This window comes from Comamonas sp. MYb396, assembly GCF_037479555.1.
Taxonomy (GTDB): Bacteria; Pseudomonadota; Gammaproteobacteria; order Burkholderiales; family Burkholderiaceae_C; genus Comamonas.
On record NZ_JBBGYU010000009.1, the window covers coordinates 111,880 to 166,477 of the forward strand.

The following is a 54,598-nucleotide window of genomic DNA, read 5'->3' on the forward strand; positions in this document are numbered from 1 at the left end:
GGATGGCCTCAAGACCGGCCACACGAACGCCGCCGGCTACTGCCTGGTCTCCACGGCCAAGCGCCAGGTGCCCAATGCGGGCGAGCGCCGCCTGATCTCGATCCTGCTGGGAGCTGCCAGCGACAAGGACCGCGCCAACGAAAGCCAGAAGCTCTTGAACTGGGGCTATACCGCGTTCGACACCGTCAAGTTGTTTGACGGCGGCCAGGCCGTGGCGACCCCCAAGGCCTGGAAGGGCGCGCAAGACACCGTCAAGATCGGTAGCGTCGCCCCCATCGTCGTGAATGTGCCAGCGGGCACCGGCGGCAAGCTCGAAACCCAGGTGGTAAGCCAGGAGCCGCTGATTGCGCCTTTCACCAAGGGCCAGAAGCTGGGCACCTTGAAGGTGATGGCAGGCGGCCAGCAAGTGGCCGAGGTGCCACTGGTGGCGCTCGATGATGTCGCAGAAGCGGGCATCTTTGGCCGCGCCTGGGATGCGATCCGTCTGTGGATCAAGTAAAGCGGCGCTGATGCGGGCCCTATAAGAACCTGTTCAAAGTCTCCTCGCGCCGCGACAGCGTCTTTGCGGGATGGGATGCTAGGCGCAATACCGCAGCAATAGCCCAGCTATTGCGAGGATTTGCAACGACGCAGACCGCCCGCAAAGCCACTGTCCCTACGGGTTGGAGTGAAATCGGGCGATTTCTGCGCGCTGGCCCTTGCTTGCACCCCGGTGCAAGCTGCGTTCCATCCCTTCGAACTCATCCCGATTGCACTCCAACGCGGCTGCGTAGAGACTTTGAACAGGTTCTAAGGCCCGGCAGACGCCCAGTCCACCCCTCTGCAAAGCGTGCCCCTGGCACGCTTTGTGGTTTCTGTGCTCGCAAAAATGAGAGCGCCTGGCGCAGGGCTGCTGGGCGTTGTGCCGGGAAAGTGCCCTGATGGCGGCTGCCGGGCGGCGGGCTTGGGTCCAAACCATTTGCTCAATTTGGAGTCAGGTGGTACATTAGAGGGCTTTTCGGAATTTCCGAAGGGGCTGCCGTCTTTGCCTTTGGGGCAAGGGGCTGGCAGCAAATCACGGTAAGTTCACGGTAATTTCACGTTTAGGGACGTTTATTAATGCCAACCATTAACCAACTCGTGCGTCAGGGCCGCACGGTAGAAGTTGTTAAATCCAAGAGCCCTGCTATGGAAAACTGCCCCCAGCGCCGCGGCGTGTGCACCCGTGTGTACACCACGACGCCTAAGAAGCCTAACTCGGCTTTGCGTAAGGTGGCCAAGGTTCGTCTGACCAACGGTTTCGAAGTCATTTCGTACATCGGCGGTGAAGGCCACAACCTGCAAGAGCACAGCGTTGTGCTGGTGCGCGGTGGCCGTGTGAAGGACTTGCCAGGTGTGCGTTACCACATCGTGCGCGGTTCGCTTGACCTGCAAGGCGTCAAGGACCGTAAGCAGTCCCGTTCGAAGTACGGTGCCAAGAAGCCTAAGGCCAAGTAAGCCCTGGTTTTTTGAACGAATACAAAGGTGCTGTGTCCCGCGTGGCGCGAGATTCAGCGTAGTGACCCCAAGCGCAAGTGTTTTGTGTGGGTCGAGTAAGTGGGAGTCCTTGATTGGCTCTCGCGGTGTCTGAAAAGATGCCAACTGAAGCAAAGATAGAGGTAAAGAAATGCCACGTCGTCGCGAAGTCCCCAAACGTGAAATTCTGCCGGATCCAAAGTTCGGCAATGTAGAGCTGTCCAAATTCATGAACGTGATCATGGAAGGCGGCAAGAAGGCAGTTGCTGAGCGCATCATTTACGGCGCTCTGGAACTGATCGAGAAGAAGCACCCTGATAAAGACCCACTGGAAGCTTTCGTTGTTGCCATCAACAACGTCAAGCCCATGGTCGAAGTGAAGTCCCGCCGTGTTGGCGGTGCCAACTACCAGGTGCCAGTGGAAGTGCGTCCTGTCCGTCGTCTGGCTCTGTCCATGCGCTGGATCAAGGAAGCTGCTCGCAAGCGCGGTGAAAAGTCCATGGCCCAACGCCTGGCCAACGAACTGCTGGAAGCTACGGAAGGCCGTGGCGGCGCGATGAAGCGTCGTGACGAAGTGCACCGTATGGCCGAAGCCAACAAGGCATTCAGCCACTTCCGCTTCTAAGCTGCGCGAGATCTGTCTCGATATTGCAAAGGCCGCATGCAACAATTTTTGCCTGCGGCCTTGCTCGGATTGAGACTGCCCTCACATCGTAGGCTGATGCCTGCGCAATCCGCCAGTCCGCATCGCCTCCACACTTACTGATCAACAAAGGATCAACCATGGCTCGCAAGACCCCCATCGAGCGCTACCGCAATATCGGTATTTCTGCGCACATCGACGCAGGTAAAACCACCACGACCGAACGTATCCTGTTTTACACCGGCGTGACCCACAAGCTGGGCGAAGTGCACGACGGCGCTGCTACCACCGACTGGATGGAGCAAGAGCAAGAGCGTGGCATTACCATCACTTCCGCTGCAGTGACCTGCTTCTGGAAGGGTATGGACATGTCCTACCCAGAACACCGCTTCAACATCATCGACACCCCCGGCCACGTGGACTTCACGATTGAAGTGGAGCGTTCCATGCGCGTGCTCGACGGTGCTTGCATGGTGTACTGCGCTGTGGGTGGCGTGCAGCCCCAGTCCGAAACCGTGTGGCGTCAAGCCAACAAGTACAAGGTGCCACGTCTGGCCTTTGTGAACAAGATGGACCGTACCGGTGCCAACTTCTACAAGGTCTACGACCAGATGAAGCTGCGCCTGAAGGCCAACCCCGTGCCCGTGGTGATCCCAATCGGCGCTGAAGACAACTTCACCGGCGTGGTCGATCTGGTCAAGATGAAGGCCATCATCTGGGACGAAGCGTCCCAGGGCATGAAGTTCGAATACGCTGACATTCCTGCCGACCTGGTCGAGACCGCCAACAAGTGGCGTGAAAACCTGGTGGAATCGGCTGCCGAAGCGTCGGAAGACCTGATGAACAAGTACCTGGAAGAAGGTACCTTGTCCGAAGAAGACGTGAAGGCCGGTATCCGCGCCCGCACGCTGTCGACCGAAATCCAGCCAATGCTGTGCGGCACCGCGTTCAAGAACAAGGGTGTGCAGCGCATGCTGGACGCCGTGATCGACTACCTGCCTTCGCCAGTGGACATCCCTGACGTGGCTGGTACCGACCCAGAAGACGAAGAAAAGAAGCTGACCCGTAAGGCGGACGACGGCGAAAAGTTCTCCGCTCTGGCGTTCAAGCTGATGACCGACCCGTTCGTGGGCCAGTTGACCTTCGTGCGTGTGTACTCCGGCGTTCTGTCCAAGGGCGACACCGTGTACAACTCGGTCAAGGGCAAGAAAGAGCGTATCGGCCGTATCGTGCAGATGATGGCGAACGACCGTATCGAAGTGGACGAAATCCGCGCCGGTGACATCGCCGCTTGCGTGGGCCTGAAGGACGTGACCACCGGTGAAACCCTGTGCGACGTGGCTTCGCCTATCGTGCTCGAACGCATGGTGTTCCCAGAGCCCGTGATTGCACAGGCTGTGGAACCCAAGTCGAAGGCCGACCAGGAAAAGATGGGTATCGCTCTGTCGCGTCTGGCTGCAGAAGATCCATCGTTCCGCGTGCGCTCCGACGAAGAATCGGGTCAGACCATCATCGCCGGTATGGGCGAGCTGCACCTGGAAATTATCGTTGACCGCATGAAGCGTGAATTCAACGTGGAAGCCAACGTGGGCAAGCCCCAAGTGGCCTACCGCGAAACGATTCGCCAAAAGGTTGTGGACGTGGACGGCAAGTTCGTTCGCCAGTCCGGCGGTAAGGGCCAGTACGGTCACGTGGTGTTCACGGTTGAGCCGCAAGAGCCAGGCAAGGGCTTCGAGTTCGTCGACGCCATCAAGGGCGGTGTGGTTCCTCGCGAATACATCCCTGCGGTGGAAAAGGGCGTGATCGAAGCGCTGACCTCCGGCGTGCTGGCTGGCTACCCTGTGGTGGACGTCAAAGTGACGCTGACCTTCGGTTCGTACCACGACGTGGACTCGAACGAAATGGCGTTCAAGATGGCCGCTATCTTCGGTTTCAAGGAAGCTGCTCGCAAGGCCAGCCCCGTGATCCTCGAGCCTATGATGGCCGTGGAAGTGGAAACGCCTGAAGACTACGCCGGTACCGTGATGGGTGACTTGTCTTCCCGCCGCGGTATGGTGCAGGGCATGGACGACATGGTTGGTGGCGGCAAGGCCATCAAGGCAGAAGTGCCACTGTCCGAAATGTTCGGCTACGCCACGTCGCTGCGTTCGCAAACGCAAGGCCGTGCTACGTACACGATGGAGTTCAAGCACTACGCTGAAGCCCCACGCAACGTGGCCGAGGCTATTGTCGCTTCCCGCGCAAAGGCCTAAAATATGCGCCCGCACCTGGCTTGCCAGGTGCGGATCGCTTTTTGTCTACGACCGGGTGCCGCTTTGTTTCCTGTGCGAAGCGACCCAGCAATTCGGTGTAGACGTTAAACCCAACACAGGTTTTGCTCTTTATTTGGAGAATTCTCATGGCAAAAGGTAAATTCGAACGGACCAAGCCGCACGTCAACGTGGGCACCATTGGTCACGTGGACCACGGCAAGACCACGCTGACGGCTGCTATCGCAACCGTGCTGTCTGCCAAGTTCGGCGGCGAAGCCAAGAAGTACGACGAAATCGACGCTGCTCCTGAAGAAAAGGCTCGCGGCATTACCATCAATACCGCACACGTTGAGTACGAAACGGCTAACCGCCACTACGCTCACGTGGACTGCCCTGGCCACGCCGACTATGTGAAGAACATGATCACCGGCGCTGCCCAGATGGACGGCGCTATTTTGGTTTGCTCGGCTGCTGACGGCCCCATGCCTCAGACCCGTGAACACATCCTGCTGGCTCGCCAGGTGGGCGTGCCTTACATCATCGTGTTCCTGAACAAGTGCGACATGGTGGATGACGAAGAGCTGCTGGAGCTGGTGGAAATGGAAGTCCGCGAACTGCTGGACAAGTACGATTTCCCAGGTGACGACACCCCCATCATCCGCGGCTCGGCTAAGCTGGCTCTGGAAGGCGACCAATCCGACAAGGGTGAGCCCGCAATCCTGCGTCTGGCTGAAGCTCTGGACACCTACATCCCAACGCCAGAGCGCGCTGTGGACGGTGCTTTCCTGATGCCCGTGGAAGACGTGTTCTCCATCTCCGGTCGTGGTACCGTGGTGACTGGCCGTATCGAGCGCGGTATCATCAAGGTCGGCGAAGAAATCGAAATCGTCGGTATCAAGGACACCGTCAAGACCACCGTGACCGGCGTGGAAATGTTCCGCAAGCTGCTGGACCAAGGTCAAGCTGGCGACAACGTTGGCCTGCTGCTGCGCGGCACCAAGCGTGAAGACGTGGAGCGTGGCCAAGTGCTGTGCAAGCCTAACTCGATCAAGCCACACACCCACTTCACCGCTGAAGTGTATGTGCTGAGCAAGGACGAAGGCGGCCGCCACACCCCCTTCTTCAACAACTACCGTCCTCAGTTCTACTTCCGTACCACGGACGTGACCGGCGCCATCGAGCTGCCAGCTGACAAGGAAATGGTGATGCCTGGCGATAACGTGTCGATCACCGTCAAGCTGATCAACCCCATCGCTATGGAAGAAGGTCTGCGTTTCGCTATTCGCGAAGGCGGCCGTACCGTGGGCGCTGGCGTGGTTGCCAAGATCATTGCTTAATTCTTAGCACAACTGGGAATTAACCATGTCCAAGCAAAAAATCCGCATCCGCCTGAAGGCTTTCGATTACAAGTTGATCGACCAGTCCGCTGCTGAAATCGTTGAAACCGCCAAGCGCACCGGCGCGATTGTCAAGGGTCCCGTGCCCCTGCCAACCCGCATGAAGCGTTTTGACATTCTGCGCTCGCCCCACGTGAACAAGACTTCGCGTGACCAGCTGGAAATCCGCACTCACCAACGCCTGATGGACATTGTCGATCCTACCGACAAGACCGTTGACGCGCTGATGAAGCTGGACCTGGCTGCCGGCGTGGACGTCGAAATCAAACTGCAATAAGGCCTGAAAGCCACACCTGCCGGTGTGGCTGCTTGTCCTTTCTAACGCGAACTTGCCTATTTGGGAAGTTCGCGTTAGAATTTATGGCTTCGTGATCTATACATCCAATGTGCCTGGCATTTTGGTGGTAAGAGACGAAGTTTTTATTAACCTTCTTTCGTGCCTGTGGCGTCAAACCCAGGGGCAACACCGAGCCAATTGCAGTTTCGGTGGCGGAAGTTTTGGAGCAACAAATGAGTCAAAGCAACTCCCTCGGGTTGCTGGGCCGTAAGGTAGGCATGATGCGCCTGTTCACGGATGACGGCGATGCAGTGCCTGTCACCGTGGTGGATGTGTCTAACAACCGCGTGACCCAGGTCAAAACCCAAGAGAACGACGGCTACGTGGCCCTGCAGGTCACCTTTGGTCAACGCCGCGCTTCGCGCGTGACCAAGCCAGCCGCTGGCCACCTGGCCAAGGCAGGCGTGGAAGCTGGTGAAATCACCCAGGAATTCCGCGTTGAAGCTGACACCGCCGGCAAGTACGCCGCAGGTGCATCCTTGCCAGTGACCGAGATCTTCGCAGTGGGCCAAAAGGTCGACGTGCAAGGTACCTCGATCGGTAAGGGCTACGCCGGTACCATCAAGCGTCACAACTTCAAGTCGCAACGTGCTTCTCACGGTAACAGCCGTTCGCACAATGTTCCCGGCTCGATCGGTATGGCACAAGACCCAGGTCGCGTGTTCCCCGGTAAGCGCATGACCGGTCACATGGGCGATGAGACCGTGACTACCCAGAATCTCGACGTGGTTCGCATCGACGAAGCCCGTCAACTGCTGCTGATCAAGGGCGCAATCCCCGGTTCGAAGAATGGCTTCGTGACCGTGCGTCCTGCTGTCAAGGCAGCTGCTAAAGGAGCGAACTAATGAAGCTCGAACTCCTGAACGAACAAGGTAAGGCAGCCTCCCAAGTGGACGCTCCTGAGACCGTGTTTGGTCGCGATTTCAATGAAGACCTGATTCACCAGATCATCGTTGCTTACCGCGCCAACGGCCGTCAAGGCACACGCGCTCAAAAGGACCGCGAACAAGTCCGTCACACCACCGCCAAGCCTTTCAAACAAAAGGGTACTGGCCGTGCACGTGCTGGTATGTCGTCTTCGCCTCTGTGGCGTGGCGGCGGTCGCATCTTCCCGAATCTGCCTGATGAAAACTTCACGCAGAAGATCAACAAGAAGATGTACCGTGCCGGTATGGCATCCATCTTCTCGCAGCTGGCCCGTGAAGGCCGCCTGGCTGTGGTTGATTCGCTGACGGTTGATTCGCCCAAGACCAAGGTACTGGCTGACAAGTTCAAGTCCATGAACCTGGACTCGGTGATGGTGATCGCCGACGAAGTGGACGAAAACCTGTACCTCGCTTCGCGCAATCTGAAGAATGTGTTCGTGGTTGAGCCACGTTACGCTGATCCAGTGTCGCTGGTGCAATTCAAGAAAGTGCTCGTTACCAAGGGCGCTCTCGACAAACTCAAGGAGATGTTCGCATGAGCCGTGTGAACCCTACTCCCGCCGAACGCAAGTTCGACGAAGGTCGTCTGATGCAAGTGCTGGTTGCTCCTATCGTGTCCGAAAAGGCCACGCTGGTTGCTGAAAAGTCCAACGCTGTGACATTCAAGGTGCTGCAGAACGCCACCAAGCCCGAGATCAAGGCCGCTGTTGAGCTGCTGTTCAAGGTCGAAGTGAAGGGCGTGTCTGTGGTGAACACCAAGGGCAAGACCAAGCGCTTTGGCAAGACCATCGGCCGCCGCGACAACGTGCGCAAGGCTTATGTGCTGCTCAAGCCAGGTCAAGAGCTGAACCTCTCTGGGGAGGCTGCGTAATCATGGCTGTTATTAAGCTCAAACCAACTTCGCCCGGCCAACGCCATGTGGTGAAGGTGACCCGTGGCCATCTGCACAAGGGCGAAGGTTTCGCTCCTCTGCTGGAACCTCAGTTCCAAAAGGCAGGCCGCAACAACAACGGTCACATCACTACCCGTCACAAGGGCGGTGGTCACAAGCACCACTACCGTGTGGTGGACTTCAAGCGCACCAAGGACGGCATCCCCGCCAAGGTGGAACGCATTGAATACGATCCAAACCGTACCGCTCACATCGCTCTGGTGTGCTACGCAGACGGCGAGCGTCGTTATGTGATCGCTCCGCGTAACCTGGAAGTGGGCGCAACCATCATCAGTGGCTCTGAAGCACCGATCCGCGTGGGTAACACCCTGCCGATCCGCAACATCCCTGTGGGTTCGACCATTCACTGCATCGAGCTGAAGATCGGCGCTGGCGCACAAATCGCCCGTTCCGCTGGTACCTCGGCTACCCTGCTGGCTCGCGAAGGCGTCTACGCCCAAGTGCGTATGCGTTCGGGCGAAGTTCGCAAGATCCATATCGAATGCCGTGCAACCATCGGTGAAGTCGCCAACGAAGAACACAGCCTGCGCCAACTGGGCAAGGCCGGTGTCAAGCGTTGGATGGGTATTCGTCCTACCGTTCGCGGTGTGGTGATGAACCCTGTCGATCACCCACACGGTGGTGGTGAAGGCAAGACCGGTGAAGGCCGTCACGCAGTTGACCCATGGGGCAATCTGACGAAGGGCTACCGTACCCGTAACAACAAGCGCACACAGACCATGATCGTGTCGCGCCGTAAGAAGTAAGGGGTAGCAAATGACTCGTTCTCTTAAAAAGGGTCCGTTTGTTGACCATCACTTGCTGGCAAAGGTCGAAAAGGCCATCGCCACCAAGGACAAGAAACCAGTGAAGACCTGGTCGCGTCGCTCCATGGTTCTGCCCGATTTCATCGGTCTGACCATCGCCGTGCACAACGGCAAGCAACACGTACCGGTATATGTAACCGACCAGATGGTGGGCCACAAGCTCGGCGAATTCGCCCTGACGCGCACCTTCAAGGGTCACCCCGCTGATAAAAAAGCGAAACGATAAGGAGTAGACCATGTCTGAAACACGTGCAGTCCTCCGCGGCGTTCGCCTGTCGGTTGACAAAGGCCGTCTGGTTGCGGATCTGATTCGCGGCAAGAAGGTTGACCAAGCTCTGAACATTCTCGAATTCACGCAGAAAAAAGCTGCTGTTATCGTCAAGAAGGTTCTGGAGTCCGCTATCGCCAACGCTGAGCACAACGACGGCGCTGACATCGACGAATTGAAGGTCAAGACCATCTTCGTCGAGCAAGGCACCACGCTCAAGCGTTTTACCGCTCGCGCCAAGGGCCGCGGCAACCGCATCAGCAAGCCTACCTGCCACATTTATGTGACCGTGGGTAACTGAGGCCTAAAGGAAGAACATGGGACAAAAAATCCATCCTACCGGCTTCCGTCTGGCGGTCAGCCGTAACTGGTCTAGCCGCTGGTACGCAAGCAACCGTGATTTCGCCGGCATGCTGGCCGAAGACATCAAGGTTCGTGAGTACCTGAAAGAGAAGCTGAAGAACGCTGCCGTGGCACGCGTTCTGATCGAGCGTCCTGCCAAGAACGCCCGCATCACCATTTACTCGGCGCGTCCTGGTGTGGTGATCGGCAAGAAGGGTGAAGACATCGAGGCCCTGAAGAAGGAACTCGCTGCTCGCCTGGGCGTGCCAGTCGCTGTGAACATCGAAGAAGTGCGCAAGCCTGAAATCGATGCCCAGCTGATCGCTGACTCGATCACCCAGCAGCTCGAAAAGCGTATCCAGTTCCGTCGCGCCATGAAGCGTGCGATGCAGAACGCGATGCGTCTGGGCGCTCAAGGTATCAAGATCATGTCGTCGGGCCGTCTGAACGGTATCGAAATCGCACGTACCGAGTGGTACCGCGAAGGTCGTGTGCCACTGCACACCCTGCGCGCCGACATCGATTACGGCACCTCCGAAGCCAAGACCACCTACGGTGTGATCGGCGTGAAGGTGTGGGTCTACAAGGGTGACACTCTGGGTCGTAACGATCTGCCAGCCGCAGAAACGCCACGTCCTGAAGAAGAGCGTCGTCCACGTGGTCCTCGTCGTGACAACCGCAATGGCGATCGTCCATCGCGTGGCCCTCGTCGCCCCGCTGGTGGTAACACGGCTCCTGCAGACGGCAGCGACAAGCCCGCCGGCGCTGGTGCTGATTCCGTTAAGCGCGTTCGCAAGACTGACGCGCCCGCTACAGCAGCGGACGGTAAAGGAGAATAACTATGCTGCAACCTGCTCGCCGCAAATACCGCAAGGAGCAAAAGGGTCGCAACACTGGTATCGCAACCCGTGGTAACACGGTAGCGTTCGGTGATTTCGGCCTGAAATGCACGGACCGTGGCCGCCTGACGGCCCGCCAGATCGAGGCTGCACGTCGTGCAATCTCCCGTCACGTCAAGCGTGGTGGCCGTATCTGGATCCGCGTGTTCCCTGACAAGCCAATCTCGACCAAGCCAGCCGAAGTCCGTATGGGTAACGGTAAGGGCAACCCAGAGTACTACGTGGCTGAAATTCAGCCCGGTAAGATGGTGTTCGAAATCGTTGGCGTGCCCGAAGAACTGGCCCGCGAAGCGTTCCGCCTGGCTGCTGCCAAGCTGCCGCTGCGCACCACGTTCGTTACCCGTCAGCTTGGCGCTTAAATTCAGGAGAAATCGATATGACGAAAGCTGCTGAACTGCGCCAAAAAGACGTTGCTGGCCTGGAAGCCGAGATCAAGTCCTTGCAAAAGGCTCACTTTGGTCTGCGCATGCAAAAGGCAACGCAACAACTGGGCAACACCGCTACCATCAAGGCTACCCGCCGCGATGTGGCACGTGCCAAGACCATTCTTGCTGAAAAGCAAGCCGCCAAGTAATAGGAGCCGACATGACGGAAGCTAAAAAATCCCTCAAGCGCACCTTGATTGGCAAGGTGGTCAGCGATAAGCGTGAAAAGACCGTGACCGTTCTGGTAGAACGTCGCGTGAAGCACCCCATCTACGACAAGATCATGATCAAGTCCAGCAAGTACCACGCCCACGACGAAAAGGGCGAGTACAACACCGGCGATACGATCGAGATCACCGAGAGCCGTCCGCTCTCCAAGACCAAGAACTGGGTGGCTACCCGCTTGGTGCAAAAGGCTGCTTTGGTTTAAGTCTTTTGCGACTTGCACCAACGTAACTTCAAAAACGACCCACAATCTGTGGGTCGTTTTTTTATGCCCGTTTTGGCCCTCCGGCCGGCGGGATCACTGCCTGATGGGCAATTTACAAGGAGTACACCATGATCAAAGTTGGCGATTCGCTTCCCTCTGCAACCCTGAGCGAGTTTGTGGCGGTCGAGGGCAATGGCTGCAGCCTGGGCCCCAACGCCTTTGATGTGAGCAAGGAAGCGGCTGGCAAGACCATCGCTTTGTTTGCGGTGCCCGGCGCTTTCACGCCGACCTGCTCGGCCAAGCACCTGCCTGGCTACGTGGAAAAGGCAGAAGCCTTCAAGGCCGCCGGCGTGGATGAAATCTGGTGCCTGTCGGTCAATGACGCCTTTGTGATGGGCGCCTGGGGCAAGGACCAGCACACCGAAGGCAAGGTGCGCATGATTGGCGACGGCGATGCCGCCTTTGCCAAGGCCACCGGCCTGACCCTGGATCTCAACGGCAAGGGCCTGGGCCTGCGCAGCAACCGCTACTCCATGCTGGTCAAGGATGGCAAGGTGGTGCAGCTGAACGTGGAAGCCCCTGGCCAGTTCACGGTCAGCGATGCCGACACCATCCTGGCCCAAGCCAAGCAGGCCTAAGGCCACATCGGGCTGCTGCGGCGCTGCAAGGCGTTGCAGGGCCTGGCCGGAATGCACAAAGCACGCCTAGGCGTGCTTTTTTGTGGCCGGGCGACATGCCTTGCTATGCGCAGCTCCGCCGTCAGGGATGGACGTCTGCCTTGAGGTAGTGCGTGCCTGCGACGGGGTTGTGGTAGTAGGGCGGAATCTCTTCAAAGCCAAAATCGGCATAGAGCGCGCGGGCCGATTCCATGCTGTCCAGCGTGTCGAGCAAGATGCAGTCATAGCCCAGGCGGATGGCGCTGGCCATGGTGTAGTCCACCAGCTGGCGGCCCAGGCCAAAGCCCCGGAAGGCCTTGCGCACATAGAGGCGTTTCATCTCGCAGGCGTTGCTGTAGTCCACATCGTCCATGGGCCGCAGCGCGCAGCAGCCGGCGACCGAGCCTTCCACCAGCGCCAGCACCAGGTCGCCGCGCGGGTCGCCATATTCGCCGGGCAGCTCGGCCAGCTCATCCTCAAAACCCTGGAAGCCCAGATCAATATCCAGTGATTGGGCATATTCCCGAAAGATCTCGCGGGTCACGGCGAGCTCTTCCGGTGTGGTGGGGTGCAGGAACGTTATCTCAGGTCGGTCCACAGCGGCGGCGCTTAGTCAAGGAATGTGCAGTGTAGCGCCCGCACCATCGCAGGCGCCATCGAAAAACCGCCTATCGAGGGCGGTTTTCTTGGGGGGGTGTTGCAAAGGCTCAGGTCTCTGCCAGCAGCTTGTCGATCAGCTTGTGCAGCTCCTCAAAATTGGGGGCGCCTACATAGCGCTTGACCACCTGGCCCTGCTTGTTCACGACAAAGGTGGTCGGGGTGAGCTGGATGTCGCCCCAGTCCTTGGCAATCTGGCCGGTGTTGTCGATCGCCACCTTGAAGGGCAGCTTGCGCGACTCGGCAAAGTTGACGACATAGCTGGGCGGGTCGTAGTGCATGGCCACTGCCATGGTGTCGTAGCCCCGGTCCTTGTACTTGTCGTAGGTCTTGATGATCTCGGGCATTTCCGCCACGCAGGTGGTGCAGCTGGTGGCCCAGAAGTTCACCAGGGTGACCTTGCCCTTCATGTCGGCCGTCGTCTGGGTGCTGCCGTTGAGCAGCACAAACCGGCTCTCGGGCGCGGCCGCCTGCCCCGTGCCCTGGTAGACAAAGGCACCGATGCCAATCGCCGCAGCGATGGCCAGCGTGGTGAGGACGGTGGTGGTGGTTTTTCGGGACATGGTGCTCGGAGTCAAAGCGGTGCCGAAAGTTCGGCGCTGTGGCCATTATGCGACCAGGGCTGCTGGCGGGCGCAGCGCAGCGGCCATACCTGCGCGTCCCGCTTGACCATCGCAGTGCCGTGCCCATAATGGCCGGATGCCCCTGGCCCGCCGCCTGATCCTCACCACTGCCTTGTTGCTGGCCGCCTGCAGCCCGGCGCTGAACTGGCGCGTGGTGGCCCTGGCCGATGCGCCACTGGACCTGATGCTGCCCTGCAAGCCCGACCGTGCGGTGCGTGATGTGGCCTGGGGCGCGCAGACCCTGGCCGTATCGATGGTGGGTTGCCAGGCAGGTGGCGCCACCTATGCGCTGGCCCATGTGGCCCTGGCGCAGCCGCAGGACGCGGCCACGGTACTGACGGACTGGCAAAAGGCACTGCACCAGCAGTTGCAGAGGACCGATGCCTGGCAGCCGCTGCCCGGGCAGGCCTTTGTCTTGCCCGGTACGCTGGAGCTACCCCAGGCGCGCCAGCTGCAGTGGCAGGGCCGCGATGGCCAAGGCCAGACGGTGTATGCCAATGCGCGCTGGTTTGCGCGCAGCGAAGGGCCGCAGGTGCGCGTGTACCAGGCGCTGGTGCTGTCACCTGGGCCATTGGCTGCTGAGGCGCTGCAGAGCTTTGTCAAAGGACTGCAGTTGCGCTAGGGTGCGGACCCACCCTGACCCTCGGCTAAGAACCTGTTCAAAGTCTCCTCGCGCCGCGACAGTGTCTTTGCGAGATGGGATGCGAGGCGCAATACCGCAGCAATAGCCCAGCTATTGCGAGGATTTGCAACGACGCAGACCGCTCGCAAAGCCACTGTCCCTAAGGGTTGGAGTGAAATCGGGCGATTTCTGCGCGCTGGCCCTTGCTTGCACCCCGGTGCAAGCTGCGTTCCATCCCTTCGAACTCATCCCGATTGCACTCCAACGCGGCTGCGTAGAGACTTTGAACAGGTTCTAAGCAACACTACCAATGTTGCAGTGCCGCAAAATCGCTACACTGGGACAGGGTGCGGCTGGGCCAGGAAGGCGGCCAGCCGCGCGCCCTTCACAGAACTTCTTGGTTTTTGATTTGATGAGCAACCGGATATTGTTGATCGCCCATGCACCGCTGGCCCAGGCGCTGGCGCAATGCGCTGCGCATGTGTTCCCCGACAGCGGAGAGCACCTGATGGCGCTGGATGTGCCTGCCAGCGCCGATCCGGTGGCCTGCCTGCAGGAGGCGCAGGCCATGCTCGACCACAGCCACAGCGGCCCGGTGCTGGTGCTGAGCGACGTGTTTGGCGCGACCCCGCATAATATTGCCCAGGAGCTGGCCAAGCGCCGTGCATCCACCCGGCTGGTGGCCGGTGTCAACCTGCCGATGCTGCTGCGTGCGCTGTGCTATCGCCAAGAGACGCTCGACAGCCTCGTGGCCCGGGCCATTGCAGGGGGCAGCCAGGGCATCATGCAGGTGACGCAGAACACGCCACAGAACCAAAATATCCGAGCACATGATCAAGACCGCAGTCACCATCAGCAATAAATTGGGCCTGCATGCCCGCGCGTCGGCCAAACTCACCAAGCTCGCTGGCAGCTTTGCCTGCGAGGTCTGGATCACGCGGGGTGAGCGCCGCGTCAATGCCAAAAGCATCATGGGCGTGATGATGCTGGCCGCCGGCATTGGCACCGAGGTCAGCATCGAGACCGACGGCGCCGATGAACAGCAGGCGATGGACGCCTTGTTGGCCCTCATCAACGACAAGTTCGGCGAAGGCGAGTAAGGCGCGGCCTGGCGTCTGCAGCGGCGCGGGCTCGCTTTTCGGATCAGGAGCCGCGCACAGGCACCACGGACCAGGCACTACGCACCCGGCACTACGCACCCGGCACGCCGCTGCCGGCCGGTGCTGGTAGGTTGCCGATGCGGGCACTGGCATGCGCTGCTGCGCTTTACCTGAATGCCCGCCTTTCCCCGCGCTTTACCAGCCCCCGAGCTTGTACAGTCTTCTGAGACAGGCGTATAAATCAGCTTGGCGCAACAGCGCGCCAGCGAAGAGGAAGTTCCGCATGACATTTGCCATCCATGGAATCGCAGTGGCCCGGGGGATTGCCATTGGCCGGGCCGTCATGGCGGCGTCCAGCCACCTGGAGGTGACCCATTACCTGATCGAGCCCGACCAGGTGGCGCGTGAGATAGAGCGTGTGCGCAAAGGCCGGCTGGCGGTGATCGAAGAGCTGCAGCGCCTGCGTGGCGACCTGGGGGTCGATGCGCCGCAGGAGCTCGAGCCGCTCTTGGATGTGCACCTGATGCTGGTCCAGGACGACATGCTGTCCTCGGGTGTGCGCCAGCTGATCAGCGAGCGCCTCTACAACGCCGAATGGGCGCTGACCGCGCAGCTGGAGCTGCTGTGCCGCCAGTTCGACGAGATGGACGACGAGTACCTGCGCGAGCGCAAAGGCGACCTTGAGCAGGTGGTCGAGCGCGTGCTGCGCCATATGCGCGGCGTCTCCAGCCCGGTGGCGGCGCCGGTCAGCACGCCGCTGGGCGTGCAGGAGGGGCAGCACGACTGGGTGGCCGATGAGCGCGATGCGCCGATGGTGCTGATCGCCAATGACCTCTCGCCCGCCGACATGCTGCAGTTCAAGCAAAGCGTGTTTGCCGGCTTTGTCACGGCGGTGGGCGGCAAGACCAGCCACACCGCCATCGTCGCGCGCAGCATGGATATTCCGGCCGTCGTGGGTGCCCGCACGGCCAGCCAGCTGATCCGCGCCGATGACTGGGTCATCATCGACGGCGATGCCGGCGAGGTGATTGTCGACCCCTCGCCGATCCTGCTGGAGGAGTACCGCTTCAAGCAGCGCCAGATGCGCCTGGAACGCGAGCGCCTCTCGCGCCTGCGCGATACGCCGTCCATCACCATCGATGGCGAGCGCATCGAGCTGCTGGCCAATATCGAGCAGCCCGGCGATGGCCCGGCGGCGGTGAAAGCCGGTGCCGTGGGCGTGGGCCTGTTCCGTACCGAGTTTCTCTTCATGGGCCGGGGCGGCAAGGTGCCCGATGAAGAAGAGCAGTACCGCGCCTACCGCGAGGCGCTCGAAGGCATGCAGGGCATGCCGGTGACGATCCGCACGCTCGACGTGGGCGCCGACAAGCCGCTGGACAAGGCCCAGCCCAAGGACTACTACCTCAACCCGGCGCTGGGTTTGCGCGCCATCCGCTTCAGCCTGGCTGATCCGGACATGTTCCGCACCCAGCTGCGCGCCATCTTGCGCGCAGCAGCGCATGGCCCGGTGCAATTGCTGTTTCCGATGCTCGCCCATGTCAGCGAGATCAAGCAGACCCTGGCACTGGTCGAGCAAGCCTCGCAGGAGCTGCGCGAGCGCAATGTGCCCCAGGGTTTGGTCAAGCTCGGCGCGATGGTCGAGATACCGGCCGCAGCGCTGACGGTGCGCACCTTTTTGAAGTACTTCGATTTCCTCTCGATCGGCACCAACGACCTGATCCAGTACACCTTGGCGATCGACCGGGCCGATGAGGCGGTGTCGCAGCTCTACGACCCCTTCCACCCCGCCGTGCTGCGCCTGGTGGCCGAGGTCATCCAGGCGGCGAACGCCGCCGGCAAGGATGTCTGCGTCTGCGGCGAGATGGCCGGCGATACCGCGATGACCCGCTTGCTGCTGGGCCTGGGCCTGCGCAGCTTTTCGATGCAGCCCGCGCAGATCCTGGCCATCAAGCAGCAGGTGCTGCGGGCCGACACGCGGCGCCTGGTGGGCTGGGCCCAGCAAGTGATTGCGTCAGAAGATCCGGCTGGCGTGCTGGAGAGTTAAAGGCCTCGGCCCCGACTCATTCTGTGGGCGTGCGAAAGCGGCTGCGGTACTGGCCCGGCGTGGTGCCCAGCTGGCGGCGAAACGCGCGCTGCAGCGTGTCGGTGGTGTTGAAGCCGCAGGTCTGGGCCACCCGCTCCAGCGGGGCATCGGTGGCTTCGAGCTGCTGGCGGGCCGCCTCCACCCGCGCCGCTTCCAGGTAGGCGGCCGGCGTCATGCCCAGCTCGGTCTTGAAGATACGGGCCAGCTGCCGGTCGCTCACATGCATCTGCTCGGCCAGGTCGGGCATCGACAGCGGCTGGCCCAGGTGCTCGGCGATGTACTGGCGCAGCTTGTCCATGCGGCGTGTGCTCGACAGCGGCTCGAGCATCACGCTGAACTGGCTCTGGCCGCCGGGGCGCTTCAGGAACATCACCAGCTGGCGCGCCACACGCGTCGCCAGCGTATTGCCAAAATCCTCGGCCACCAGGGCCAGCGCCAGGTCCAGGCAGGTGGTCAGGCCCGCTCCGGTCCAGATGCGGCCCTGCTGGATGTAGATGCGGTCGGCATCCACGCGGATGTCCGGGTGGTCCTGGGCCAGCTGCGCGGCGGTGGACCAGTGCGTCGTGGCCTCCTTGCCGCTGAGCAGGCCGGCGGCGGCCAGGATATGCGCGCCGACGCAGACCGAGGCCACGCGCCGGGACTGGCCCGCCAGCGTCTGCACCCACTGCACGACGGCCGGATCGGCCAGCGCCTGCACGCGGCCCTGGGCATCGGTGTTGACCGAGCCCGGCACGATCAAGGTGTCAATGGCCTGGTGCTGCAGGCTGGAGAGGCGTATGTCGGGCAGCACGCGCACGCCCGCAGCCGTGGTGACGGGCTCGAGCGACTCGGCCGCCAGCAGCACCTGGTAGCCGCAGGGCGCGTCCATCTCGCGCTGCAGCAGCGCAAACACCTCGGGCGGGCCGCTGATGTCGAGCAGGTCAACCCGGTCAAACAACACGATCACCATCAAGCGTTCAGGGTGCGGCATGCGTTCTTTCATTCGAGGCCGGTGTCGGTTTCTGCGGCAAAGACGGCATTGTCCGCTGCGGGGGCTGTCCCTAAGATGCCTCCATGCCGCCACCACTGCCGGTGGCAGCAACCTCCTAACAAGGCAAGCACCATGCATACCCGCACTTTACGCGAACTCAACCAACTCGACGCCAAGCCCGCCGTCCTGGCCCAGTCGACCCTGATTCTGGTGGACTACCAGAACACCTACACCCGGGGCGTGATGGCGCTCGAAGGCTGGGAGCCGGCGCTGGACGCCGCATCCCGCCTGCTGGCCCAGGCCCGCGCTGTGGGCGCCAAGGTGATCCATGTGCAGCACGATGGCGGCGAGGGCTCGCCCTATGACATCCGCGCCGAGATCGGCCAGATCCATGCCAGCGTGGCGCCGCAAGCAGGTGAGCCCGTCGTTGTCAAGACCGCTCCCAATTCCTTCCACAACACCGACCTGGCCCAGCAGGTCGAGGCTGCGGGCAACGAGCAGCTGGTGATCATCGGCTTCATGAGCCATATGTGCGTGACCTTCACTGCCGAAGGCGCCTTCCTGCGCGGCAAACGTGCCACCGTCGTGGCCAATGCCTGCGCTACCCGGCCACTGCAATCGGCTGCCGGTGCGGTCTCTGCTGAGCAGCTGCACCAGGGTGCAATGGCCACCATTGGTGACCTGTATGCGGTGGTGGTCGCGAGCGCCGCTGCGCTGGGTTGATACCAGCCCGCAAACCAAAGAGGCTGCACCCTGTTGCCGGGGTGCAGCCTCTTGCCTCAATAGCCGTTGAGGGGGTCAAACGCCAGCTGCGTGTGCCTGCTGGTCAGCGTGGTAGCTCGAGCGCACCATCGCACCCACGGCGGCGTGGGTGAAGCCCATCTTGTAGGCTTCTTCTTCAAACATCTTGAAGGTGTCGGGGTGCACATAGCGGCGCACAGGCAGGTGGCTGTTCGAGGGCGCCAGGTACTGGCCAATCGTCAGCATGTCGATGTTGTGGGCGCGCATGTCGCGCATCACCTGCAGGATTTCCTCGTCCGTCTCGCCCAGGCCCACCATGATGCCGCTCTTGGTTGGCACCGTGGGGTGCAGGTCCTTGAACTTCTTGAGCAGGTTCAGGCTGAACTGGTAGTCGGAGCCGGGACGGGCCTCTTTGTACAGGCGCGGCGCGGTTTCCAGGTTGTGGTTCATCACATCGGGCGGGGCGGCCTTGAGGATTTCCAGCGCGCGGTCATCGCGGCCGCGGAAGTCGGGCACCAGGATCTCGATCTGGGTCGTGGGCGAGAGCTCGCGGATGTTCTTGATGCACTCGACAAAGTGGCCCGAGCCACCGTCGCGCAGGTCATCGCGGTCGACGCTGGTGATCACCACGTACTTGAGGCGCAGCGCGGCAATGGTGCGCGCCAGGTTCAGCGGCTCGTTCAGATCGAGCGGGTCGGGGCGGCCATGGCCCACGTCGCAGAATGGGCAGCGGCGCGTGCACTTGTCACCCATGATCATGAAGGTCGCCGTGCCCTTGCCAAAGCACTCGCCAATGTTGGGGCAGCTGGCCTCTTCACAGACGGTGTGCAGATTGTTCTGGCGCAGGATGTCCTTGATCTCGTAGAAACGGGTCGTGGGGCTGCCGGCCTTGACGCGGATCCAATCGGGCTTTTTCAGCACCTCGGCTTGCTGGACCTTGACGGGGATGCGCGCCAGTTTGGCGGCCGCCTTTTGCTTGGCCAGCGGGTTGTAGGTGGCAGCGGACTGTGCTTCGCGCACGACTTCATTGGTGCTCATGATGCTCACTTTAGTTGTTTCACCGCGTTCTGTGCGAGAGGCACGCACAAACCCGGAGGGGCCGTAGGCTCTGAGCAAGAACGGCCCGAGGCTGCTGCGCCGCCCCTAGTGGGGAATAGGGCGTGCGCTGCGGCACCCGCTTATGCAGAACCGGCAGTCGCCAAGCGGGAGGACAACTCGCGCGCCAAGGTCTTGGCCACGTCCTCCCAGTCGGCGTTAACCCCAATTGTAGAAAGATCGACGGTTTGCAGCCCGGCATAACCGCAAGGGTTGATGCGGTGGTAGGGTTCCAGGTCCATCTTTACATTCAGGGCCACACCATGGTAGCTGCAGTGGCGGCTGATCTTGATGCCCAGCGCGGCAATCTTGCCCAGGCCGTCAAACACCGGCTCGGCTGCGGGGCTGGCGCCATCGCGCTGCACCGGGCGCTGGGCCAGCATCGCGTGGGAAAAGGGGTCATCGAGGCGCACATAGATGCCCGGGGCCCCTGCCACGCGGTGGCCGGTCACGCCCAGGGAGGCCAGGGTGCGGATCACGGCTTCTTCAATGCGGAACACATATTCTTTGACGAAGTAGCCGGCGCGCTGCAGATCGATCAGCGGGTAAGCGACCACTTGCCCCGGGCCATGGTAGGTGACCTGGCCGCCCCGGTTGGTTTGCACCACCGGAATGTCGCCTGTATGCAACAGATGGCTGGGCAGGCCCGCAATGCCCTGGGTGAAAGTGGCCGCATGCTCACAAATCCATAGCTCATCGGGCGTTTGCGGCGTGCGCTGCGCTGTGAATTGCTGCATGGCTTGCAGCGTGGGCTCGTAATCGGCCTGGCCAAGAAAGCGGGTCTGCATGGCGAAAAGCGGCCACCAAGGGCCGGCAAGGTTCACAAAGGTGACAACAAGGCCCGCTTACAGTACGACCTTGACCAGGGGGCTGGAGGTGAGCGCACGGTAGAGGTTGTCCAGCTGTTCGCGGCTGGTGGCCGTCACGGTGATGGTGACGCCCAGGTACTTGTCGCCGCTGCTGGGGCGCAACTCTATCTTGCTGGCATCAAAGAAGGGGTCGTGTTCCTTGGCGATGGCGGTGACCGCGTGGACAAAGCCGTCCTGATTGAGCCCCATCACTTTAATCGGAAAGTCTGAGGGGTATTCGATCAGGGAATCTTTGCGAGGATCGGTGCCGGAATCGCTGGGGTCTGCAGCAGGTGTATTGGTGCTCATTTTGCTATTAAAACAGAAGCTTGCAAGTGATGTGCCATCAGACGATAAGCCATCTTCCTGGTGTGGAATTTGTCGGATACAACTGACGCCAAAAGGGGCTGTAGGGAGGCTTGTGTGCCGCAAAAAAACAGACGCGCAACAAAACGCTTCCCGTTTGCAACGGGTTTATCCTTATAATCGCAGGCTTTGGCTAGGTTGTTCTGCCCGGGAGCCAACACTATGACAACAAATGCTCCACAAGAAGAACATGTGGCCGAAGAATCGGACTTCAAGCCCCTGACTGCACAAGAAGCAGCAGAGTGGCGCCAGCGCCATCCGCCGGTATCGGTGGTGCGTGTGGTGAAGTGGCAGCTGGTCGTCGGGGTGGTGCTCACCGTGTTGGTGGGTCTGGTGACGCAGCGGGCCGGATGGATGTGGTCGGTGGCATACGGTGCGGCGGCGGTGGTGATTCCTGCTGCCTTTTTTGCACGTGGATTGCGGCTGCATCTGGGGGCTGGGCAAGAGAATCTTGCGATGGTCCGGTTCTTTGGTTTGGAGATCGCAAAATTGGTGCTGACCGTGGTGCTGCTACTGCTGGCGCCACTGGTGGTGCCGGGACTCAACTGGTTGGCGCTGGTGTTGGGTCTGGTTGTAGTGATGAAGACGTACTGGTTGGCGCTTTGGCTGCTGACCAGATCTGCAAAAATTTTGTAATTGAGAAGAAGAGTTGTCCGATGGCCGCAGAAGCGAATGCACCCACTGCAAGTGAATACATCGTTCACCACTTGCAGCATCTTCAGAATATCAAGCAAAAGTCGATCATCGATTTCTCGGTGGTCAACCTTGATTCGATCTCAGTGAGCGTGATCTTGGGCGTGCTGGGCATCTTCGTGATGTGGCTGGCCGCGCGCACGGCCACCTCCGGCGTGCCTGGTCGTTTCCAGGCCGCAGTCGAGATGCTGGTCGAGATGGTGGATAACCAGGCCAAGGCCAATATCCACAATGCCCAATCGCGCAAGTTCATCGCTCCTCTGGCGCTCACCGTCTTCGTCTGGATTTTCCTGATGAACGCGATGGACATGCTGCCGGTCGACTTGCTGCCGCTGCTGTGGCAAGGTGCCACCGGTGACCACCATGCTTATCTGCGTGTCGTGCCTACCGCCGATCTGTCGACCACCCTGGGTCTGTCGACGGCCGTGCTGATCCTGTGCCTGTACTACAGCGTCAAGATCAAGGGTCTGGGCGGCTGGGCGCACGAACTGGTGTCCGCACCCTTTGGTACCAGCAAGAATCCTGTCTTTGCCGTGATCCTCGGCATCGTCAACCTGCTGATGCAGATTATTGAATACGTTGCCAAGACGGTGTCGCACGGTATGCGACTGTTCGGCAACATGTACGCTGGTGAGTTGGTGTTCATGCTGATTGCCCTGATGGGTGGCGCAGCCGCTATGTCGCTCTCTGGTGTGTTGCTCCCCGTGGGGCACATCATTGCAGGCACGATCTGGGCGATCTTCCACATTCTGGTGATTACTCTGCAGGCCTTCATTTTCATGATGCTGACGCTGATTTACCTCGGCCAGGCACATGAAGCTCACTAACTGTTCCCTTTCCTTTTTCTCTTAACCTTTCTTTTTTTTCTCAGGAGTCATCATGGAAAACGTTCTCGGTCTCGTCGCTCTGGCTTGTGGTCTGATTGTTGGTCTGGGCGCTATCGGCGCTTCGATCGGTATTGCTCTGATGGGCGGCAAGTTCCTGGAATCGTCGGCACGTCAGCCTGAGCTGATCAACGAACTGCAAACCAAGATGTTCATCTTGGCTGGTCTGATCGACGCTGCATTCCTGATCGGTGTTGCTATCGCTCTGCTGTTCGCTTTCGCCAACCCATTCCAACTGGCCTAAGCTCCGATCAACGCCGTAGATAGAAAGGTGTTGCCGTGAGTATTAACGCGACCCTGTTCGTTCAGGCCATTGTCTTCTTGATTCTGGTGCTCTTCACGATGAAATTCGTGTGGCCACCTATTGCCAAGGCGTTGGATGAGCGAGCAAAGAAAATCGCCGATGGTCTTGCTGCTGCCGATAAGGCAAAGTCCGAGTTGACAGCTGTGAACAAGCGCGTTGAGGAAGAACTTTCCGCAACCCGCAATGAGACAGCGTCGCGTATCGCGGACGCAGACCGTCGTGCCCAAGCAATCGTAGAAGAGGCCAAGGCCCGTGCTACCGAAGAAGGCAACAAGATCATTGCCGCCGCTCGTGCAGATGCCGAGCAGCAAGTGATCCAGGCGCGCGAATCGCTGCGCGAGCAAGTTGCAGCTTTGGCTGTCAAGGGTGCTGAGCAGATTCTCCGCAAGGAAGTCAATCCTGCGGTACACAGTGATTTGCTCAATCGCCTGAAGACTGAGCTGTAAGGAAGCAACGAAATGGCAGAACTCGCCACCATTGCCCGTCCTTACGCTGAAGCCTTGTTCAAGGCCTGCACCGAAAAAGGTGTTGGCTTGAGCGACGCCCTGTCTTGGACGGACGAACTGGCGGCGATTGCCGCCGATCCGGAAATGCGCCAACTGGCCGACAATCCCAACGTCACCAACGAACAGGTGATCGATGTGATGGCTGGTGTGACGCTGGCACGCGGTTGGGCCTTGTCAGACCTGGCGCGCAACTTCCTGCGTACGGTGGTAGATAACCGCCGTCTGGATGCGCTGCCTGAAGTGGCCTCGCAATTTCGCGCACTGGTGAACCGCAACAACGGTTCGTCGGATGCGCTGGTGTACAGCGCCTTCCCCATGGATGACTCCGCATTGAATGCGCTGGGCACCGTGCTGGAAAAACGCTTTGGCCGCCCACTGAATCTGAGCACCACCGTGGACGAGTCGCTGATTGGCGGCGTTCGCGTTGTGGTGGGTGACGAGGTGCTTGACACCTCGGTCAAGGCCCGTCTGGAACAAATGAAAGCAACCCTCACTGCGTAATGCAGTTCGAGGATTCGGCTAAACCATGAAAAGGAGTGAGTAATGCAACTCAATCCCGCAGAAATTTCTGAACTGATCAAGAGCCGCATTGAGGGTCTGTCAGGCAATTCCGATATCCGTAACCAAGGTACGGTCGTGTCGGTGACCGACGGTATCGTGCGCGTGCACGGCCTGTCCGATGTGATGGCCGGCGAAATGCTGGAATTCCCAGCCACCGCCGACGGTCAACCTTCCTTCGGTCTGGCTCTGAACCTGGAGCGTGACTCTGTTGGCGCCGTGATTCTGGGTGAATACACCCACATCTCGGAAGGCGACATCGTCAAGTGCACCGGCCGTATTCTGGAAGTGCCCGTGGGCCCAGAACTGGTGGGTCGCGTGGTGAACGCACTGGGCCAGCCAATCGACGGCAAGGGTCCTATCAACGCCAAGATGACCGACGTGATCGAAAAGGTTGCGCCTGGTGTTATCGCCCGTCAATCCGTGGACCAGCCCCTGCAATCGGGTATCAAGTCCATCGACGCGATGGTGCCCGTGGGCCGTGGCCAGCGCGAGCTGATCATTGGTGACCGCCAGACCGGCAAGACCGCTGTCGCGATCGACGCCATCATCAACCAAAAGGGCCAAGGCGTTACCTGCGTGTACGTGGCCATTGGTCAGAAGGCTTCGTCGGTCAAGAACGTGGTGCGTGCGCTGGAGCAAGCCGGCGCGATGGAATACACCATCGTCGTGGCCGCTACCGCTTCTGAATCCGCTGCCATGCAGTACGTGTCGGCCTACTCGGGTTGCACGATGGGTGAGTACTTCCGCGACCGTGGCCAAGACGCCCTGATCGTGTATGACGACCTGTCCAAGCAAGCCGTGGCTTACCGCCAAGTGTCGCTGCTGCTGCGCCGTCCACCAGGCCGCGAAGCGTTCCCTGGCGACGTGTTCTATCTCCACAGCCGCCTGCTCGAGCGCGCAGCCCGCGTGAACGCGGACTACGTGGAAGCCTTCACCAAGGGTGAAGTCAAGGGCAAGACGGGTTCGCTGACGGCTCTGCCTATCATCGAAACCCAAGCTGGTGACGTGTCGGCCTTCGTGCCTACCAACGTGATCTCGATCACCGACGGCCAGATCTTCCTGGAAACCAGCCTGTTCAACGCCGGTATCCGTCCCGCTATCAACGCCGGTATCTCGGTGTCCCGCGTGGGTGGTTCCGCTCAGACCAAGCTGATCAAGGGCCTGTCCGGCGGTATCCGTACCGACTTGGCGCAGTACCGTGAACTGGCTGCTTTCGCACAGTTCGCTTCTGACCTGGACGATGCTACCCGCAAGCAACTGGACCGCGGTGCCCGCGTGACCGAGCTGCTCAAGCAAGCCCAGTACAGCCCTCTGCCTGTCGCTCTGATGGCTTCGTCGCTGTTTGCCGTGAACAAGGGTTTCATGGACGACATCGAAGTCAAGAAGGTTCTGTCCTTTGAATCGGGTCTGCACCAGTTCCTCAAGACCAGCTACGGCGCCTTGGTGGACCGTCTGAACGAGAAGAAGGCTTTCGACAAGGAAGGCAAGGACGAAGCTGAACTGACTGCAGCCATCACTGCATTCAAGAAGTCCTTCGCTTAATCCGGTCGAGGAGTCATCATGGCAGCAGGCAAGGAAATACGCGGCAAGATCAAATCGGTGGAAAACACCAAGAAGATCACCAAGGCCATGGAAATGGTTGCCGCATCCAAAATGCGCAAGGCGCAGGAGCGGATGCAGGCAGCCCGTCCATACAGCGAGAAGATTCGCGCAATTGCAGCTCACCTGAGCCAGGCAAACCCCGAATATGTCCACCCCTTCATGGTGTCGAACGACGTCAAGAAGGTGGGCGTGATCGTGGTGACGACTGACAAGGGCCTGTGCGGCGGCATGAACACCAATGTGCTGCGTGCCGTGACGAACAAGCTCAAGGAACTGCAATCTGCGGGTGTCAGCACGGAAGCCGTGGCCATTGGCAGCAAGGGTCTGGGCTTTCTGACGCGCGTCGGTGTCAAGGTGGTGGCCAACGCTACCGCCCTGGGCGATACGCCGCATCTGGATGCGCTGATCGGCCCGGCCAAGGTTTTGCTCGACCAGTACGCTGAGGGCAAGCTGAGCGCGGTCTATTTGTGCTACACCAAGTTCATCAATACGATGAAGCAGGACTCGGTTGTGGAGCAGTTGCTGCCCCTGTCGCAAGAAGCGATCCAGGGCTCGGCACCGGCTGCATCCCACGGCTGGGACTATATCTACGAGCCCGATGCGCAAAGTGTGATCGACGAGCTGCTCGTGCGTTATGCGGAGTCGCTGATCTATTCGGCCGTTGCAGACAACATGGCTTCCGAGCAGTCTGCACGCATGGTGGCCATGAAGGCCGCTACCGACAACGCCGGCAACGTCATCAACGAGTTGAAGCTGATCTACAACAAGACGCGTCAGGCTGCGATTACGACCGAGTTGTCGGAAATCGTCGCAGGCGCCGCGGCTGTGTAATACAGCTCGACTGAAATCAATATTGGAGCAACAAATGGCTCAAGTACAAGGCAAGATTGTTCAATGTATCGGTGCGGTGGTGGACGTTGAGTTCCCCCATGGCAGCGTGCCTAACGTGTATGACGCACTGAAGCTCGAAGGCACCGCCCTGACGCTGGAAGTGCAGCAGCAGCTGGGCGACGGCGTGGTGCGTACCATTGCGCTGGGCTCGTCGGACGGTATCAAGCGTGGCCTGATGGTCACCAACACCGGCAAGGCGATCACCGTGCCCGTGGGCAAGGCAACCCTTGGCCGCATCATGGACGTGCTGGGTAACCCCATCGACGAACGCGGTCCTGTGGACCAGGCGCTGACCGCTTCCATCCACCGCAAGGCGCCCGCTTATGACGAGCTGGCCCCTGCACAGGAACTGCTGGAAACCGGCATCAAGGTGATTGACCTGGTGTGCCCGTTCGCCAAGGGCGGTAAGGTCGGTCTGTTCGGTGGTGCCGGTGTGGGCAAGACCGTGAACATGATGGAGCTCATCAACAACATCGCCAAGGCGCACAGCGGTCTGTCCGTGTTCGCCGGCGTGGGTGAGCGTACCCGTGAAGGTAACGACTTCTACCACGAAATGTCGGACGCCGGTGTGGTGAACCAGGAGTCGCTCAACGACTCGAAGGTTGCCATGGTGTACGGCCAGATGAACGAGCCACCAGGAAACCGTCTGCGCGTTGCGCTGACCGGCCTGACCATGGCTGAAGCGTTCCGTGACGAAGGCAAGGACGTGCTGTTCTTCGTGGACAACATCTACCGCTACACGCTGGCCGGTACCGAAGTGTCCGCGCTGCTGGGCCGTATGCCTTCGGCCGTGGGCTACCAGCCTACGCTGGCCGAAGAAATGGGCCGTCTGCAAGAGCGTATCACCTCGACCAAGGTGGGTTCGATCACCTCGATCCAGGCCGTCTACGTGCCAGCGGACGATTACACCGATCCATCGCCAGCAACGACCTTCGCTCACTTGGACTCCACCGTGGCGCTGTCGCGTGACATCGCTTCGCTGGGTATCTACCCTGCGGTGGACCCACTGGCTTCGACCAGCCGCCAGCTGGACCCCCAAGTGGTGGGTGAAGAGCACTACTCGGTAGCCCGCCAAGTGCAGGGTACCCTGCAGCGCTACACCGAACTGCGCGACATCATTGCGATTCTGGGTATGGACGAACTGGCTCCCGAAGACAAGCTCGTCGTGGCCCGCGCTCGCAAGATCCAGCGTTTCCTGTCGCAGCCTTTCCACGTTGCTGAAGTGTTCACGGGCGCTCCAGGCAAGTACGTGCCGCTGTCGGAAACCATCCGCGGCTTCAAGATGATCGTCAACGGCGAGTGCGACCACCTGCCCGAGCAAGCCTTCTACATGGTTGGCACGATCGACGAAGCCATCGAGAAGGCGAAGAAGATCTAAGCTTTGCAGAACGGGCTGCAGCACGCAGCCCTGCTCGCGAACTAGTTTCTTTTTCACTCTGAGGATCAAAGATGAACACCTTCCACGTTGATGTGGTCAGTGCTGAAGAATCCATCTTCTCCGGCGAAGCCCGCTTTGTGGCTTTGCCTGGTGAAATGGGCGAACTCGGTATCTACGCCCGCCACACGCCGTTGATCACCCGCATCAAGCCGGGTTCGGTGCGCATTGAGAAGGCCGACGGCGGCGAAGAGTTCATCTTCGTGGCTGGTGGCATTCTCGAAGTGCAACCCGACTGCGTGACCGTGCTGTCCGACACCGCTGTGCGCGGCAAGGACCTGGACGAGCAAAAAGCGGTTGAAGCCAAGCAAAAGGCTGAAGAAGCCCTCAAGAACGCCAAGGGCGAGCTTGACCTGGCCAAGGCCCAATCCGAGCTGTCCGTCATGGCCGCCCAGATTGCCGCCCTGCAAAAATACCGCAAGAAGCGCTGATCCGCTGTTTGCGCAACTGCCACAGGAAAACCACCGCATGCGGTGGTTTTTTTACGTCCGTAGCGGATGGGTCGGAGTGGAGCTGGTCTGCAGCACCTGCTGCATATGGAGGGTTTGCCACAGCGGGTCGGCATCCTGGTGCAGGCTGACAAAGCCCTGGCGCTGCCAAAAGGCCTGTGCGCCCGGCAAAAAAGGATGCGTGTGCAGGTAGAGCCGCTGCACACCCTGCTGCAGCGCCCGCTGCCGCAGCTGCGCGAACAGTTCGCCAGCCAGGCCTTGGCGGCGCCAGGCCGGGTCCACATACAGGCGCACCACCTCGGCGGTGCCTGCGCTGGGCACCGCCAGGTGGGCAAAGCGCCCGTCATAGGCGCGGTAGGCGATGCTGCCGATGATGCGGTCGCCCTGCCAGGCCGCCAGCATGCAGCCGCCGGGCGGTGCATAGACCGAGGCAAAGTCGCGCAGATCGGCCTGCGGTGTGCTGGTATCGACCCGATCGCCAAACATGGCCTGGCGCGCCGCCTGCAAAAAGGCTGCCACCGGCGCGAGATGGTCAACGCGGCGGATGCCGTATGCGCTGGGTGTAGTGGGTGGGTGGTTCATGGCCATCAAACGGCCTGCAGCTTAGCATGCAGGCGCTGTAAATCGGCTACAGTACAGCCACTTTGGTTTCGCAAGAACATGCGCACGGCAGGGTGCCGGGGCATGAGGGAATCCAGGGAGCGCGAGCCGGCAGCCAGCGCCCCAAACGGAACTGCCCCCGCAACTGTAGGCCGCGAGCAGGCCATCCATGCGCCACTGAACTGCGGTTCGGGAAGGCGATGGTCTGCGCAGACCGGCCAGTCAGGAGACCTGCCAAGGTTATGCATTCACAAGCCACTGGCAAGCCCCCGGTTTGCACAGAGAAACAGGCATGCCACCGGTTGTGCGCGCTGCAAGGCGAACGACGCAAACGCCGCTGCGGCAAACCCATTCATGGCGGATGTGCGTGTGTTTTGATCATGACCGGCGGGGTGTCCGGGCGGTGAGCAGCGTCTCGTCTGCGCAAGGCTGTCCTGGCTCCACCGGGCAGCAGCCCGCACCGGATCGGCTCGCACGGCCCGCATGCCCAGCCTCTACCTGGAGAGACGATTCCGATGCCTGTTCGCCGTTTTGCGCTGCCTGCCCTGTTGGCTGCCTGTGTATTCATGCCGCTGTCCGCCTGGGCCGCCCCTTATCCGATGCAGCTGCACAACTGCGGCTACGAGGTCTCTCTCAAGCAGGCGCCCGCCTCGGTCGTCACCATCGGCCAGGCCGGCACCGAGATGCTGTATGCGCTGGGTCTGGGCGACAAGCTGGTGGGCACCTCGCTGTGGTTCAATGCCGTGCTGCCCCAGTTCAAGGCCATCAATGACAAGGTGCCACGCCTGGCGGACAACGACCCGAGCTTTGAGTCGGTGATCGGCAAACGCCCGGCGCTGGTGGTGTCGCAGTTCGAGTGGATGGTCGGCAAGGACGGCGTCGTGGGCACGCGCGAGCAGTTCCATGACCTGGGCATTGCCACCTATGCGATGCCCTCCGACTGCGAAGGCAAGAACAACCTCAAGGGCGCCGATGGCACCCGCACCGCGGCCTACGATGTGCAGGCGCTCTACAAGAGCATCACCCAACTGGCGCAGCTCTTTGATGTGCAGCCCCAGGGTGAGCGCCTGGTCAAGGACCTGCGCGAGCGCCAGGCCAAGGCGGTCGCCAAGGTCCAGGCCGCGCAGCAGCCCCATCTGACGGCTGCGCTGTGGTTCTCCAGCGCCGATCTGGCCATCGACCCCTACATGGCGGGCAAGAACGGGGTTGCCGGCTACATGCTGCAGACCTTGGGCCTGCGCAATATCGTCGACTCGTCCGAAGAGTGGCCCACCGTGGGTTGGGAAACCATTGCCAAGGCCAATCCATCGATCCTGGTGATCGCCCGCATGGACCGCCGCCGCTTCCCTGCGGACGACTACCAAAAGAAGCTCGAGTTTCTGAAGCAGGACCCGGTCACCCAGCACATGGATGCCGTCAAGAACAACCGCATCGTCATTGTCGATGCCGATGCGCTGCAAGGCTCGATCCGCTTGGTCGATGGCATGGAGCAGATCAGCGATGCGGTACGCAAGCTCGGCCCGGCGGCCGCGCGTTGATCAGCCGCTGATGCAAGGCCTTGCATGATGGTGGCAACGGCATCAGCGCGCCCATCGGCGCTGCGCAGGCCGCTGCATGGGGCCGCCTGGTGCCTGGGCGCGGCACTGGCGCTGCTGCTGAGCGTGGCGCTGGGCATCGCCGTTGGCGAGACGGCGCTGTCGCCCAGCCTGGTGCTGCAGGTGCTGGCCAACAAGCTGGCAGGTGCCAGCTATGCCATCGATCCCATCAGCCAGGGCATTGTTTGGAACTACCGCCTGCCCCGGGCGCTGGTGGCGGCCAGCTGCGGCGCTGGCCTGGCGGTCTCGGGCGTCATTTTGCAATCGCTGCTGCGCAATGCGCTGGCCGAGCCCTATTTGCTCGGCATCTCGGCCGGGGCCTCCACCGGCGCAGTGCTGGTGACTGTCGTCGGCATTGGTGCGGGCGCCATATCGATGACCGTGGGCGCCTTTTTTGGCGCGCTCTGCGCGTTTGCACTGGTGGCCCTGCTGGCCCATGCCGCCGGCAGCGGTGGCCTGCGCAACAGCGGCCAGATTGTGCTGGCCGGCATTGCCGGCTCGCAGCTGTTCAATGCACTGACCTCGCTGATCATCACCAAGTCGGGCAGCGCCGAGCAGGCCCGGGGCATCATGTTCTGGCTGCTGGGCAGCCTGAGCGGCGTGCGCTGGCCCGATACCGTGCTGACGGCCTGCATCGCGATCACCGGCCTGCTGCTGTGCCTGCTGCATACGCGCGCGCTCGATGCCTTCAGCTTTGGCAGCGAATCGGCGGCCGCGCTGGGCGTGCCGGTGCGCCGGGTGCAACTGGTGCTGCTGCTGGCCGCTGCGCTGATGACGGCCGTCATGGTCTCCATCGTCGGCGCGATCGGCTTTGTTGGCCTGGTCATTCCGCATGCCGCGCGCATGCTGGTCGGCGTCAGCCACGGCCGCCTGGTGCCCGCCAGCGCGATGATGGGTGCGGTGTTTCTGATCGCCGCCGATGTGCTCTCGCGCACCCTGATCCGGGGCCAGGTGCTGCCGATTGGCGTGATCACCGCCCTGGTCGGCGCGCCAGTATTTGCCTGCATTCTGCTCAAAAGCCAGCGGAGGCGCGGATGACGGCGGAACCGGTAACCGCTGCGGATCAGCCGGTGTTGCAGGCCTGCGCGCTGGGCCTGCGCCTGCAAGGCCGGCCGGTTGTCGAGCAGGTCAGCTTGCCGGTGCAGCGCCAGGAGATGCTGGGCTTGATTGGCCCCAATGGCTCGGGCAAGTCTAGCCTGCTGCGCTTGCTGGCCGGTGTGATCCGGCCCAACGAGGGCCAGGTGCTGCTGCAGGGCCAGCCGCTGCACAAGATGGGGCGCCGCGCCATTGCGCGCGAGCTGGCCCTGGTGGCGCAGATGGCCGAGACGCAGGATGCCATCAGCGTTGAAGACGCGGTGGCGCTGGGGCGCACGCCCTGGCTCTCGGCGCTGCAGCCTTTTGCCGCGCAGGACTGGGAGGCCGTGCAGCAGGCCCTCGATGCCGTGGGCATGGCGGACCGCCGCCACAGCGCCTGGCACAGCCTCTCGGGTGGCGAGCGCCAGCGTGTGCACATCGCACGCGCGCTGGCGCAGCAGCCCGGTGTGCTGCTGCTCGATGAGCCCTGCAACCACCTCGATATCCACCAGCAGCTGTCGCTGATGGCCTTGATCCGCAGCCTGCCCGTCACCAAGGTCGTGGCCCTGCATGACCTGAACCAGGCGCTGGCCTGCGACCGGCTGGCCGTCATGCAGCAAGGCCGGCTCGTCGCACTGGGCCGGCCCGAGCAGGTGCTTGATACCGCGCTGCTGGCGCAGGTTTTTCGCGTCGAGGCCAGCGCGCTGGTCGACCCCTGGGACGGCAGCCGCGTGCTGCGTTTTCGTCCGCTTTCTTCTTCCTGACTGTGAGCCGATATGCCCACCCTGAACCACCGAACCTGGCTACCTGTTGTGTTGAGCGCCTTGCTGTGCAGCCAGGCGGCCGCCGAGACTTTTGAAGTCAAGATGCGCAACCGCAGTGCCACCGGTCCGATGACCTATGAACCCGAGTTCCTGCAGATCAAGCCGGGCGACAAGATCAAGTTCCTGGCCAGCAGCAGCGGGCACGACGCGGTCAGCATCCCGGGCATGGCGCCCGCTGGTGCCAAGCCCTTCAAGGGCAAGATCAACGAGGAGATCGAGGTCAGCTTTGATGCCCCGGGCCTCTATGGCGTGCAGTGCCTGCCCCATTACGCGATGGGCATGGTGATGCTGGTGCAGGTGGGCGATGCGCCGCTGCCCGGCCTGCAGGTACCTGCCGAGGTGCCCGAGCGCGCGCAGCAGCGCTTCAAGGACATCGTCAGCCGCGCCTCGGTGCCGCGCTGAACCGCTATCGCAATTTTGGGCAACACCAGACAATGACTTATTTCAAATGGATGGCGCGCAGCAGCGGCCTGGCGGCGCTGGCCCTGGCGGCAGGCCATGCGCAGGCCGGCGCGCAGGACGAGGCCAAGGGCTTGATCGAAGGCGCGAGCCTGGGCATGGTCAACCGCATGGTCTATGAGCAGCTGGACTACCGGCGTGGCGACAGCACCCGCGTGGTGTCTGGCGGCGCGCGCTCGGACAAGGCCGCCGAAGCCGGCTATGGGCTGATGCTGAACTTCAGCTCGGGCTACACGCAAGGGGTGGTCGGCCTGGGGCTCGATGCGCATGCCTATGGCGGCATCAACCTGGGCTCGGACGCCGACAAGGTGCGCAGCAACCCGCGCTATATCGCCAAAGACGGCACGGACCTGCAGGACAGCTTTGGCCGCGCAGGGGCGGCGCTCAAGCTGCGCTGGTCGTCGACCGAGCTGAAAGTGGGCGAGATGCGCAGCAAGAACCCGATCTTCCACTCCTCCGACACCCGCCTGCTGCCCGAGACCAACCGGGGCTGGCAGATCAGCAGCAACGATATTGCGCAACTGACGCTGCAGGCCGGCCGCTTTACCCGCTGGGCCGACCGCAATGCGCGCAAGAACGGCCAGCCCCTGCTGGCCAATTACTCAGGCGTGCAAGGCGATGCCTTCAGCTTTGCCGGGGGCAGCTGGGCCACGCCCTGGAGCGGGCTGAGCCTGTCAAGCTACGTCGGCCAATACGAGGATGTCTGGAACACCTGGTACCTGGGCGGCGTCTACAAAAAGGCGCTGGCCGAGAAGCAAAGCCTCTCGCTGAGCCTGAACCTGTACCGCAACAAGGACACCGGCGCGGCCAAGGCTGGCCGGGTGGACAACCTGACCTGGAGCCTGATGGCGACCTATGCGGCCGGCATGCACCAGCTGGGCCTGGGTTACCAGAAGGTCGATGGCGATACGCCATTCGACTATGTCAACCGGGGCTCCATCTGGCTGGACAACGCGATGCAGCTGTCGGACTTCAATGCGCCGCATGAGGCGTCCTGGCAGCTCAAGTACGAGGCCGATCTGGGCCAGTGGCTGACGCCGGGCCTGCGCGCGGGCGTCGCCTATACACGCGGCTCGGGCATTGACTACAGCCGTGCCGGCAGCGTGTATGCCAACTACCTGGGCGCCAGCGGCCGTGGCGGCCGACACTGGGAGCGCGACATGCTGCTGCGCTACACCGTGCAGCAAGGCCAGGCCAAGGGGCTGGCGCTGCAGCTGCGCTACGGCGTGCACCGGGCCAACCAAACCCAGGGCGAGCTGAATGTGAACCAGGTGCGGCTGCTGGCGGAGATGCCCTTGCAGATTTTCTGAGGTAGTAGCGCGGCAAAGGAGGGCAATGGCGGCCAGCGCTGCCTGGCTGCAGGCCGCAGCCCAAGCGGCTATGATGAGCGCTCCCCCGATTGCCCATCCGTTCTTCGGAACGTCCCTGTCAGACCATGCAACGTCCTACCCGCCAGCGCGCCGCCATCGCCGATGCCTTTGCATCGCAAGGCCGTCCACTCTCACCCCAAGAGGTGCTGGAGATTGCGGGTGCTGCGCTGCCGGCCTTGGGCATTGCGACCGTCTACCGCAACCTCAAGTTGATGACGGAAGAGGGCCTGCTGCGCGTGGTCACCTTGCCCGGTGGCCTGCCGCTCTATGAGCCGGCCACACACGACCACCACCACCATTTCCAGTGCAACAGCTGCCGCCGGGTGTTTGATATCCAGGCCTGCCCGGGCGACCTCAAAGGCATGGCGCCGCCGGGCTTTCTGGTCGAAGGCCATGAGATCACCTTGTACGGCCAGTGCAAGGACTGCCGCAGCGGTGCAGGGCCTGCAGCCTGAGGCAGCGTAAAAAGCGGCTTAGAGGTACTTGAGCCAGGTGATATCGCGCCGGCGGGCCTTGAAGGCGGCAAAGGCCTTCACCGCCGGGTACAGCGCAAAGCCCAGGGCGACGGTGCTGAGCCACACCATCCACATCGAACCAAAGCCGAACAGCTCGCCTTGGTTGTTGCCCCAGACCGCCTGCGCGCCCAGGTAGAGGAACTTGAGCACATAGAGGTGCAGCACATAAAAGAACATCGGTGCGGCGCCAAACACCGTCAGCGGTGCCAGCCAGCGCATCTGTGGCCGGCGCTCAAAGGCGCGCAGCAGCAGCAGGCCGATGCCCAGGGTCAGCGCCAGAAACAAGAGGGACGGCGGGTACTTGGTGATGTTCAAAAAGCCCATCAGGCTGACCATCAGCGAGTCGCCCACCACCCAGGGCTTGTCGCCATAGACGTTGGCGGCACGCAGCAGCACAAAGCCCACCAACAGGCCCAGGCCCCAGGTCAGCAGGCGGCGCTGGCGCTGCAGTGCATCGACACCCTTGGCAAACCAGGGGCCCATCGCATAGCCCAGTGCGATCACGCCGATCCAAGGCAGCAGCGGGTAGGAGGTGCGCAGGCGCAGTGTCTCGCTCACATCGATCCAGCCCCGGTCATGCAGCACGGCCCAGAGCGTGTGCAGCGCATGGTCGGGCGCAAAGTGCAGGTGGTCGAGCAGGTTGTGGCCGGCGACCAGCAGCAGGCCCAGCGGAATGATCAGGCGGCGCGGAAGCCACACGAGGGCCGACAGCATCAGCATCGACAGGCCAATGGCCCAGATCACCTGCAGGAAGATCTTGGTGGGCGGGAACTGGAAGGTCCAGGCAAAGTTGACCACGGTCACCTCCAGCAGCACCAGAAACAGCCCACGCTTGAACAGAAAACCCGAGGCCGCCGCGCGCCCATCTTCGTACTTGCTGCCGTACAAAAAGGCCGACAGGCCCGTGAGCAGCACAAACACCGGCGCGCACAGGTGGGCGAGCAAGCGGCTGAAAAACAGCTCCGGGGCCGTCGCCGAGACATCCATCGGATCGGGCACCTGGTGGTGCAGGTAGAAGGTCTCGCGCACATGGTCGATCAGCATGAAGAGGATCACCAGGCCGCGCAGGGCGTCAATGGATTGCAGGCGGCTGGCGCCGGGCAAACCGGCAGCAGGGCTGCGGGGGAGGATGGGGGTGTCGGAGGACATGGAGCAGGCAGGCGAGATGGGCGGGCGAAAGGCGTATCAAATGATATTGATTGCGCATTATCATTTATATCGGCTGCCTGGTTGGGCTGGGAGGCCGAAATTCGCCGCCCGTGCGCCGTGCTCAGCCGATCAGCGGCTGGTCATCGAGTTCATTGCCTGCCGCCGAGGGTGCGGCGCCGCGTGGGAACTGCTGCTCCAGATGGCGCGATACCTGGCCGATGGCCGCCAGCAAGGCCTTTTCGTACTGGCCGCTGCGCAGCGCGCTGGCCAGGCTGTCGACCATCGCCTGCCACTGCGGACCGCTGACGCAGCGCGATACCGCCCGGTCGGCGACGATCTCGATCGCATGGTCGGTCAGCAGCAGGTAGATGAGCACGCCATTGTTGTGTTCGGTGTCCCAGACGCGCTGCTTGCCAAACTGCATCACCGCGCGCTCGCGCGCAGGCGCATCACGGCGGATATAGCTCCAGGGCAGGGCGCTTTCCACATAGACGCGGATCTGGCCGCTGTGCCTGGCCTCCGAGGCCGCGATGGCCTGCGCCAGGCGCTGCCTTGCGTCATCGGGCAAGGCATGGGAGGCATCGCGCTCCAGAAAGCGGTGGCGCAGTTGCCTGCCCCAGCGTTGCAACCAATGGCCCATCACCAACTCCCCGAGGCGCCACCGCCCCCAAAATTGCCGCCGCCGCCGGAGCTGAATCCGCCGCCGCCGCCAAATCCACCCCCGCCAAAGCCGCCTCCGCCGCCAAAGCCACCGCCGCCCCCGCCGATTGAGCTGCCCCCGCGCATGGTGCCGGCCAGCAAGACCACAAAGAGCGCAGCGACGCCCGCGCCAATGCCCAGCAGCACGCTGGAGGTGAGCCAGGCCGCTACCAGGCCTGCTGCGCCGCCGGTGGCCAGCGAGCCCAGCGCGCGGCCCAGCATGCTGCGCAACACGCTGCCGCCCACCATCACAAAGATAAAGAAGAACAGCAGCAGCTGCGCCGGGTCATCGGGCAAGGCCGAGGACGCCTGGTTGTGGGCAGGGGGCGTGCTGCGAGGCGGCGGCAGCGCCTCGCCCTTGATGAGCGCGCTGATCTGGGCCAGGCTGTCGCCAATGCCAGCGGCAAAGTTGCCGGCGCGGAAAGCCGGCGCCATCGTCTGGTCAATGATGCGCGCCGCGCGCAGATCGGGGATCGCGCCTTCCAAGGTCTTGGCCACCTCGATGCGCATGCGCCGGTCGTCCTTGGCCACCAGCACCAGCAGGCCATCGCCCACCTCCTTGCGGCCAATCTTCCAGGTGCTGGCCACGCGCTGGGCATAGGCGGCAATGTCTTCGGGGCTGGTGCTGGCGACCATCAGCACCACGACCTGCGCGCCGGTGTCGCGCTCCAGCGCCGTCAGCTGCGCTTCGAGCTGGGCCTGGTCCTGCGCGCTCAAGGTGGCGGTCTGGTCGATCACATGGGCGCTGAGCGCCGGCACCGGCTGCACGGCAGCGCGCGCTGGCGCGCTGAGCCAGGGCAGCAGCACGGCCACTGCCAGGGCCAGCACCCAGGCCAGCGGCGGGCGCCAAGCGGGCATCCGGGCCATGCGCTTACTTCCGCTCGGACGAGAAGTCGACGCTAGGCGGCTGGGAAATCTGGGCCTCGTTCTGCACCGTGAAATTGGCCTTGGGCTGGTAGCCAAAGACCTTGGCCGTCAGGTTGGTGGGGAACACGCGGGCCTTGATGTTGTAGGCCTTGACGGTGCCGATGTAGCGGTCCCGCGCCACGGCAATGCGGTTTTCTGTACCTTCCAGCGTCACGCGCAGATCGCGGAAAGCCTGGTTGGCCTTGAGCTCGGGGTAGCGCTCCGAGACCACCATCAGGCGCGACAGCGCGCTCGACAGCTCGCCCTGGGCCTGCTGGAACTTGTTGAAAGCCTCGGGGTTGTTCACCAGCTCGGGCGTGGCCTGGATCGAGGTGGCCTTGGCCCTTGCTTCGATCACCTTGGTGAGCGTGTCCTGCTCGAAATTGGCCTCGCCCTTGACCGAGGCCACGATGTTGGGCACCAGGTCCGCACGGCGCTGGTACTGGCTCAGCACCTCGCTCCAGGCGGCGGTGGATTCTTCGTCCAGGCGTTGAAAATCGTTATAGCCGCAGCCCGTCAGTGCCAGCGCTGCGGCTGCTACCACCAGAAATCGTTTCCATGCGTTCATGAGGGCTCCTCGCCATGTTCAGAGCCGCCATTGTTACCGATCTGGCAGCGGCCCATTGTCAGCGATTATTGACGGTCTGAGGGGTGCATGACCGGCATGCCTGCGTCGGCGCATGCAGTAGGATCGCCAGATGGACGATATCGTGAAACAAGCCATGGCCAAATGGCCCAACGTGCCCGCCTGCTGGGGCTGGCTGGCGCTGGATGCGCGCGGCAACTGGTGGTTGCGTGATGCGCAGGCCCAGGCCGCCGGCGCTTTTGCCAGTGGCCTGCCAGGCGCCAAGGGCTCGCAGGTGGAGCATGACAAGCTTGCGCAGTTCATTGCCCGCAATTACTTGGCCGATGCCCAGGGCTGCTGGTATTTCCAAAATGGCCCGCAGCAGGTGTTTGTGGAGCTGGAGGCCACCCCTTGGGTCTGGCGCGCGCAGTGGCGCGATGAAGCCTTGCAGCTGCATGCCCATACTGGCGCGGTGCTGGCGCCTGCGCAGGTGCAGGCGGTGCTGGCTGATGAGCAAGGCGCCGTCTACCTGCACACGGACCAGGGGCTGGGCATTGTGCATACGCAGGATGTGTTGGATGTGTCGCAGGCCCTCGAGCAGGGCCTGCTGCCCGAGCCGACCGAAGTGGCCAGCGTGCTGCTGGAAAAGCGCTATGGCTTTGTGCGCTCGCCCGCTGCGCTGAAGGCGGCGGGCCAGGCTTGATCTTTTAGGTCGCGCGGTGGGCGGCTTGGTTACTGCGCTTGCTCCACCATGTACTGCACCGCCGCATGGATCTCTTCATCCGATGCGCTGGAGCCGCCGCGTGGGGGCATCGCTCCCTTGCCGCTGATGGCGATCTTCACCATGCTGTCGATGCCCTGGGCGATATAGGGTGCCCAGGCGGCCTTGTCTCCAAACTTGGGCGCGCCTGCCACACCAGCGGCATGGCAGACAAAGCAGGCCTTGTCATACAGCGCCTTGCCATTGACGGCGGCGTTGGCCGTGGGAGCGGCGGCTGCAGGTGCTGCGGCTACGGCCGCTGCTGGCTCGGCGCTTGCCGCAGCAGGGGCACTGGTGGCAGCCGGTGCAGCCGCAGCGGTAGGGGCGGCACTGCCCGCATCGGCGCTGGCGGCGGCCGGGCGCTGGGGTTCGTCAAACTTGGCGCCTGCGGCATTGGCCATGTAGACCACGCCACGTGCGATTTCGGTGTCTTCAAAGTCACCCCCGCCTTGCGGGGCCATGGCGCCCTTGCCGGCCAGGGCCGAGTGCAGCAGCGCTTCGAGTCCGGTCTTGATGCGCGGCGCCCAGGCAGCGGCATCTTCAAACTTGGGGGCGCCGGCGGTGCCGGTGGAATGGCAGGTGGCGCACTGGGCCTGGTAGACCTCCTGGCCGGATTTGAGGGGGCGGTTGGCGTCGCGTATTTCGACCGAGCCCACTTTCTGCAGCCGGCTTTCGATGGAGCCCGCGTTATCGGCCGCGCCGGGGCCGGATTTGTTGGCAGAGGTCACATAGGTCACCAGACCGATGATGGCAAAAACCGGAATCACAAAAGCAAAGATCACCGTCCACAAAAACTGCTTGGGTGTTCTGACCGGGCCCGTGTGTGCTTCTTCTTGCTGGATGTCGCTCATGGCTTCCTCAAATTCTTTGGGGGCTTGTTGTTCATCGTGCAGAGGCCAAAATCATTATATCGACGGGTTTTTTGGCATGGCCTCCGGGCTAATACCTGCAGGCAAACCGCCACACTTGCGGCGCCGGCGCATAAAAAAATGGCTTGCCAGGGGGCTGGCAAGCCATTGTGGGGCCGCAACTGCGGGCGTTAACCTATGGTTTGCCAGCAGTGGGCGCCGCCTGTGCGACAGTGTCGGCCGGTGCCGGATCGGTCCAGCCGCCGCCCAGCGCCTTGTACAGGCCGACCTGGTTTTGCAGCTGGGTCAGGCGCACTTGCACCACCGCTTGCTGCAAGGTGAACAGCGAGCGCTGCGCATCGAGCAGGTCCAGGTAGCTGGCCACGCCGTTCTTGTAGCGCAGGTCCGACAGCTTCAGGCGTGCCGACTCGGCCTCGACCTGGGCTTGCTGCGACTGCAGCTGGTCGGACAGCGTCTGGCGGCTGACCAGGGCATCCGACACTTCGCGGAACGCCGTCTGGATGGCTTTCTCATACTGCGCTGCAGCAATCTGCGTCTGCACCTGTGCCACTTCCAGGTTGGCCTGGTTGCGGCCGGCATTGAAGATCGGCAGGTAGAGCGAAGGCGCGATCGTGAAGCCCTTGGACTTGGAGTCGAACAGGTCGGACAGCTCGGAGCTGGCAAAGCCGGCGCTGGCCGTCAGCGAGATCGCCGGGTAGAACAGCGCGCGCGCCGCGCCAATGTTGGCATTGGCGGCGATCATGGTCTGCTCGGCCTGGCGCAGGTCGGGGCGGCGCAGCATCAGGTCCGAGGGCAGGCCCGCTGGCACATCGGCCATCACCGGCAGATCGGTCAGGCGCTTGCCCTGCAGGCTGGTCAGCAGCTCGGCCGGTGGCGTCTGGCCCAGCAGCAAAGTCAGGGCGTTGACATCCAGCGCGCGCTGGCGCAGTTGCTGGGCCAGGGTGGCCTTGGCGTTTTCCGTCAGCGACTGGGCCTGGCGGTAGTCCAGCTCCGAAGCCACGCCGGCATCGAGGCGCAGCTTGGACAGCTTGATCGACTCTTCCCGCGTCTCCAGTGTGCGGCGCGAAATGTCGATCAGCTCCTCGTCGGCCTGCAGGGTCAGCCAGGCATTGGCGACCGAGGCCACCAGGCTGATCTGGGCCGACTTGCGGCCTTCTTCAGTCGCCAGGTACTGGGCCAGAGCCTGCTCCTTGAGGCTGCTGATGCGGCCAAAGAAGTCAATCTCCCAGCTCTGGATGCCGACCCCTACGCTGAAGGCATTCGCATAGCCGCCCGTGATCTGGCTGCGCTGGCGCGAGGCCGCACCCGAGACGCCCACTTCCGGAAAGCGCTGGGCGTCCTGGATCTGGTATTGCGCACGGGCCTGGGCGATGTTGAGCACCGCCACGCGCAGGTCACGGTTGTTGTCCAGCGCGGTCTGGATTAGCTGCTGCAGGCGCGTATCGGTGAAGAAGTTCTGCCAGGGAATATCGGCAGCGGCCTGCTGCGTCTCTTCCGTGGCCACCGGGTACTGCGCCGCCACCGGGGTGGCAGGCTTATCCAGTGACGGAATCAGCGAGCAGCCCGAGGCCAGCAGGGCCGCAGCCAGAACGGTTGGTATCAGTTTCTTATTCATGGTGGGTTCCTTTCCCCACATTGGCAGACAGAACGGCGTCGTGTCCGCGGTCAGGCGAATGCGGCGCGGGCGGGCTGCCTTGCGGTCCCTTGTCCTGCTCGCCCTTGCGGCCAAACAGACGGAAGACCTCGACAAAGAACACCGGCACCAGGAACACGGCCAGGAAGGTGCCGATGATCATGCCCCAGAACACGCCGGTGCCGATCTCGTGCTGACTCACGGCGCTGGCGCCCGAGGCGATGTACAGCGGCACCACACCCAGGATGAACGCGAGCGAGGTCATCAGGATCGGGCGGAAACGCAGGTGACCGGCTTCGAGCGCTGCATCGAGCGCGCTCATGCCCTGGTCGTGCAGGTCCTTGGCGAACTCCACAATCAAGATGGCGTTCTTCGCAGACAAGCCGATCACGGTGATCAGTGCCACCTGGAAGTAGATGTCGTTGGGCATGCCACGCAGGTGCATACCGGCAACGGCGCCCAGCACGCCCAGTGGCACCACCAGCAGCACGGCCAGCGGAATGCTCCAGCTCTCATACAGCGCTGCCAGGCAGAGGAACACCGCCAGGATCGAGAACGCGTACAGGATCATTGCCGACGAGCCGGCTTTCTTTTCGTCCAGCGACTGGCCGGTCCACTCGTAGCCAAAGCCTTGGGGCAGCTCGGCCGAGAGCTTTTCCATCTCTGCCATCGCGTCACCGGTGGTGTAGCCGGGCTTGGCCTGGCCGGTGATGCTCATCGAGGGATAGCCGTTGTAGCGCGACATCTGCATCGGGCCGGTGATCCACTTGGCGGTCACCAGGGTCGAGAGCTCGACCAGCTTGCCATCCGCATTGGGCACGGTCAGCTTCAGCACGTCTTCGGGCTGCATGCGGGTGGCAGCGTCGGCCTGGATGGTCACGCGCTGCATATAGCCCTTGTTCGGGAAGTCGGTCGAGTTGCTCGAGCCCAGTGCCGTCGACAAGGTGGTGGCGATATCGCCCATGCTGACCTTTTGTGCCGATACCGCATTGCGGTTGATATCGACCTGCCACTGCGGCGCGTCGTCCACACCGTCAAAACGCATGCCGGTCAGGATGGGGCTCTTGCTCGCCTTGGCGATCAGGTCATTGCGGGCCTTGAGCAGCTCGGCGTGTCCATGGTTGCCCCGGTCCTGCAGACGGAAGGTAAAGCCATCGCTGTTGCCCAGCTCGGAGATCGACGGTGGCACCAGGGTGTAGATGAAGCCGTCACGCAGGCTCATCATCGCGCCCATGGCACGGCCGGCGAACGACGAGGCATCCGAGCCCGGCGCGGTGCGCTCGGACCAGTCCTTGAACACCGTGAAGGCCAGACCCATGTTCTGCGCTTGACCGGCAAAGCTGAAGCCCAGAATGCTCACGATGTTGGCCGTCTCGGGTTGCGCCAGGGCAAAGTCTTCGAGCTGCTTCATGGTCTCGCTGGTGCGCTCCTGGGTGGCACCCGGGGGCAGCTGCACCAGGGAGATCACATAGCCCTGGTCTTCCACCGGCAGGAACGCAGTGGGCAGTGCCTTGAAGCCAAACACCACACCGACGATCACCGCTGCATAGACCAGGAAGGCCATGAACGTGCGCTTGACGACGCCGACCAGGGTCTTTTGGTAGCCCTTGGTGGCCTTGCCGAACATGCGGTTGAACCAGTTGTAGAAGGGGCCCAGCAGGCCGGTCTTCTTGTCATGCGCATGGCCCTTGGGAATGGGCTTGAGCATGGTGGCGCACAGCGCAGGCGTCAGGGTCAGCGCGAAGAAGCCCGAGAAGAAGATTGAGATCGCCATCACCAGCGAGAACTGGCGGTAGATATTGCCGGTCGCGCCCGAGAACATGGCCAGCGGGATGAACACGGTCACCAGAATCACGGTAATACCGACCACGGCACCCTGGATCTGGCCCATGGCCTTGATCGTCGCCTCCTTGGGCGATAAGCCCTCTTCGGACATGATCCGCTCGACGTTCTCGACCACCACGATCGCATCGTCCACGACGATACCGATCACCAGCACCATCGCGAACATCGACAGAATATTGATGGTCAGCCCCACGCTGTACATCACGGCAAAGGCCCCGAGCAGCGCAATGGGCACGACGATGGTCGGGATCAGGGTGTAGCGGATGTTCTGCAGGAAGATCAGCATCACGATGAACACCAGCACAATGGCTTCGAGCAGGGTGTGCAGCACTTTTTCAATCGAGATCTTGACGAACTTCGAGGTGTCATACGGCGCGGCCCACTTCACACCGGCTGGCAGGAAGGGTTCGAGCTCGTCCATCTTGCTGTAAACCTCTTTGGCGGTGGCCATCGCGTTCGCGGTCGAGGTCAGCTGCACGGCCAGCGCCACGGCGGGCTTGCCGTCCAGGCGCGAGTTGGTGGCATAGCTCTCGGAGCCCAGCTCCACACGCGCCACGTCCTTGAGGCGCACGGTCGAGCCGTCCGAGTTGGAGCGCAGCACCACCTCGCCAAACTCTTCGGGCGTGGACAGCTGGCCCGGCACGACGATGGTGGCGTTCATCATGGTGCCCGGCAGGCTCGGCGTATCGCCCAGCGCGCCGCCGGAGATCTGCTGGTTCTGCGCGGCAATGGCGGCATTGATCTGAGCGATCGACATGCTGTAGCCCTGCAGCTTGGCAGGGTCGACCCAGACGCGCATCGCGCGGCCGGCCGCAAACAGCTGGGCCTTGCCCACGCCGTTCAGACGCTGGATTTCCGGCACCACATTGCGGTTGACGTAATCGGAGATTTCGTCACGCGAGGTCTCCCCGGTGTCCGACTGGAAAGTCAGAATCATCAGGAAGTTGCTCATCGACTTGTCGACGCGCACCCCCAGCGATTGCACGATGCTGGGCAGGCGCGGCGTGGCGCGGGCCAGCCGGTTTTGCACATCCACCTGGGCCAGGTCGGGGTTGGTGCCGGGCTCGAAGGTCACGGTCAACTCGCCGCTGCCGGTGGCAGAGGCGGACGACGACATGTACATCAGGCCTTCGGCGCCGTTGATTTCCCGCTCGATCAGCTGCAGCACCGAGTCGGTCAGGGTCTGCGCGGTTGCGCCAGGGTAGGTCGCCGTCACCGTGATGGTGGGCGGCGCCACGCTCGGGAACTGCGCCACCGGCAGTCGGGTAATGGACACGATACCTGCGAGGACCACGAAGATCGCGATCACCCAGGCAAAAATCGGTCTGTGAATAAAGAACTTTGACATTCCGCTGTGTCCTGTTTATTTGCTGGCGGCGGTGTTGCCTGCAGCTTCTGGCGAGGCGGCGGGCTTGTCCGCAGCGGGTGCCTCAGCCTGGGGCGCTGCCCCCGCTGCGGGAGCCGCTGGCGCTGCCGCCTTGTCGCTCGGGTTCTTCCATGGCACTGGCGTGACGTGTGTCGCGCCCATGCCCAGCTTGATGAAGCCATCGACCATGACCTGGTCGCCCGCCTTGAGGCCTTCGCTCACCACCCAGTTCGTACCCTTGGACTGGCTGATCTGCACGGGCCGTGGGCTGACCGAGCCGTCGGCGGCGACGATCATCACGGTGTTGCCCTTTTCATTGCGGGTCACGGCCTGCTGGGGCACCAGCACGGCGTTGTCCACTTGGGCTTCCTGGATGTGCACACGCACATACATGCCCGGCAGCAGCAGGTTCTCGGGGTTGGGCAGCTCGGCGCGCACGCTCACCTGGCCGGTGGCTGGGTCCACCGTCAGATCGGTGAACAGCAGCTTGCCGGGGTGGGCATAGGGCTTGCCGTCGTCGGTGTAGACGATGACCTTGGCGGCGTTGTCGCCTGCCTTGGCCAGCTTGCCGGACTTGAGCGCCTCCCGCATGCGCAGGATGTCGGACGAGGACTGCGTCACGTTCACATACAGCGGGTTGATCTGCTGGATCACGGCCAGCTCGGTCACACCGCTTTGGCCGACCAGCGCGCCTTCGGTCACCAGGGAGCGGCCAATGCGGCCGGAGATGGGTGCCGTCACCGAGGCATAGCCCAGGTTGATGTTGGCGTTGGTGACAGCGGCTTTGCCGGCCGCGACCTGGGCCAGTGCGGCCTTTTCGTTGGCGACGGCAACGTCGTAGTCCTGCTTGCTGATGGCGTTGGCTTCGACCAGGGGCTTGTAGCGGCGGGCGGTGGATGCGGCCTGGGCCAACGTTGCCTGGGCCTGGGCCAGAGTCGCCTGTGCGCTTTCCAAGTTGGCCCGGTAGGGCGCATTATCGATCTGGAACAGCACCTGGCCGGCCTTGACGTCCGAGCCTTCGGTGAACAGGCGCTTTTGCAAGATGCCGGCTACGCGTGCACCCACTTGGGCCACCCGCACGGGCTCCAGGCGACCGGGCAGGTCGGAGACCACGGGGATGCTCTCGAGCTTCACCGTCAGAACGCTGACCTCAGGCGGCTTGGGTGCGCCTCCTTGCGGGGCTGCGTGTTCGTCTTTCTTGTTGCCGCAGGCGGTCAAGACCAGGGCAGCCACCAGCGTCAGAGCCAGCACACCGGTTGTACGGCGTGGGCTGGTAGCGGCTGGGCGGTTCCCGGTAGATTGGTTTGCTTCATACATCTGCTGCATGAAAGTCCCTTCGGTAGATGAGAAATGGTAAAGATGGAGAACCCGGAGGTCCCTCTAGGGCTTGTCTCACATCCGGGCGCGGATGATCCTCAATTCCCATGAAATTGCTGCGCGATTATACATACATGCGCAAATGTATAATTGTCGAAATTTGATAAATAACGCACGGCCTTTGGGTTGACAAACAGGGGTCATGTGATTGCAAGAACGGAATACAAGCGATGGCCCGACGTACTAAAGCAGAGGCAGATGAGACCCGCATCAAGCTGCTGGATGCGGCAGAACAGGTGTTCTTTGAGAAGGGCGTTGCGCGCGCCTCGCTCAACGAAATCGCCCAGCGGGCAGGTGCGACCCGCGGGGCGGTGTACTGGCATTTCAAAGACAAGGTCGATGTGTTTTCATCGATGCTCGATCGCATTTGCATGCCCTTCGAGGAAATTTGTGACGACAAATACGGTGACCTCGCGCCGCTGGACCGCATTCGCCGGTCCATCTATGCGGTGTTTGACAGTATGGATGGGGATGAACGCCGCCGCAAGGTGTTTGACACGGCGCTGTTCAAGCTCGAATACGTCGGTGAGCTCGAGAGTGTGCGCGAAGGCCATGTCGAGAGTTTTGCCTGCTCGCAGCGCAAATTTGCCGCAGATCTGGAAGAGGCCGCTAGCCGGGACCAGGTGCAGATGCAGATGACGCCCCAGGAGGCGGCGCTGGGCTTGCACTCCCTGTTTGTTGGGCTGATCCATGGCTGGGTGCTCAATGAGGGCAACTTTCCGCTGCGCAGCATGGGTGAAAAGGCGGTCGAGGCCTATCTGGCCGGCCTGGGCTTTGGCCCCGGCAAGCTGGCTGCAGGCCGCTAAAGGTTTTTGATGGGCTGCCCCTGGCGCGATGCCCGGGCGACAACTGAACGGCCAGGGCATCCAAGCCATGCCATAATCTGCGGGTTGATCTGCAGCGCATGGCGTCTGCAGCTTGTGCGGCTGTAGCTCAGTGGATAGAGTATTGGCCTCCGAAGCCAAGGGTCGTGGGTTCGATCCCCGCCAGCCGCACCAACGCCTTTTTTGTGCTCTGCCAGAGCAGCACCAACCCGCCTGCGGAGTCGCAGCGCGGGTTTTTTGTTGCCTAGTTCCTGTTGGGTGCTGCTGGCGTGCAGGTGTTGGCTTGCGCGGCTGCAGATCGGGCTGCGTTCCCCGGAGGGGTGTTGCGCAGCAGTGGCTACCAGGCCTTTGCGTGCCGCTGGTCGGGCATTGCGATGTGTCTCTGCAGGCACCAAAGAGGTTCCATGCGCGCCATCGTTGCGACGGATCGCCCGCTTTCCGCACGATTTTTTGAAAAAACCTGGCCGATTCGTCCGAGGTGCCCAAAAACCGCCTACAATACGCAGCTTAGCGGCTGTAGCTCAGCTGGATAGAGTACTTGGCTACGAACCAAGGGGTCGTGGGTTCGATTCCTGCCAGCCGCACCAGTTAAGAGCCTCGAGATTCAGGTCTCGGGGCTTTTTATATAGAGTGAAGCATTGTTTTCGGGTTTGTTCGGGTTGCGTCCCTTGAAGAAATTTGCGAGAAATCGGAAGTTTCTAAAAACAGCCAAAAATGATGCTACAATCTAGTTCTTCTTCGGAGGGGTGCCCGAGTGGCTAAAGGGGGCAGACTGTAAATCTGTTGGCTTACGCCTACACTGGTTCGAATCCAGTCCCCTCCACCAGAAATGGTTGAAGAAGAAAGCTTTGCAGCAATTGCGCTTCTGGCGCGGTTGATGCGGGAGTAGTTCAATGGTAGAACCCTAGCCTTCCAAGCTAATGACGCGGGTTCGATTCCCGTCTCCCGCTCCAGTCTGCAGTAAAGCGATCCTGTTGCAATTTGAAAAAATTGCCCATGTGGCTCAGTGGTAGAGCACCCCCTTGGTAAGGGGGAGGTCGGCAGTTCGATCCTGCCCATGGGCACCATATTTAAGTGCGCACGGTTCTTGTTGCGCTATATCCCATTAGGTTTAGGTTTTTTCGGAGTCTAGAATGGCAAAAGGAAAATTCGAGCGCACCAAGCCGCACGTGAACGTGGGCACCATTGGTCACGTGGACCACGGCAAGACCACGCTGACGGCTGCTATCGCAACCGTGCTGTCTGCCAAGTTCGGCGGCGAAGCCAAGAAGTACGACGAAATCGACGCTGCTCCTGAAGAAAAGGCTCGCGGCATTACCATCAATACCGCACACGTTGAGTACGAAACGGCTAACCGCCACTACGCTCACGTGGACTGCCCAGGTCACGCCGACTATGTGAAGAACATGATCACCGGCGCTGCCCAGATGGACGGCGCTATTTTGGTTTGCTCGGCTGCTGACGGTCCCATGCCCCAGACCCGTGAACACATCCTGCTGGCTCGCCAGGTGGGCGTGCCTTACATCATCGTGTTCCTGAACAAGTGCGACATGGTGGATGACGAAGAGCTGCTGGAGCTGGTGGAAATGGAAGTCCGCGAACTGTTGGACAAGTACGATTTCCCAGGTGACGACACCCCTATCATCCGCGGCTCGGCTAAGCTGGCTCTGGAAGGCGACCAATCCGACAAGGGTGAACCCGCTATCCTGCGTCTGGCTGAAGCGCTGGACACCTACATCCCAACGCCAGAGCGCGCTGTGGACGGTGCTTTCCTGATGCCCGTGGAAGACGTGTTCTCCATCTCTGGTCGTGGTACCGTGGTGACCGGCCGTATCGAGCGCGGTATCATCAAGGTCGGCGAAGAAATCGAAATCGTCGGTATCAAGGACACCGTCAAGACCACCGTTACCGGCGTGGAAATGTTCCGCAAGCTGCTGGACCAAGGTCAAGCTGGTGACAACGTTGGCCTGCTGCTGCGCGGCACCAAGCGTGAAGACGTGGAGCGTGGCCAAGTGCTGTGCAAGCCTAACTCGATCAAGCCACACACCCACTTCACCGCTGAAGTGTATGTGCTGAGCAAGGACGAAGGCGGCCGCCACACCCCCTTCTTCAACAACTACCGTCCTCAGTTCTACTTCCGTACCACGGACGTGACCGGCGCCATCGAGCTGCCAGCTGACAAGGAAATGGTTATGCCTGGCGACAACGTGTCGATCACCGTCAAGCTGATCAACCCCATCGCTATGGAAGAAGGTCTGCGTTTCGCTATTCGCGAAGGCGGCCGTACCGTGGGCGCTGGCGTGGTTGCCAAGATCATTGCGTAAGTATTGATTTCGTAGGGGTATAGCTCAATTGGCAGAGCGTCGGTCTCCAAAACCGAAGGTTGTAGGTTCGATTCCTACTGCCCCTGCCACTGAATAAGTGGTCAACCAAGCCCGCCTGATTACAAGGCGGGCTTCGGCGTCTTGAGTGATGCCTATTTTCATCTCTGAATTGTCGACATGGCTGCTACACAAGTTGAAACTGTTAGTTCTGGTGCGGACAAGCTCAAGCTGTTCGCCGTAGCTGCATTGGTTATCGCCGGTATCGCCGGCTTTTACCTGTTGGCCAAACAAGGTGCGATTGCCCAGTGGGCCGTACTGATTGTGGCTCTCATTGCGGCTGTCACCGTTTTTCTGGTGTCTGAACCAGGTAAGCAATTTGTTGGTTTTGCCAAGGACTCCTGGCGTGAAGTCAAGAAGGTTGTTTGGCCTTCGCGTAAAGAGACGCTGCAGATGACCGCCTACGTGTTCGCGTTTGTGGTCATCATGTCTTTGTTCTTGTGGATGACTGATAAAACGCTGGAATGGGTCTTGTATGACCTGGTTCTGGGCTGGAGGAAGTAATGTCGAACACGGACGAAACAACCAACACAGGCGCTGAGGCGCCTATGAGTGCTGCTAATCCCGATCTGCGCTGGTACATCGTGCATGCCTACTCGGGCATGGAGAAGGCCGTCGAGCGCAATATCCTGGAGCGCATTCACCGCTCGGACATGCAAAGCAAGTTCGGTCGCATCCTGGTGCCTACCGAGGAAGTGGTGGAAGTGCGCAATGGTCAGAAGAAGACCACCGAGCGCCGCCTGTTCCCCGGTTATGTGTTCGTCGAGATGGTCATGGACGACGACACCTGGCACTTGGTCAAGCACACCAGCAAGGTGACGGGTTTTGTGGGCGGTGCCAAGAACCGTCCGGCTCCCATCTCCGAAGCAGAAGTTCAGAAGATCGTTCTGCAGATGGAAGAAGGCTCGGACAAGCCGCGCCACAAGATCGAATTCACCGTGGGCGAATTCATCCGCGTCAAGGAAGGTCCGTTCACGGACTTCAACGGATCTGTCGAAGAAGTAAACTACGAAAAGAGTCGACTTCGCGTTTCTGTTATGATCTTTGGCCGTTCAACTCCGGTTGAGCTGGAATTTGCGCAGGTCGAAAAAACCTGATTCATTTTCATGCACTTACGGACTCGGTGCCTAAACAGAGTCTTAACCCCCGGGGAGCCCGCGCTATGCAGTGCGGGCGTTTTTACCCGTAAGGAGCTATAAATGGCAAAGAAAATTGTCGGCTTCATCAAGCTGCAAGTGCCAGCTGGTAAAGCCAATCCATCGCCACCCATTGGTCCAGCGCTGGGTCAACGTGGTCTCAACATCATGGAATTCTGCAAGGCGTTCAACGCCCAGACCCAAGGTGTCGAGCCAGGTCTGCCACTGCCTGTGGTGATCACCGCATTTGCGGACAAGAGCTTCACGTTCGTCATCAAGACCCCACCCGCAACGGTGCTGATCAAGAAGGCGATCAAGCTGGACAAGGGTTCTTCGAACCCTCTGGCCACGAAGGTCGGCAAGATCACCCGCGCTCAGCTGGAAGAGATCGCCAAGACCAAGCTGAAGGACATGAACGCTGCTGACGTTGACGCCGCTGTGCGCACGCTGGCTGGTTCCGCCCGTTCGATGGGCGTTACGGTGGAGGGCCTCTAAGATGGCAAAGTTGACCAAGAAGCAAAAGGCCCTGCAAGGCAAGGTGGACACCACCAAGCTGTACGCATTCGCTGATGCAGTTGCAATCGTCAAGGACGCAGCAACGGCCAAGTTCGACGAATCCATCGACGTGGCTATCCAGCTGGGCGTGGATGCGAAGAAGTCGGACCAAGTGGTTCGTGGCGCTGTCGTGCTGCCTAACGGCACCGGCAAGACCACCCGCGTGGCCGTGTTCGCACAAGGCGCCAAGGCTGAAGAAGCCAAGGCCGCTGGTGCCGATATCGTGGGTATGGACGAGCTGGCCGCGATGGTCAAGGCTGGTGACATGCCTTTCGACATCGTGATCGCTGCGCCTGATGCCATGCGTATCGTTGGTACCCTGGGTCAAATCCTGGGCCCACGTGGTCTGATGCCTAACCCCAAGGTGGGCACCGTGACTCCCGACGTCGCTACGGCTGTGAAGAACGCCAAGGCAGGTCAGGTGCAGTTCCGCGTTGACAAGGCTGGTATCGTTCACTCGACCATCGGCCGCCGCTCGTTCGAGAACGACAAGCTGCAAGGCAACCTGGCAGCCCTGATCGACGCTCTGAACAAGGCAAAGCCAGCTACCAGCAAGGGTCTGTACCTGCGCAAGGTGGCGGTGTCGTCGACGATGGGTATCGGCGTGCGCGTCGATGCACAGACCATCGCAGCGTAATTGCTAAAAAAATCGTCAGGCAGGTGCTTGCACCTGTCTGGTGTGGTGGGCTGGCAAGGGGTTTTGAAAAAAACGCCATGCCAGGCCATCCAAGACCGTTGGTGTGATTCGATCACTTAAATCTTTTTGCCAACGCAGATGGCGATCCCGCTGCAGATGGATGAATTTCCAAAACAGTTGGTCGCTGCAACAAGAGCGCGCAGGTGGAGTTCGCTCCTAATGCGCATTTGAAGGAGTAGACCTTGAGTCTGAATCGCAGTGAGAAAGAAGCGGTCATCAATGAAGTGACCAGCCTCGCCGCTAAAGCTCAAACGCTTGTGTTCGCGGAATACCGCGGCATCACGGTCGCTGACATGACGAAGCTGCGTGTGGAAGCACGCAAGCAAGGCGTGACGCTGAGTGTTCTGAAGAACACCCTGGCTCGTCGCGCTGTTGCTGGTAGCAGCTTTGAAGTGGTCGCTGACCAGATGACCGGCCCGCTGATCTACGGTTTCTCTGAAGATGCAATCGCCGCTGCCAAGGTAGTGGCCGATTTCGCGAAGACCAACGACAAGTTGGTGATTCGCGGTGGTGCATTCGAAGGAAAGGCGTTGGACGCTAACAGCGTTAAGCAACTGGCAAGCGTGCCTTCCAAGGAAGTGCTGCTGGCCCAATTGTGTGGCTTGCTCATGTCGCCAATCTCGCGTACGGCCGTTGTGCTGGGCGCACTGGCGGCCAAAAAGGGCGAAGGCGCGGAAGTCGCCGAAGTCGCTGCAGCTTAAGCGCGGCAAAACCAACCGATATATTTAGGAAATCAAAATGGCATTCGATAAAGACGCATTCTTGACCTCCCTGGACAGCATGACTGTTCTGGAACTGAACGACCTGGTCAAGGCAATTGAAGAGAAGTTTGGCGTGAGCGCTGCTGCTATGGCCGCTCCTGCTGCTGGTGGTGGCGGTGCCGCTGCTGCTGCTGAAGAAAAGACCGAGTTCAACCTGGTGCTGCTGGAAGCCGGCGCTAACAAGGTTGGCGTGATCAAGGCCGTGCGTGAAATCACCGGTCTGGGTCTGAAGGAAGCCAAGGACATGGTCGACGGCGCTCCTAAGGTTCTGAAGGAAGCTATGCCTAAGGCTGACGCTGAAGCCGCTGCTAAGAAGCTGGTGGACGCTGGTGCAAAGGCCGAACTCAAGTAATTGAGGGCTTTTTCAAGGCTGGAGTACCCGAAAAGGTGCTCCAGCCTTTGGCGCTTCTGGAATATCGTTCGCTAGAGCACACCAAAAACTGGCCGTTGATGGCTGATTTTTAGTGTTTTCTAACATCCGACACTAGAAAACCCCTTGGTTCGGGTGGTGTGCAATGCACCACCGTCTGCCATGGTTGGTAGTGGCCAACCCACCAAGCTGCAACCCCCTCGCGGGGGTGTCGTCGAAGACCCAGGACTCATGTCTTTGCCCGGAGATCTCATGGCCTATTCTTACACCGAACGCAAGCGAATCCGCAAAAGTTTCGGCAGCCGCGATAGCGTGCTCGAAGTGCCTTACCTGCTGCAAATGCAAAAAGATGCTTACACCGCATTTTTGCAAGCAGACTCGGCCCCCAAAAAGCGTACTGATGAAGGCTTGCAAGCTGCCTTCAACTCGGCTTTCCCCATCGTCTCGCACAACGGTTTTGTGGAGATGAAGTTTGTCGAGTACAACCTCGCCAGGCCCGCTTTCGACGTGCGCGAATGCCAGACCCGTGGTCTGACCTTCTCGTCCGCTGTGCGCGCCAAGGTGCAGTTGATTATCTATGACCGTGAATCCTCCACGCCCCAATCCAAGGTGGTCAAGGAAGTGAAGGAGCAGGAAGTCTACATGGGCGAAGTGCCCCTGATGACGGACAAAGGTTCATTCATCGTCAACGGCACCGAGCGTGTGATCGTCTCGCAGCTGCACCGCTCGCCAGGCGTGTTCTTTGAACACGACAAGGGCAAGACGCACAGCTCGGGCAAGCTGCTGTTCTCGGCACGCATCATCCCTTACCGCGGCTCCTGGCTGGACTTCGAGTTCGACCCCAAGGACCTGCTGTTCTTCCGTGTGGACCGCCGCCGCAAGATGCCGGTGTCGATTCTGCTCAAGGCCATCGGCATGACGCCCGAGTCCATCCTGGCGACGTTCTACGAGAACGACAACTTCCGCCTGATGGACAGCGGCGCGCAAATGGAATTTGTGGCTGACCGCCTCAAGGGTGAAGTCGCGCGCTTTGACATCACCGACAAGTCGGGCAAGGTCGTCGTCGCCAAGGACAAGCGCATCACCGCGCGCCACACCCGCGAGATGGAGCAATCGGGCACCAAGTTCATCAGCGTGCCTGAAGACTTCCTGCTCGGCCGCGTCGCTGCCAAGAACATCGTTGACCCTGACACCGGTGAAATCATCGCCAAGGCCAACGAAGAGATGACCGAAGCGCTGCTCAAGAAGCTGCGCGCAGCCGGCATCCAGGATCTGGCTTGCATCTACACGAACGAGCTGAGCCACGGCGCCTACATCTCGCAGACCCTGCGCACCGATGAAACCGCTGACGAGTTCGCTGCACGCGTTGCCATCTACCGCATGATGCGCCCTGGTGAGCCTCCCACCGAGGACGCCGTGCAGGCGCTGTTCCAGCGTTTGTTCTACAACGAAGACACCTACGATCTGTCGCGTGTCGGCCGTATGAAGTTCAACGCCAAGATCGGCCGCGACACCGCGATCGGCCCCATGGTGCTGTCCAACGAAGACATCCTCGAAGTCGTGAAGATCCTGGTCGATCTGCGCAACGGCAAGGGTGAAGTCGATGACATCGACCACTTGGGCAACCGCCGCGTGCGTTGCGTGGGCGAGCTGGCCGAAAACCAGTACCGCACCGGTCTGGCACGTATCGAAAAGGCTGTGAAGGAGCGTCTGGGCCAGGCTGAGCAAGAGCCCCTGATGCCGCACGACCTGATCAACAGCAAGCCGATCTCGGCTGCGCTGAAGGAATTCTTCGGCGCCTCGCAGCTGTCGCAGTTCATGGACCAGACCAACCCGCTGGCTGAAATCACGCACAAGCGCCGTGTTTCCGCTCTGGGCCCAGGCGGTCTGACCCGCGAACGCGCAGGCTTCGAAGTGCGTGACGTGCACGTGACCCACTACGGCCGCGTCTGCCCGATCGAAACGCCTGAAGGTCCCAACATTGGTCTGATCAACTCGCTGGCTCTGTACG

The 54,598-nt window shown here is 61.3% G+C and carries 62 protein-coding genes, 6 tRNA genes and 1 riboswitch (2 of these 69 running past the window's edge); of the genes, 53 read left to right on the top strand and 15 right to left on the bottom strand.

The genetic code is table 11. From position 1 onward, the window contains the following. The 17 genes from WH265_RS19505 to WH265_RS19585 all read left to right on the top strand — a co-directional run. On the top strand, positions 1-499 hold the 3' end of the coding sequence (locus WH265_RS19505; RefSeq protein ID WP_021026533.1) for a D-alanyl-D-alanine carboxypeptidase family protein. The gene continues 674 nt to the left of window position 1, outside the view; the window shows 499 of its 1,173 coding nt (coding positions 675-1,173); its start codon lies beyond the left edge, outside the window; it ends in the stop codon at positions 497-499. 599 nt (positions 500-1,098) lie between these two features. Next, positions 1,099-1,476, top strand: coding sequence for a 30S ribosomal protein S12 (gene rpsL, locus WH265_RS19510; protein WP_012202325.1), 378 nt, complete (start codon positions 1,099-1,101; stop codon positions 1,474-1,476). Between the two features lie 169 nt (positions 1,477-1,645). Continuing rightward, positions 1,646-2,119: a 30S ribosomal protein S7 gene (rpsG, locus tag WH265_RS19515; protein WP_021026534.1), complete on the top strand. Its 474-nt coding sequence runs from the start codon at positions 1,646-1,648 to the stop codon at positions 2,117-2,119. Positions 2,120-2,277: 158 nt separating this feature from the next. Next, on the top strand, positions 2,278-4,389 hold the full coding sequence (gene fusA, locus WH265_RS19520) for an elongation factor G (RefSeq protein ID WP_021026535.1): 2,112 nt from the start codon (positions 2,278-2,280) through the stop codon (positions 4,387-4,389). Positions 4,390-4,535: 146 nt separating this feature from the next. Then, the gene (gene tuf / locus WH265_RS19525; protein ID WP_116926819.1) at positions 4,536-5,726 is read left to right on the top strand and encodes an elongation factor Tu; all 1,191 of its coding nucleotides are present in this window, start codon (positions 4,536-4,538) and stop codon (positions 5,724-5,726) included. 25 nt (positions 5,727-5,751) lie between these two features. Then, complete coding sequence (gene rpsJ / locus WH265_RS19530) at positions 5,752-6,063, top strand: 30S ribosomal protein S10 (RefSeq protein WP_021025591.1); 312 nt, start codon at positions 5,752-5,754, stop codon at positions 6,061-6,063. 233 nt (positions 6,064-6,296) lie between these two features. Beyond that, entirely contained in the window at positions 6,297-6,968 is a 672-nt protein-coding gene (rplC, locus tag WH265_RS19535) for a 50S ribosomal protein L3 (RefSeq protein WP_021025592.1), read from the top strand. Beyond that, positions 6,968-7,588, top strand: coding sequence for a 50S ribosomal protein L4 (gene rplD, locus WH265_RS19540; protein WP_021025593.1), 621 nt, complete (start codon positions 6,968-6,970; stop codon positions 7,586-7,588). The genes rplC and rplD overlap by 1 nt, the downstream gene beginning before the upstream one ends. Next, on the top strand, positions 7,585-7,920 hold the full coding sequence (gene rplW, locus WH265_RS19545; RefSeq protein ID WP_021025594.1) for a 50S ribosomal protein L23: 336 nt from the start codon (positions 7,585-7,587) through the stop codon (positions 7,918-7,920). Before rplD ends, rplW begins: the two co-directional genes overlap by 4 nt. A 2-nt stretch (positions 7,921-7,922) precedes the next feature. After that, the gene (rplB, locus tag WH265_RS19550) at positions 7,923-8,747 is read left to right on the top strand and encodes a 50S ribosomal protein L2 (RefSeq protein WP_021025595.1); all 825 of its coding nucleotides are present in this window, start codon (positions 7,923-7,925) and stop codon (positions 8,745-8,747) included. A 10-nt stretch (positions 8,748-8,757) separates the two neighbouring features. Next, positions 8,758-9,033: a 30S ribosomal protein S19 gene (gene rpsS, locus WH265_RS19555; RefSeq protein WP_027010580.1), complete on the top strand. Its 276-nt coding sequence runs from the start codon at positions 8,758-8,760 to the stop codon at positions 9,031-9,033. 10 nt (positions 9,034-9,043) lie between these two features. Then, positions 9,044-9,376 (top strand): 50S ribosomal protein L22, encoded by a 333-nt coding sequence (gene rplV, locus WH265_RS19560; RefSeq protein WP_021025597.1) that lies wholly within the window; start codon positions 9,044-9,046, stop codon positions 9,374-9,376. A 16-nt stretch (positions 9,377-9,392) separates the two neighbouring features. Beyond that, the gene (gene rpsC / locus WH265_RS19565; protein WP_021025598.1) at positions 9,393-10,256 is read left to right on the top strand and encodes a 30S ribosomal protein S3; all 864 of its coding nucleotides are present in this window, start codon (positions 9,393-9,395) and stop codon (positions 10,254-10,256) included. Between the two features lie 2 nt (positions 10,257-10,258). Further along, the gene (rplP, locus tag WH265_RS19570) at positions 10,259-10,675 is read left to right on the top strand and encodes a 50S ribosomal protein L16 (protein ID WP_021025599.1); all 417 of its coding nucleotides are present in this window, start codon (positions 10,259-10,261) and stop codon (positions 10,673-10,675) included. Positions 10,676-10,692: 17 nt separating this feature from the next. Next, positions 10,693-10,890 (top strand): 50S ribosomal protein L29, encoded by a 198-nt coding sequence (rpmC, locus tag WH265_RS19575; RefSeq protein WP_021025600.1) that lies wholly within the window; start codon positions 10,693-10,695, stop codon positions 10,888-10,890. An 11-nt stretch (positions 10,891-10,901) separates the two neighbouring features. Further along, positions 10,902-11,171 (top strand): 30S ribosomal protein S17, encoded by a 270-nt coding sequence (gene rpsQ, locus WH265_RS19580; RefSeq protein WP_021025601.1) that lies wholly within the window; start codon positions 10,902-10,904, stop codon positions 11,169-11,171. Positions 11,172-11,299: 128 nt separating this feature from the next. Continuing rightward, the gene (locus tag WH265_RS19585; protein WP_021025602.1) at positions 11,300-11,809 is read left to right on the top strand and encodes a peroxiredoxin; all 510 of its coding nucleotides are present in this window, start codon (positions 11,300-11,302) and stop codon (positions 11,807-11,809) included. Positions 11,810-11,930: 121 nt separating this feature from the next. Here WH265_RS19585 and WH265_RS19590 read toward each other — a convergent pair whose 3' ends face one another. Beyond that, entirely contained in the window at positions 11,931-12,425 is a 495-nt protein-coding gene (locus WH265_RS19590) for a GNAT family N-acetyltransferase (RefSeq protein WP_021025603.1), read from the bottom strand. A 109-nt stretch (positions 12,426-12,534) separates the two neighbouring features. Continuing rightward, entirely contained in the window at positions 12,535-13,047 is a 513-nt protein-coding gene (locus tag WH265_RS19595) for a TlpA family protein disulfide reductase (protein ID WP_052329777.1), read from the bottom strand. 136 nt (positions 13,048-13,183) lie between these two features. Here WH265_RS19595 and WH265_RS19600 point away from each other — a divergent pair, with 136 nt between their 5' ends. The 4 genes from WH265_RS19600 to ptsP all read left to right on the top strand — a co-directional run bounded on the left by WH265_RS19600 (position 13,184) and on the right by ptsP (position 16,873). Beyond that, entirely contained in the window at positions 13,184-13,729 is a 546-nt protein-coding gene (locus WH265_RS19600) for a hypothetical protein (RefSeq protein WP_339559394.1), read from the top strand. 412 nt (positions 13,730-14,141) lie between these two features. After that, positions 14,142-14,591, top strand: coding sequence for a PTS sugar transporter subunit IIA (locus WH265_RS19605; RefSeq protein WP_021025605.1), 450 nt, complete (start codon positions 14,142-14,144; stop codon positions 14,589-14,591). After that, positions 14,560-14,829 (top strand): HPr family phosphocarrier protein, encoded by a 270-nt coding sequence (locus tag WH265_RS19610; RefSeq protein WP_027010583.1) that lies wholly within the window; start codon positions 14,560-14,562, stop codon positions 14,827-14,829. Before WH265_RS19605 ends, WH265_RS19610 begins: the two co-directional genes overlap by 32 nt. 283 nt (positions 14,830-15,112) lie before the next feature. Further along, the gene (gene ptsP / locus WH265_RS19615) at positions 15,113-16,873 is read left to right on the top strand and encodes a phosphoenolpyruvate--protein phosphotransferase (RefSeq protein ID WP_021025607.1); all 1,761 of its coding nucleotides are present in this window, start codon (positions 15,113-15,115) and stop codon (positions 16,871-16,873) included. A gap of 16 nt (positions 16,874-16,889) precedes the next feature. Here the strand turns inward: ptsP and WH265_RS19620 are convergent, their stop codons facing one another. Then, complete coding sequence (locus WH265_RS19620; RefSeq protein WP_339521255.1) at positions 16,890-17,882, bottom strand: GlxA family transcriptional regulator; 993 nt, start codon at positions 17,880-17,882, stop codon at positions 16,890-16,892. 132 nt (positions 17,883-18,014) lie between these two features. Between WH265_RS19620 and WH265_RS19625 the strand changes: the two genes are divergently transcribed. Further along, positions 18,015-18,605, top strand: a complete 591-nt coding sequence (locus WH265_RS19625; RefSeq protein WP_339559395.1) for a cysteine hydrolase family protein — start codon at positions 18,015-18,017, stop codon at positions 18,603-18,605. Positions 18,606-18,680: 75 nt separating this feature from the next. Here WH265_RS19625 and lipA read toward each other — a convergent pair whose 3' ends face one another. The 3 genes from lipA to WH265_RS19640 form a co-directional block, all read right to left on the bottom strand. After that, positions 18,681-19,661, bottom strand: a complete 981-nt coding sequence (gene lipA / locus WH265_RS19630; protein ID WP_021025610.1) for a lipoyl synthase — start codon at positions 19,659-19,661, stop codon at positions 18,681-18,683. A 140-nt stretch (positions 19,662-19,801) separates the two neighbouring features. After that, on the bottom strand, positions 19,802-20,506 hold the full coding sequence (gene lipB / locus WH265_RS19635) for a lipoyl(octanoyl) transferase LipB (RefSeq protein WP_021025611.1): 705 nt from the start codon (positions 20,504-20,506) through the stop codon (positions 19,802-19,804). A 57-nt stretch (positions 20,507-20,563) separates the two neighbouring features. After that, positions 20,564-20,875, bottom strand: a complete 312-nt coding sequence (locus WH265_RS19640) for a YbeD family protein (RefSeq protein WP_021025612.1) — start codon at positions 20,873-20,875, stop codon at positions 20,564-20,566. Positions 20,876-21,094: 219 nt separating this feature from the next. On the opposite strand from WH265_RS19640, the gene WH265_RS19645 reads away from it, so the two are divergent. From WH265_RS19645 to WH265_RS19685, 9 genes are all read left to right on the top strand, one after another. Next, positions 21,095-21,568, top strand: coding sequence for an ATP synthase subunit I (locus tag WH265_RS19645; RefSeq protein ID WP_021025613.1), 474 nt, complete (start codon positions 21,095-21,097; stop codon positions 21,566-21,568). 20 nt (positions 21,569-21,588) lie between these two features. Further along, complete coding sequence (atpB, locus tag WH265_RS19650; protein ID WP_021025614.1) at positions 21,589-22,452, top strand: F0F1 ATP synthase subunit A; 864 nt, start codon at positions 21,589-21,591, stop codon at positions 22,450-22,452. 52 nt (positions 22,453-22,504) lie between these two features. After that, complete coding sequence (atpE, locus tag WH265_RS19655; protein WP_021025615.1) at positions 22,505-22,753, top strand: F0F1 ATP synthase subunit C; 249 nt, start codon at positions 22,505-22,507, stop codon at positions 22,751-22,753. A 35-nt stretch (positions 22,754-22,788) separates the two neighbouring features. After that, on the top strand, positions 22,789-23,259 hold the full coding sequence (locus tag WH265_RS19660) for a F0F1 ATP synthase subunit B (protein ID WP_021025616.1): 471 nt from the start codon (positions 22,789-22,791) through the stop codon (positions 23,257-23,259). 12 nt (positions 23,260-23,271) lie between these two features. After that, positions 23,272-23,820: a F0F1 ATP synthase subunit delta gene (locus tag WH265_RS19665; RefSeq protein ID WP_133857651.1), complete on the top strand. Its 549-nt coding sequence runs from the start codon at positions 23,272-23,274 to the stop codon at positions 23,818-23,820. Between the two features lie 42 nt (positions 23,821-23,862). Next, positions 23,863-25,422, top strand: coding sequence for a F0F1 ATP synthase subunit alpha (gene atpA, locus WH265_RS19670; protein WP_021025618.1), 1,560 nt, complete (start codon positions 23,863-23,865; stop codon positions 25,420-25,422). 18 nt (positions 25,423-25,440) lie between these two features. After that, a complete protein-coding gene (gene atpG / locus WH265_RS19675) occupies positions 25,441-26,313 on the top strand; it encodes a F0F1 ATP synthase subunit gamma (RefSeq protein WP_021025619.1) in 873 nt (290 codons plus the stop codon). A gap of 34 nt (positions 26,314-26,347) precedes the next feature. Next, positions 26,348-27,751, top strand: coding sequence for a F0F1 ATP synthase subunit beta (gene atpD / locus WH265_RS19680; protein WP_230775533.1), 1,404 nt, complete (start codon positions 26,348-26,350; stop codon positions 27,749-27,751). A gap of 71 nt (positions 27,752-27,822) precedes the next feature. Beyond that, positions 27,823-28,239 carry a F0F1 ATP synthase subunit epsilon gene (locus WH265_RS19685; RefSeq protein WP_021025621.1) on the top strand — a complete coding sequence of 139 codons (417 nt, stop codon included), beginning with the start codon at positions 27,823-27,825 and terminating at the stop codon, positions 28,237-28,239. 51 nt (positions 28,240-28,290) lie between these two features. On the opposite strand, the gene WH265_RS19690 is transcribed toward WH265_RS19685, so the two are convergent. Then, positions 28,291-28,839: a GNAT family N-acetyltransferase gene (locus WH265_RS19690; RefSeq protein ID WP_339559396.1), complete on the bottom strand. Its 549-nt coding sequence runs from the start codon at positions 28,837-28,839 to the stop codon at positions 28,291-28,293. Between the two features lie 46 nt (positions 28,840-28,885). Beyond that, positions 28,886-29,110, top strand: a riboswitch (cobalamin riboswitch). A 262-nt stretch (positions 29,111-29,372) separates the two neighbouring features. Between WH265_RS19690 and WH265_RS19695 the strand changes: the two genes are divergently transcribed. The 6 genes from WH265_RS19695 (at position 29,373) to WH265_RS19720 (ending at position 34,634) form a co-directional block, all read left to right on the top strand. After that, positions 29,373-30,395, top strand: coding sequence for an ABC transporter substrate-binding protein (locus WH265_RS19695; protein ID WP_339559397.1), 1,023 nt, complete (start codon positions 29,373-29,375; stop codon positions 30,393-30,395). Positions 30,396-30,419: 24 nt separating this feature from the next. Next, positions 30,420-31,490, top strand: a complete 1,071-nt coding sequence (locus WH265_RS19700) for a FecCD family ABC transporter permease (protein ID WP_339535936.1) — start codon at positions 30,420-30,422, stop codon at positions 31,488-31,490. Further along, on the top strand, positions 31,487-32,290 hold the full coding sequence (locus tag WH265_RS19705) for an ABC transporter ATP-binding protein (protein WP_339559398.1): 804 nt from the start codon (positions 31,487-31,489) through the stop codon (positions 32,288-32,290). The genes WH265_RS19700 and WH265_RS19705 overlap by 4 nt, the downstream gene beginning before the upstream one ends. Before the next feature lie 12 nt (positions 32,291-32,302). Continuing rightward, positions 32,303-32,752, top strand: coding sequence for a pseudoazurin (locus WH265_RS19710; RefSeq protein WP_339559399.1), 450 nt, complete (start codon positions 32,303-32,305; stop codon positions 32,750-32,752). Positions 32,753-32,784: 32 nt separating this feature from the next. Beyond that, positions 32,785-34,119: an OprD family outer membrane porin gene (locus WH265_RS19715; protein WP_339535942.1), complete on the top strand. Its 1,335-nt coding sequence runs from the start codon at positions 32,785-32,787 to the stop codon at positions 34,117-34,119. Positions 34,120-34,244: 125 nt separating this feature from the next. Then, positions 34,245-34,634, top strand: coding sequence for a Fur family transcriptional regulator (locus WH265_RS19720; protein WP_116926839.1), 390 nt, complete (start codon positions 34,245-34,247; stop codon positions 34,632-34,634). A gap of 18 nt (positions 34,635-34,652) precedes the next feature. Here WH265_RS19720 and WH265_RS19725 read toward each other — a convergent pair whose 3' ends face one another. The 4 genes from WH265_RS19725 to WH265_RS19740 all read right to left on the bottom strand — a co-directional run bounded on the left by WH265_RS19725 (position 34,653) and on the right by WH265_RS19740 (position 38,016). After that, positions 34,653-35,843: a DUF1624 domain-containing protein gene (locus tag WH265_RS19725; protein WP_339559400.1), complete on the bottom strand. Its 1,191-nt coding sequence runs from the start codon at positions 35,841-35,843 to the stop codon at positions 34,653-34,655. Between the two features lie 121 nt (positions 35,844-35,964). Then, positions 35,965-36,483 carry a TPM domain-containing protein gene (locus WH265_RS19730; RefSeq protein WP_339559401.1) on the bottom strand — a complete coding sequence of 173 codons (519 nt, stop codon included), beginning with the start codon at positions 36,481-36,483 and terminating at the stop codon, positions 35,965-35,967. Further along, a complete protein-coding gene (locus WH265_RS19735; RefSeq protein ID WP_339559402.1) occupies positions 36,483-37,400 on the bottom strand; it encodes a TPM domain-containing protein in 918 nt (305 codons plus the stop codon). The genes WH265_RS19730 and WH265_RS19735 overlap by 1 nt, the downstream gene beginning before the upstream one ends. A gap of 13 nt (positions 37,401-37,413) precedes the next feature. Next, positions 37,414-38,016 carry a LemA family protein gene (locus WH265_RS19740; RefSeq protein WP_021027151.1) on the bottom strand — a complete coding sequence of 201 codons (603 nt, stop codon included), beginning with the start codon at positions 38,014-38,016 and terminating at the stop codon, positions 37,414-37,416. Between the two features lie 130 nt (positions 38,017-38,146). Between WH265_RS19740 and WH265_RS19745 the strand changes: the two genes are divergently transcribed. Further along, the gene (locus tag WH265_RS19745; protein WP_339559403.1) at positions 38,147-38,716 is read left to right on the top strand and encodes a DUF2946 family protein; all 570 of its coding nucleotides are present in this window, start codon (positions 38,147-38,149) and stop codon (positions 38,714-38,716) included. A 29-nt stretch (positions 38,717-38,745) separates the two neighbouring features. Here the strand turns inward: WH265_RS19745 and WH265_RS19750 are convergent, their stop codons facing one another. The 4 genes from WH265_RS19750 to WH265_RS19765 form a co-directional block, all read right to left on the bottom strand. After that, positions 38,746-39,624, bottom strand: coding sequence for a c-type cytochrome (locus tag WH265_RS19750; protein WP_339559404.1), 879 nt, complete (start codon positions 39,622-39,624; stop codon positions 38,746-38,748). Between the two features lie 193 nt (positions 39,625-39,817). Next, positions 39,818-41,257, bottom strand: a complete 1,440-nt coding sequence (locus WH265_RS19755; protein WP_339535948.1) for an efflux transporter outer membrane subunit — start codon at positions 41,255-41,257, stop codon at positions 39,818-39,820. Then, positions 41,250-44,468 carry an efflux RND transporter permease subunit gene (locus tag WH265_RS19760; RefSeq protein WP_021027148.1) on the bottom strand — a complete coding sequence of 1,073 codons (3,219 nt, stop codon included), beginning with the start codon at positions 44,466-44,468 and terminating at the stop codon, positions 41,250-41,252. The genes WH265_RS19755 and WH265_RS19760 overlap by 8 nt, the downstream gene beginning before the upstream one ends. 15 nt (positions 44,469-44,483) lie before the next feature. Further along, a complete protein-coding gene (locus WH265_RS19765; protein ID WP_027010963.1) occupies positions 44,484-45,803 on the bottom strand; it encodes an efflux RND transporter periplasmic adaptor subunit in 1,320 nt (439 codons plus the stop codon). Positions 45,804-46,033: 230 nt separating this feature from the next. Here WH265_RS19765 and WH265_RS19770 point away from each other — a divergent pair, with 230 nt between their 5' ends. The 15 genes from WH265_RS19770 to rpoB form a co-directional block, all read left to right on the top strand. Next, positions 46,034-46,669 (top strand): TetR family transcriptional regulator, encoded by a 636-nt coding sequence (locus tag WH265_RS19770; protein ID WP_021027146.1) that lies wholly within the window; start codon positions 46,034-46,036, stop codon positions 46,667-46,669. Between the two features lie 116 nt (positions 46,670-46,785). Continuing rightward, a tRNA-Arg gene (locus tag WH265_RS19775) sits at positions 46,786-46,861 on the top strand. A gap of 336 nt (positions 46,862-47,197) precedes the next feature. Further along, a tRNA-Arg gene (locus WH265_RS19780) sits at positions 47,198-47,274 on the top strand. 153 nt (positions 47,275-47,427) lie between these two features. Next, positions 47,428-47,513: transfer RNA gene (locus WH265_RS19785), tRNA-Tyr, on the top strand. A 53-nt stretch (positions 47,514-47,566) separates the two neighbouring features. Beyond that, a tRNA-Gly gene (locus WH265_RS19790) sits at positions 47,567-47,640 on the top strand. 39 nt (positions 47,641-47,679) lie between these two features. Then, a tRNA-Thr gene (locus WH265_RS19795) sits at positions 47,680-47,754 on the top strand. 66 nt (positions 47,755-47,820) lie between these two features. Continuing rightward, entirely contained in the window at positions 47,821-49,011 is a 1,191-nt protein-coding gene (gene tuf, locus WH265_RS19800; protein ID WP_116926819.1) for an elongation factor Tu, read from the top strand. 13 nt (positions 49,012-49,024) lie between these two features. Continuing rightward, positions 49,025-49,100 (top strand) — tRNA-Trp (locus WH265_RS19805). Between the two features lie 88 nt (positions 49,101-49,188). Next, positions 49,189-49,572, top strand: a complete 384-nt coding sequence (gene secE / locus WH265_RS19810; RefSeq protein ID WP_021025391.1) for a preprotein translocase subunit SecE — start codon at positions 49,189-49,191, stop codon at positions 49,570-49,572. Further along, positions 49,572-50,165 carry a transcription termination/antitermination protein NusG gene (gene nusG / locus WH265_RS19815; protein ID WP_021025390.1) on the top strand — a complete coding sequence of 198 codons (594 nt, stop codon included), beginning with the start codon at positions 49,572-49,574 and terminating at the stop codon, positions 50,163-50,165. The genes secE and nusG overlap by 1 nt, the downstream gene beginning before the upstream one ends. Positions 50,166-50,267: 102 nt before the next feature. Then, positions 50,268-50,699 (top strand): 50S ribosomal protein L11, encoded by a 432-nt coding sequence (gene rplK, locus WH265_RS19820; protein ID WP_021025389.1) that lies wholly within the window; start codon positions 50,268-50,270, stop codon positions 50,697-50,699. Position 50,700: 1 nt separating this feature from the next. Then, positions 50,701-51,396: a 50S ribosomal protein L1 gene (gene rplA, locus WH265_RS19825; RefSeq protein WP_021025388.1), complete on the top strand. Its 696-nt coding sequence runs from the start codon at positions 50,701-50,703 to the stop codon at positions 51,394-51,396. Positions 51,397-51,638: 242 nt separating this feature from the next. Continuing rightward, positions 51,639-52,157 (top strand): 50S ribosomal protein L10, encoded by a 519-nt coding sequence (rplJ, locus tag WH265_RS19830; protein WP_021025387.1) that lies wholly within the window; start codon positions 51,639-51,641, stop codon positions 52,155-52,157. Positions 52,158-52,194: 37 nt separating this feature from the next. Further along, complete coding sequence (gene rplL, locus WH265_RS19835) at positions 52,195-52,569, top strand: 50S ribosomal protein L7/L12 (RefSeq protein ID WP_021025386.1); 375 nt, start codon at positions 52,195-52,197, stop codon at positions 52,567-52,569. A gap of 270 nt (positions 52,570-52,839) precedes the next feature. Further along, positions 52,840-54,598 carry the beginning of a DNA-directed RNA polymerase subunit beta gene (gene rpoB / locus WH265_RS19840; RefSeq protein WP_312990044.1) on the top strand. The gene runs 2,354 nt beyond the window's last position, so the window shows 1,759 of its 4,113 coding nt (coding positions 1-1,759); its start codon is at positions 52,840-52,842; its stop codon lies off the right edge, out of view.

Coding starts and splice junctions, on each gene's coding strand:
- rpsL (WP_012202325.1), top strand. CDS start 1,099: ATGCCAACCATTAACCAACTCGTGCGTCAGGGCCGCACGGTAGAAGTT.
- rpsG (WP_021026534.1), top strand. CDS start 1,646: ATGCCACGTCGTCGCGAAGTCCCCAAACGTGAAATTCTGCCGGATCCA.
- fusA (WP_021026535.1), top strand. CDS start 2,278: ATGGCTCGCAAGACCCCCATCGAGCGCTACCGCAATATCGGTATTTCT.
- tuf (WP_116926819.1), top strand. CDS start 4,536: ATGGCAAAAGGTAAATTCGAACGGACCAAGCCGCACGTCAACGTGGGC.
- rpsJ (WP_021025591.1), top strand. CDS start 5,752: ATGTCCAAGCAAAAAATCCGCATCCGCCTGAAGGCTTTCGATTACAAG.
- rplC (WP_021025592.1), top strand. CDS start 6,297: ATGAGTCAAAGCAACTCCCTCGGGTTGCTGGGCCGTAAGGTAGGCATG.
- rplD (WP_021025593.1), top strand. CDS start 6,968: ATGAAGCTCGAACTCCTGAACGAACAAGGTAAGGCAGCCTCCCAAGTG.
- rplW (WP_021025594.1), top strand. CDS start 7,585: ATGAGCCGTGTGAACCCTACTCCCGCCGAACGCAAGTTCGACGAAGGT.
- rplB (WP_021025595.1), top strand. CDS start 7,923: ATGGCTGTTATTAAGCTCAAACCAACTTCGCCCGGCCAACGCCATGTG.
- rpsS (WP_027010580.1), top strand. CDS start 8,758: ATGACTCGTTCTCTTAAAAAGGGTCCGTTTGTTGACCATCACTTGCTG.
- rplV (WP_021025597.1), top strand. CDS start 9,044: ATGTCTGAAACACGTGCAGTCCTCCGCGGCGTTCGCCTGTCGGTTGAC.
- rpsC (WP_021025598.1), top strand. CDS start 9,393: ATGGGACAAAAAATCCATCCTACCGGCTTCCGTCTGGCGGTCAGCCGT.
- rplP (WP_021025599.1), top strand. CDS start 10,259: ATGCTGCAACCTGCTCGCCGCAAATACCGCAAGGAGCAAAAGGGTCGC.
- rpmC (WP_021025600.1), top strand. CDS start 10,693: ATGACGAAAGCTGCTGAACTGCGCCAAAAAGACGTTGCTGGCCTGGAA.
- rpsQ (WP_021025601.1), top strand. CDS start 10,902: ATGACGGAAGCTAAAAAATCCCTCAAGCGCACCTTGATTGGCAAGGTG.
- WH265_RS19585 (WP_021025602.1), top strand. CDS start 11,300: ATGATCAAAGTTGGCGATTCGCTTCCCTCTGCAACCCTGAGCGAGTTT.
- WH265_RS19595 (WP_052329777.1), bottom strand. CDS start 13,047: ATGTCCCGAAAAACCACCACCACCGTCCTCACCACGCTGGCCATCGCT.
- WH265_RS19600 (WP_339559394.1), top strand. CDS start 13,184: ATGCCCCTGGCCCGCCGCCTGATCCTCACCACTGCCTTGTTGCTGGCC.
- WH265_RS19605 (WP_021025605.1), top strand. CDS start 14,142: ATGAGCAACCGGATATTGTTGATCGCCCATGCACCGCTGGCCCAGGCG.
- WH265_RS19610 (WP_027010583.1), top strand. CDS start 14,560: ATGATCAAGACCGCAGTCACCATCAGCAATAAATTGGGCCTGCATGCC.
- ptsP (WP_021025607.1), top strand. CDS start 15,113: ATGACATTTGCCATCCATGGAATCGCAGTGGCCCGGGGGATTGCCATT.
- WH265_RS19620 (WP_339521255.1), bottom strand. CDS start 17,882: ATGCCGCACCCTGAACGCTTGATGGTGATCGTGTTGTTTGACCGGGTT.
- WH265_RS19625 (WP_339559395.1), top strand. CDS start 18,015: ATGCATACCCGCACTTTACGCGAACTCAACCAACTCGACGCCAAGCCC.
- lipA (WP_021025610.1), bottom strand. CDS start 19,661: ATGAGCACCAATGAAGTCGTGCGCGAAGCACAGTCCGCTGCCACCTAC.
- lipB (WP_021025611.1), bottom strand. CDS start 20,506: ATGCAGACCCGCTTTCTTGGCCAGGCCGATTACGAGCCCACGCTGCAA.
- WH265_RS19640 (WP_021025612.1), bottom strand. CDS start 20,875: ATGAGCACCAATACACCTGCTGCAGACCCCAGCGATTCCGGCACCGAT.
- WH265_RS19645 (WP_021025613.1), top strand. CDS start 21,095: ATGACAACAAATGCTCCACAAGAAGAACATGTGGCCGAAGAATCGGAC.
- atpB (WP_021025614.1), top strand. CDS start 21,589: ATGGCCGCAGAAGCGAATGCACCCACTGCAAGTGAATACATCGTTCAC.
- atpE (WP_021025615.1), top strand. CDS start 22,505: ATGGAAAACGTTCTCGGTCTCGTCGCTCTGGCTTGTGGTCTGATTGTT.
- WH265_RS19665 (WP_133857651.1), top strand. CDS start 23,272: ATGGCAGAACTCGCCACCATTGCCCGTCCTTACGCTGAAGCCTTGTTC.
- atpA (WP_021025618.1), top strand. CDS start 23,863: ATGCAACTCAATCCCGCAGAAATTTCTGAACTGATCAAGAGCCGCATT.
- atpG (WP_021025619.1), top strand. CDS start 25,441: ATGGCAGCAGGCAAGGAAATACGCGGCAAGATCAAATCGGTGGAAAAC.
- atpD (WP_230775533.1), top strand. CDS start 26,348: ATGGCTCAAGTACAAGGCAAGATTGTTCAATGTATCGGTGCGGTGGTG.
- WH265_RS19685 (WP_021025621.1), top strand. CDS start 27,823: ATGAACACCTTCCACGTTGATGTGGTCAGTGCTGAAGAATCCATCTTC.
- WH265_RS19690 (WP_339559396.1), bottom strand. CDS start 28,839: ATGAACCACCCACCCACTACACCCAGCGCATACGGCATCCGCCGCGTT.
- WH265_RS19695 (WP_339559397.1), top strand. CDS start 29,373: ATGCCTGTTCGCCGTTTTGCGCTGCCTGCCCTGTTGGCTGCCTGTGTA.
- WH265_RS19700 (WP_339535936.1), top strand. CDS start 30,420: ATGATGGTGGCAACGGCATCAGCGCGCCCATCGGCGCTGCGCAGGCCG.
- WH265_RS19705 (WP_339559398.1), top strand. CDS start 31,487: ATGACGGCGGAACCGGTAACCGCTGCGGATCAGCCGGTGTTGCAGGCC.
- WH265_RS19710 (WP_339559399.1), top strand. CDS start 32,303: ATGCCCACCCTGAACCACCGAACCTGGCTACCTGTTGTGTTGAGCGCC.
- WH265_RS19715 (WP_339535942.1), top strand. CDS start 32,785: ATGACTTATTTCAAATGGATGGCGCGCAGCAGCGGCCTGGCGGCGCTG.
- WH265_RS19720 (WP_116926839.1), top strand. CDS start 34,245: ATGCAACGTCCTACCCGCCAGCGCGCCGCCATCGCCGATGCCTTTGCA.
- WH265_RS19725 (WP_339559400.1), bottom strand. CDS start 35,843: ATGTCCTCCGACACCCCCATCCTCCCCCGCAGCCCTGCTGCCGGTTTG.
- WH265_RS19730 (WP_339559401.1), bottom strand. CDS start 36,483: ATGGGCCATTGGTTGCAACGCTGGGGCAGGCAACTGCGCCACCGCTTT.
- WH265_RS19735 (WP_339559402.1), bottom strand. CDS start 37,400: ATGCCCGCTTGGCGCCCGCCGCTGGCCTGGGTGCTGGCCCTGGCAGTG.
- WH265_RS19740 (WP_021027151.1), bottom strand. CDS start 38,016: ATGAACGCATGGAAACGATTTCTGGTGGTAGCAGCCGCAGCGCTGGCA.
- WH265_RS19745 (WP_339559403.1), top strand. CDS start 38,147: ATGGACGATATCGTGAAACAAGCCATGGCCAAATGGCCCAACGTGCCC.
- WH265_RS19750 (WP_339559404.1), bottom strand. CDS start 39,624: ATGAGCGACATCCAGCAAGAAGAAGCACACACGGGCCCGGTCAGAACA.
- WH265_RS19755 (WP_339535948.1), bottom strand. CDS start 41,257: ATGAATAAGAAACTGATACCAACCGTTCTGGCTGCGGCCCTGCTGGCC.
- WH265_RS19760 (WP_021027148.1), bottom strand. CDS start 44,468: ATGTCAAAGTTCTTTATTCACAGACCGATTTTTGCCTGGGTGATCGCG.
- WH265_RS19765 (WP_027010963.1), bottom strand. CDS start 45,803: ATGTATGAAGCAAACCAATCTACCGGGAACCGCCCAGCCGCTACCAGC.
- WH265_RS19770 (WP_021027146.1), top strand. CDS start 46,034: ATGGCCCGACGTACTAAAGCAGAGGCAGATGAGACCCGCATCAAGCTG.
- tuf (WP_116926819.1), top strand. CDS start 47,821: ATGGCAAAAGGAAAATTCGAGCGCACCAAGCCGCACGTGAACGTGGGC.
- secE (WP_021025391.1), top strand. CDS start 49,189: ATGGCTGCTACACAAGTTGAAACTGTTAGTTCTGGTGCGGACAAGCTC.
- nusG (WP_021025390.1), top strand. CDS start 49,572: ATGTCGAACACGGACGAAACAACCAACACAGGCGCTGAGGCGCCTATG.
- rplK (WP_021025389.1), top strand. CDS start 50,268: ATGGCAAAGAAAATTGTCGGCTTCATCAAGCTGCAAGTGCCAGCTGGT.
- rplA (WP_021025388.1), top strand. CDS start 50,701: ATGGCAAAGTTGACCAAGAAGCAAAAGGCCCTGCAAGGCAAGGTGGAC.
- rplL (WP_021025386.1), top strand. CDS start 52,195: ATGGCATTCGATAAAGACGCATTCTTGACCTCCCTGGACAGCATGACT.